The organism is Desulfuromonas sp. (assembly GCF_002868845.1).
Lineage (GTDB): Bacteria > Desulfobacterota > Desulfuromonadia > Desulfuromonadales > BM501 > BM501.
In genome coordinates this window covers 1-57,671 of sequence record NZ_PKUB01000016.1, presented here as the reverse complement: position 1 = coordinate 57,671, position 57,671 = coordinate 1, and the positions used below count along the sequence as shown (strand labels likewise).

The window sequence follows — 57,671 nt, the reverse complement described above, 5'->3', positions numbered from 1 at the left end:
CCAGCGTGTACAAAAAGGGAGTGCGGTCCTGCACGCGGAAATGGCTTGCCTGGAGGATGCTGGACGCCTTAAGGCCGCTGACTATGGCCGGGCCACCTTGTACTCGACCTTGTCTCCCTGCGACATGTGCAGCGGAGCGGTCCTTCTCTACGGGATACCGAAGGTTGTGGTCGGGGAGAATCGGACTTTTCGCGGGCCGGAAGATTATTTGAGATCGCGGGGCGTAGACGTGGTCCTTGCCGACAACGACGAGTGCCGGCGAATGATGGCGGCGTTTATCGAGAACCAACCCGATCTGTGGTATGAAGATATTTGTGAGTAGGGGCACCCCGGGGGGATGTTGTTGATTCGTCGATTGGCCCGGCACCATCAGGCCCCCAGCTTTTGGGCAGCAAGAAGCCCCGCAACGTGAAGGGGGGCAGGCTTTCACAGTTTGACATCTGAAAACAATTGTTCTGCCCCGAATTTCTTCCCAGACCCTTTTTCGACCCGGACAAACAAAAAGCCCCGGATGCCAAAAGCATCCGGGGCTTCATTTTTTCATCTTCTCCTTCTCACTTCTTCCGGCATTTCTGCTCGATGTGGGCCACGGCCGCTTCGAGCTCGCCGCCGTCCGCTCCCTTCCCCCCGGCGCCGCCGCCGTTGAGGCGCCTGATCAGCTCGTTGATCTCCAGCCCGAGATGCTTGTAGTGGTACGCTCTCTCGCCGATGCGGAAAAGGCGTTCCGCGAGCGTCTGGGAGATTGTTTCCGCCTCCAGGGCCTGCTCCGTTGCCAAGCGAAGTCTTTCGAACATTACCGCTCCTCTTTCGATAGGTTGGACGTTTATGCCCCGAAGGGCCTCGGATGGGGAATCCCCCTCATGTCAGGTCGGCGTGGTACTCCTGCAGGCTGCGCACCGCGCCCTTGCCCTGCTGGCAGGCTGCGATCCCCTTCGCCGCGGCGATGGCGGCGGCGGTGGTGGTGATGTAGGGGACCTTGTGCTTGATGGCCGCCTTGCGGATGTAGGAGTCGTCGTGGGCGCTTTTGCGGCCGATGGGGGTGTTGACCACCAGCTGGATCTGGCCGTTCTTGATGGCGTCGGCGATGTTGGGGCGACCCTCGTGCATCTTGAGGATCGCCTCGGCGGCGACGCCGTGCTCGAGGAGGTAGGCGCAGGTCCCCTTGGTCGCCCGGATGGTGAAGCCGAGATCGGCAAAGCGGCGGGCCGCCTCCAGGGCCCCGGCGCGGTCGTGCTCGGCGACGGTGATCAGCACCGTCCCCTCCCGGGGGAGGATGGCGCCGGCCCCTTCCTGGGCCTTGAAAAAGGCCATGCCGTAGTTGTCGGCCAGGCCCAGGACCTCGCCGGTGGAGCGCATCTCGGGGCCGAGGACCGGGTCGACCTCGGGGAACATGTTGAAGGGGAAGACCGCCTCCTTGACCCCGAAGTGGGGGACGGGGCGGCGCTGCAGGTCCAGGTCGGCGAGCTTCTTGCCGAGCATGAGCCCGACGGCGATGCGCGGCATGGGGATGTTGCAGACCTTGGAGACCAGCGGGACAGTGCGGCTGGCGCGGGGGTTGGCCTCGAGGATGTAGACGCGGTCGCCGGCGATGGCGTACTGGATGTTCATCAGCCCGACCACCCCCATCTCCACGGCGATCTCGCGGGTGTATTCCTCGATGGTGTCGATGTGCCTCTGCGGGATGGAGACCGGGGGGATGACGCAGGCCGAGTCGCCCGAGTGGACCCCCGCCAGTTCGATGTGCTCCATGACCGCCGGGACGAAGGCATCGACACCGTCGGAGATGGCGTCGGCCTCGGCCTCGATGGCGTTCTGCAGGAAGCAGTCGATGAGGATGGGCCGCTCGGGGGTGACGTCGACGGCCTTGGCGAGGTACTCGCGCAGCATCGCCTCGTCGTGGACGACCTCCATGGCCCGGCCCCCGAGGACGTAGCTGGGGCGCACCATCAGCGGGTAGCCGATGCGCCCGGCGATCTCCACCGCCTGCTCCAGGGTGCTGGCCATTCCCGACTCGGGCTGGGGGATGCCCAGTTTCTGCATCATGGCGTTGAACTGCTCGCGGTCCTCGGCCAGGTCGATGGTCGCGGGAGAGGTGCCGATGATTCTGACCCCGGCGGCCTGAAGCTCGGCGGCGATGTTCAGCGGCGTCTGGCCGCCGAACTGCACAACCACCCCTTCGGGCTTCTCCTTGGCGTAGATGGAGAGGACGTCCTCGACGGTGAGGGGCTCGAAGTAGAGCTTGTCCGAGGTGTCGTAGTCGGTGGAGACGGTCTCGGGGTTGCAGTTGACCATGATCGTCTCGTAGCCCGCTTCGCGCAGGGCGAAGGCGGTGTGGACGCAGCAGTAGTCGAATTCGATCCCCTGGCCGATGCGGTTGGGGCCGCCGCCGAGGACCATGATCTTTCTCTTGTCGCTGACGGCGACCTGGTCCGGGGCGTTGTAGGTGGAGAAGTAGTAGGCGGCGTCCTCCACGCCGCTCACCGGGACCGGTTCCCAGGCTTCGGCGACGCCGAGGGCGAGGCGCCGCTCGCGGACGGCGGCCTCGTCGATGGCGAGGATCTGCGCCAGGTACTTGTCGGCGAAGCCGTCCCGCTTGGCCTGGGCCAGCAGTTCGTCCGGCGGCAGCTGCCCCTTGTGCTCCAGGATCCGTTCCTCGAGTTGCACCAGCTCCCGCATCTGCTCCAGGAACCAGGCCTTGATGTGGGTTTTAAGGTGCAGCGCCTCGACGGTCGCCCCCTTGCGAAGCGCCTCGTAGAGGACGAAGTGACGCTCGCTCGAGGGCTCGGCGAGGAGGTCCATCAGCTCATCGAGGCTCCTGCGGTTGAAGTCGGCCGCGAAGCCGAGTCCGTGGCGGCCGTTCTCCAGGGAGCGGATCGCCTTCTGCATCGCCTCCTTGTAGTTCTTGCCGATGCTCATGACCTCGCCGACGGCGCGCATCTGGGTGCCGAGCTTGTCCTCGACACCCTTGAACTTTTCAAACGCCCAGCGGGCGAACTTGACCACCACGTAGTCGCCGCTCGGGGTGTACTTCTCCAGGGTGCCGTCGCGCCAGTAGGGGATCTCGTCGAGGGTCAGGCCGGCGGCGAGCTTGGCGGAGACCAGGGCGATGGGAAAGCCGGTCGCCTTGCTGGCCAGGGCCGAGGAGCGGCTGGTGCGGGGGTTGATCTCGATGACCACGACCCGGCCGGTCTTCGGGTCGTGGGCGAACTGGACGTTGGTGCCGCCGATGACCTCGATGGCGTCGACGATGTCGTAGGCGTACTTCTGCAGGCGCGCCTGCAGTTCGTCGCTGATGGTGAGCATCGGCGCGGTGCAGTAGGAGTCGCCGGTGTGCACCCCCATGGCGTCGACGTTCTCGATATAGCAGACGGTGATCTTCTGGTTCTTGGCGTCGCGGACCACCTCCAGCTCCAGCTCCTCCCAGCCGAGGACCGACTCCTCGACCAGGATCTGGCTCACCGGGCTGGCGGCCAGGCCGCGGGTGGCGATGGTCTCGAACTCCTCCAGGTTGTAGGCGAAGCCGCCGCCGGTCCCCCCCATGGTGTAGGCGGGGCGGATGACGACCGGCAGGCCGATGCGCTCGAGGATCTCCCCGGCCTCCTCCATGCTCGTGGCGATCTCGCTGCGGGCGGTCTCGATTCCCAGCCGGGTCATTGTCTCCTTGAAGGTCTCCCGGTCCTCGCCCCGCTTGATGGCGTCGAGGTTGACCCCGATCACCCGCACGCCGTAACGGTCGAGAATCCCCGCCTCCGCCAGGGCGGTGGAGAGGTTCAGGCCGGTCTGGCCGCCGAGGTTAGGCAGCAGGGCGTCGGGGCGTTCCTGGGCGATGATCTCGGTGAGTCGCTCGACGTTGAGGGGCTCGATGTAGGTGACGTCGGCCATGCCGGGATCGGTCATGATCGTGGCCGGATTGGAGTTGACCAGCACGATCTGGTAGCCGAGTTCGCGCAGGGCCTTGCAGGCCTGGGTTCCGGAGTAGTCGAATTCGCAGGCCTGGCCGATGACGATCGGGCCGGAGCCGATGATAAGAACCTTTTTTACGTCGTCCCGTCTGGGCATACACGTCTCCCTTGCAATAAATTTAACCACTGGCCAAGTGGCCGCATCCACTATCGCAAATATCGGGGCGTCCCGCAAGGGTTATGGGTATAATTTAGGCAAGCCAGGCGTAGAAAAAGGGCAGAGTGTGGAGGGGGCCGCTTGGGAGATAGGGGGCTGGGAGCTGAGGGGAAATGGTGCCCAATAAGTAGTCATGAGGGGGGGCTGCCCTAATGCCTGTTGGAATAAAACGGGGGCTGCGATACAGTATGGCTACTATGAAAGACAAGGTCAGCGCGGCCGCTCTCTCCGCAATTGCCCTCTTCAACGCCCTGTGCGTCTATCTCGTGTTCAAGAGCGGCATGAGGGAGGTCTACATGGAGAACGGCCTCGTCGAAAATGCGCAGGCCGTTCTCCTGGTGATCAGCGGTGTCGCCTTCCTGGTCGCCCTGGCCAGGGCCAGGGGCGGACACCGCTTCGTGCTCCTGGGCTTTATCCTTCTCTGCGTGAGCTTTCTGCTCCGTGAGCTGGACGTGGAGAAGTTCGACCTTCCGAGGGTGTTGATCCATGTCGGAAGCGGCGTCGGCCGCAACGTCATCGTGTCTCTGGCCTGGGCCGCCCTGGCCCTTTACATGGTGCGCCATTTCCGGCTCTGCATGGAGATGCTCCGGTACTGGCTGTTGTCAAAGACCGGGGCGTTCCTCCTGGCCGGCGGGGTCCTGCTGCTTTTGGGCGCCATGTTCGACCGGGGACTGGCCAGTTCGGGCTACGGCAGGTTCTATGAGGAGATGCTGGAGCTGAATGGTTACGGTGCCATTCTGCTGGGGGCGCTCTTCTCCCGGGCGCGTTTGCGGAAGAGTGGGGAATGGTAGACCCCATGGGGACGTCGTTGATTGGTCGATGAGCCTGACAGGGGCCGCAGCAAACCCTGCATCATCTTCAGAAACGCCACCCCTGAGCGCGTATTCAAGAGCCAGGGCTTTCCATGGCGCCTCTGCGGCGCAGCAAGCCCTGGCCTCTTTTTTTTCCCTCATCGGCAATGACTGCAGGTTAGGCAAAATGCATGGTGCGGATTTTCGAAGCGGCCGAGGTCCCGGTTTTCTGATTTGTACCCTCAGCGCAATTGACAGTCGTGCCGCAATCGACTACTGTTCCGAACAAGTCCCTGTTTGACCGTCTTTTTTCGCAACAGGTCATTTCTCCCTCCAAGCCGATCCGGCGCAACCGCATCGCTTTACATAAAGGATTTTGACCCATGTCTTTTGAATCCCTTGGCCTGCGCGCCGAACTGCTGAGCGCGATCGCCACGCAGGGCTATGTCACTCCGACTCCCATCCAGACCGAGGCGATCCCGGTCGTATTCGCAGGCGGCGATCTGCTGGCGGGCGCCCAGACCGGCACAGGCAAGACGGCGGCTTTCGCCCTGCCAATCGTGCAGATGCTTTGTGAAAACACCCCGCAGAAAAAACGCCGCCGCCCGCGCGCGCTGGTTCTGGTGCCGACCCGCGAACTGGCGGCCCAGGTCAGCGAGCAGATGCAAAATTACGGTCGGCGCCTGTCGCTGCGCTCAACCATGATCTACGGCGGGGTGAACATCCAGGCTCAGATCGAACGGCTGAAGCGGGGCATCGATATCGTGGTGGCGACCCCGGGGCGGCTGCTCGACCACGCCGCACGGGGAACGATCAAGCTTTCCGAGATCGAGTTCCTGGTGCTGGACGAAGCCGACCGGATGCTCGATCTGTGGTTTATCGACGACATCCTCGAGGTGGCGGAATACCTTCCGGAAGAGCGCCAGACCCTGCTCTTTTCGGCCACCTATTCGCAAAGCATCAAGCAGTTGGCCGACGAACTCCTCGATCAGCCGAAGCGGGTCGAGGTGGAACGGCGCAATATCGCCGCCGATGACGTGAGCCAGGCGGTCTATCCGGTCGAACGCAGCCGCAAGCGGGAAATGATTTCGCACCTGATCCGCAAGGGGGAATGGAGCCAGGTCCTGGTCTTCGCCCGCACCCGCTACAGCGCCGACAAGCTGACCGCCGAACTGCTCTTCGACGGAATCAACACCGCCGCCATCCACAGCAACAAGAGCCAGTCGCTGCGGACGCGGACCCTCAAGGAGTTCAAGCAGGGGGAGCTTCGGGTGCTGGTCGCCACCGATGTCGCGGCGCGCGGACTCGACATCGCGCACCTGCCGCACGTGGTGAACTATGAGCTGCCTGATGTGCCTGAAGACTATGTCCACCGGATCGGCCGCACCGGCCGGGCCGGAGAAGCCGGGAGGGCCCTCTCGCTGGTCTGTCCCGCCGAGAAGCCGAAGCTGGAGGCGATCGAAAGGCTGCTCGAGGTTGCCATCCCCCGGGAAACGATTGCGGAATTTCCATCGGTTGCGATCAAGCGGGGGATGGTGGTGAAGCCGCGCAAAGCGTCCAGCGGCCCGGCCCGGCCCAAGAAGGCCGAGGCCAAGCCAAAGAATGCCGCGGCCAAACCGAAAAAGCAAAAGTCGACCAAGACCAGAACCGGCGGGCGGAAAAAAACAGCGACCCCGCGCCCCGCCGCCCCGAAAACCGGTCGCCGGGGGAGTCGGTCGTAATTGCTCCGCAAAGCCTGAGAGCTTTTGACCTCAACGCCTGCCCCCCCTGTCGGACTTCAGAAGTCGCCCTATGACAAAATCCCGCATGTTGCTCCTGCTGGCGCTCTTGTCCGCCTTTCCGCCGCTGGCCACCGATATGTACCTGCCGGCCATCCCGTTGCTCCAGCAGCGCTGGGGCGAGCCCCTGACGGTGATCAACCTGACCCTGGTCGGGTTTTTCGTCAGCTACTGTGTCTTTCTGCTGATCTACGGGCCGGTGTCGGACCGCTTCGGGCGGCGGCGCCCGCTCTTGGCCGGGATCGGTCTTTTTATCTTCGCCTCACTGCTGTGCGCCCTCTCCGGCAGCGTCGGCGCGCTGATTGTCTCAAGGGTTCTGCAGGCGGCAGGGGCCGCAGCCGCGGCGGCCCTGGCGATGGCGATCAGCAAGGACGTCTTCCGGCACGATGAGCGGGCGCGCATCCTGGCCTGGATCGGGGTGATCATGGCGCTCGCCCCCGCTGTGGCCCCCATCGTCGGCGGCTGGATCATGATCTGGTTCTCCTGGCGGTGGATCTTCGTCGCCCAGGCGGCGATCGCCGCGGTCGCCTGGGTCGGGGTGCTGCGGATGCCCGAGACGCTTCAGGCCCCCTCGTCAACGGGCGTGCTGGAGACGGCCGGGATCTACCTGCAGCTCTTCCGCAACCGGCGGTACCTCGGTTTCGCCCTGATGGTGTCGATGGTGGTGTTCCCCCATTTCGCCTTTATCGCCGGCTCGGCCGATATCTACATCACCCGCCTCGGCCTCTCCGAGCAGACCTTCGGCTACCTTTTCGCCATCAACGCCATCGCCTTCATGGGCGGCTCCCTCCTCTGCACGCGCCTGCTGCACCGGATCGGCCCGAGGAAGGTGATGACCGTGGGGTTCGCCGGGCTGCTGGCCGGCGGCGTGATCATGCTGCTGCGGATCTTCCCCGGTCCCTGGGGGCTCGCCCTCCCCATGTCGGTCGTCACCTTCTCCCTCGGTTTGAGCCGCCCCCCGAGCAACAACCTCGTCCTTGAGCAGGTCGACCGCCATGCAGGCGCCGCCTCCTCGCTGCTGGTCTTTATCTTCTTCATGCTCGGCGCCTTCTCCATGTGGCTCATCTCCCTCGACTGGGGGGACAAGATCGGGGTGATCGGGATCCTCGCCACGGCGGTCGGCGCCGTGATGCTGTCGATCTGGCTGTTGCTGCCGTCCGAATGGAAGTGCGAAAGGGGCCGTCGCCAGGCTGTTGGGTGAACATCTCGAGCTGAAGGGATAGTTTTTAGCCGGAGAGTCCCCGTCATGGCCGCCGGTCAGCGTTCGGCAGCGTCCACGGACCTCCAGTTTTCTCAAAAAAAGCCCCGCCGGTCAGCGGGGCTTTTTCAACTCTGGGCAGGACGGGAAAGGGGGAAGGTGTTTTCCATAGGTCGCCCGGAGATCACCCGGATCGACGCCTGCTGTTTCCGCTCGTTCGCCGCGTCGAGCGAAGGGCCGCGGCCGCATCGGGGTGTTATCCGGAAAGGTCCGGCCATGCAGGAGGCAGGCGCCCGGGCGTCGTTCAGGCGATCACGTTGAGGGTTTGTCCCGGCGGTGCATGGCGGGGGGGCTCGGGAGGTTTTCCGTCCGGCTCCCCGCCCATGGAGTCCCCGGGTTTTTCGCCCTACTCCGGGGCCGATGCCGCCTGGTCTTCGGCGGTCCCTTCGGCCTCTCCAACGCCCTTGGCCAGCTCGGCCTGGGCCTCCATGGCCATTTGCGTGGCCTTGGCCGCAATCGCCCGGTCGGCCCCCGAAGGCTGGGCCGGCGCCAGGGCCGCCGCGCGCAATTGCTGGGATTTCTGCAGGGTTGCCTGGGGGTCGCCGGCGATTTTCGAGGTGTTCATCTGGACCTCGCCGCCGACGGCGTAATTGCGACCGTCCGCCCCCTTTTCATAGGTGTACGAGGGAGACCCCGCGTACTGCCCGCCGACAGCCGCATGGGCCGCCTCGTGGGCCCGCACCTCGCGGTCCCGGTCGGCCAGCTTCTGGAGCTCCTGCGCCTCCAGGCTGAGGCTGACCTTGTCCCGGGCAAAGTTGCCGCCTTTGCTGGCCTCTTCCGGGGCTGCTTTGTCGGCCTGCGAGCGGTCCTGGCCCTCAAGGTGACCTTCTGCGGCACCTGGGCCGATGTGAGCTGCGGCCAGGGAAGGGTGTCCCGGAGTGCTTTCCGATGTGGGGATTGCTCGAATTTCCATTGCTCAGCCGCCTGCGGGAAAGGGTTGACGGTTCCTGCCCCTTTGTCGAAATGCACAGATTATGCCGCGGGAGCCAGAGAGCGATCGGTCCCGGGGGACCGGCACCGCAGGTGCCTGTCCCCTTTGGATGGCCCTTGTGGGCAAGGAGGTGGCGGTCAATGAACGGTTTTTCGGTTTGAGTGGGACCGGTCCCGTTTGGAAGGCCCTACTCCCAGAACCTCCACCACTTGCGGCTCTTCTGCCGGCTCTTCTGGCCCTGCTCGGAACCCTTGCCGAGTTCCTTCTGCTCCTGCTCCATCTTTTTTTGGTACTGCTTCTCCCGGCCCGGCGGGGTGTGCTCGCCCTGGTGCTCGTGTTCCATTTCGCGCTTTCGCTCGTGGGTCATCTCTTCGTCCCCCTCGCGAATGCGCTCCTCCTCCCGCTCGCGCCAGCGCTCCAGCGCTTTCTCCTCGGCCTTCTCCGGCTTCGACTCCCAGCCTTTCATCTTCTGTTCGCTCTGCTTGCCGTAGCCCTGGCCCTGACCCTGACCGGACTTGGCCGGTGCCGGGGCGGCGAGGGCGAAGGTCGTCGCGGCGGCGACGCTGGCGATGATTCCGAAAGCCCTGGATACTGTTTTCATGGTCTGCCTCCTCGTTGGGATTGTCGGTCTGGTCAAAGCCTACCACCACGGGCGACCGGCGCAAGGGTCCGGAAATGTTGCCACGGCGGTTCGAATCGGCTAGACTTCGGGGGGCTTTCTATGGAGGCATTCCATGGGCTTTACCCGAGTTCTCCAGGTCCTGCCGGCCCTCTTCTTCGTGCTCCGCCTGCGGCACGGCAGGGTTGCGGCGGCCTGTCTTGTGACCTGCGTAAATTGCTGTCATAATTGCTCTGCCGAGCAGTTTCCCGGCAATCCGAAAAACCTTTCACCTGAAGACGGGAAAATGCCATGCCGAACGACAACAGTAACCTGAGGCGCGGCCGGGTGCCGGTCAGGGAGGCGGTGGCCGCCGCGGAGCCATCCGCCGGCATCTGCGTCAAGGGTTGGGTGCGCACCCTGAGGCGCGGCAAGGGAGTGGCCTTCGCGGCCCTCAACGACGGCTCCTGCTTCGCCTCCCTGCAGGTGGTCCTCGACGCCGGGCTGCCCGGGTTCGAGGAGCTGTGCCGGGCCGGCACCGGGGCCTGCCTGTCGGTGACCGGAGACCTCGTGGAGTCCCCCGCCTCGGGGCAGAGCTGGGAGCTTCAGGCCAAAGAGGTGAAGGTCCTCGGGGAGGGCGGCGGGGACTATCCCCTGCAGAAGAAACGCCACGGCTTCGAGTACCTGCGCTCCATCGCCCACCTGCGGCCGCGCTCCAACACCTTCGGCGCGGTCTTCCGGGTGCGCAGCGCCCTGGCCTACGCCGTCCACCGCTTCTTCCGGGAACGGGGCTTTCTCCACGTGCACACCCCCATCGTCACAGCCAATGACTGCGAGGGGGCCGGGGAGATGTTCCGCGTCACCACCCTCGATCCTGTTCGTCCGCCGATGGTGGAGGGGGGGTGGACTGGACCCGGGACTTCTTCGGAGAGAGGACCGGCCTCACGGTCAGCGGCCAGCTGCAGGGGGAACTCTTCGCGACGGCTTTTTCTGACATCTACACCTTCGGCCCCACCTTCCGCGCCGAGAACAGCAACACCAGCCGCCACGTCGCCGAGTTCTGGATGATCGAGCCGGAGATCGCCTTCGCCGACCTCGCCGACGACTGCCGGCTGGCCGAGGAGTTCCTGCGCTACCTCGTTTCCTACGCTTTGGAGGAGTGCGGGGATGACCTGGCGTTTTTCAACGACCGTATCGAGAAAGGGCTTCTCGACAAGCTGGAGCGTCTGGCGGGGGCGACCTTCGAGACGATGACCTACACCGAGGCGGTCACCGCCCTGCAGAAATCGGGGCAGAGCTTCGAGTACCCCGTCGAATGGGGGGCCGACCTGCAGTCCGAGCACGAGCGCTACTTGACGGAAAAGGTCATAGGCGGGCCGGTTTTTGTCACCGACTACCCGGCGGCGATCAAGGCCTTTTACATGCGCCTCAACGACGACGGCAAGACGGTGGCGGCCACCGACCTGCTCGTTCCGAGGGTGGGGGAGATCATCGGCGGCAGCCAGCGCGAGGAGCGCCTCGACGTCCTTCAGGCGCGGATGAAGGGCTGCGGCATCGCCCCGGAGAGCCTCGACTGGTACCTCGACATCCGGCGCTGGGGGAGCTGCCCCCACGCCGGTTTCGGACTCGGCTTCGAGCGCTTCCTCATGTACGTGACGGGGATGGAGAACATCCGCGACGTCATTCCCTTTCCGCGCACCCCGGGGCACGCCCGCTTCTAGTCGGGATCGGCGGAGAAGGTGAGGCGGGACAAAAGGGAGATCGGAAAATTAATGGAAAGCATGAAAAAAGGCGGGACCGAATCGGTCCCGCCTTTTTTCATGCAGAGATTTCAAGCCCTTTCGCCTCAGCGTACGTCAATCCGCTTGTTGTTCCGGTAGATGTAGACGCCGTCGAGCCAGACTCCCGGGTCGATGTCAAGGTCATCCGACTGGGCCACGACCAGCTGCACGTCGGGGACCTTGGAGAGGGTCATGCGCAGCCAGAACTCCTCGTTGGTGCCCATGTCGTCGGGGGAGTCGAAGGCGTCGGCCTTGTTGCCCACCAGGCGCTCGAAGATGGTGCCGTTGTAGTCCAGGGGCGAAAAGGTGTTGAGGTCAAAGGCCGGCGCCGAGACCTTCATGGGATACCAGCCTTCGTCGAGGTAGAAGGAGATGAAGGCGTTGTAGATCGACCTTCCCTCGATGATGGCCCCGGCGATGAAGGCCTTCTCCCGGTAGGTCCTGAAGGTCGGGATGGCGATCGAGGCGAGGATGCCGATGATGGCCACCACGATGAGCAGTTCGAGGAGGGTGAAGCCTCTTTGTCGGTTTCGGGTCGGTCTCATGGGGGATGGCATTTGCAAAATTTAAGCCAAGATGATGTATTGTGCGGAGGGCCTGCGCCGTGGCGCGCAGGCGGAACCGGGGAAGGGCTAGAAACTCGGCAGGGGCGAGAATGTCGGGGGGACGGGCGCGGCAGCGACGGCGGGCTGGGGCCGGATGTTCCACTCGGGGGAGCAGTGGCCGGCATTCAGGGCCCGGACCAGGTCTCCGCGGCTGCGGACCGGCCTGTTGAAGCGGGTCACCACCCGGCCGAGCTCCTCGATGGTGTGGGCATCGCTGCCGCCGCACTCCCGGACCGCGAAACTCTTCTTCCAGGCCTGCACCCGGCGGTTCTCGTCGTCGCTGTTGCGGCCGTTGATGCCCTCGACGAGGCGGCACAGGCTTTCCCGGACCAGGTGCTCCCCGGTGGGGCGGCCCTTCCTGAAGGGATGGGCGGCCACCGCGGCGCCGCCCTGTTCGCGGACCAGATCTAGCAGGTGGGGTGCGGGCAGGCCGGTTTCGAGGTTCTCGAAGGGGCCGAACAGAAGGAAATCCCCCTCGGGGGTCTCGTACTCCATGCCGAAGATGACGCAGAGCCCGTCGTCCTGGATGCCCTCCTCGATCTGCTCCCGGACCGCCATGGTGTCGTGGTCGGTGATGCACACCCCGTCCAGACGCCGGGAGCGGGCGTGCGCGAGGATGTCGGCGATATCGAGATCGCTGCAGGGCGAGAGGGATGTGTGGACGTGGAGGTCGAAGCGCATGAAGGGCTCTTCCGATGGGGTTCTGTCAGGCCGGCTATTAATGTAGCGGAAGGGGGAGTGAATTACCAATACAAAATATAGATAAAACAGGCTGTTGACATAGGTTTTCTCGATGTTTGGCTGAAAGCAAAGTGATTCCGTTGTTTTAACTGCCGGGCCTTGTCCCTGTCCTTTGGGCGAGGCCGGAGGGCTTGCGCTGCCGCCCTCCGGCCCATGCCCGGGGGAGAGCTACAGAGCCACTTCGAAACCGGCGTTTTTCCAGTCGGAGAAGAGGGCCTGGCGATACTTCTTGTAGCCGAGATTCATGACCTTGCGGTAGGCCTTGTTGCTCCGGCCGCCGCCGTTGCAGTAGACGACGATGGTCTTCTTTTTGTCGAGGGTGCCGGACTGGGCGGCGAAGGTGGCCACGGGGATGTTGACGGCCCCGGGGATGTGGCCCAGTGCGAACTCCTCGGTGTCCCTGACGTCCACGAGGGTGAAGTCGTCCCTGTCCGAGGCGATCCACGCATTCAACTCCTCGGGGGCGATGATGTCGGCCTCGATCGGTTTTTCGTAGTCGGGGCCTTTGATCAGAGGAAATTCGACCTCCTCCCAGACCGGCATCCCCTCGGCGTAGACGTGGACGTTGGTGTAGCCCAGGGCGAGGGCTTTGGCGGCCGCCTTCTTGCTCTTGCCGCATTTGACGCCGTTGCAGTAGAAGATCAGCTGCGTGGCCCGGCTCTCCGGTAGGAGGTGGGCATGCTCGTCGAATTTCTTTTCAGGGACGTTGATGGCTCCCGGGATATGAACCTCCGCGTATTCTCCGGGGTTCCGGGCGTCGATGATCAGGAAGCCGTTCCCCCCGCTGTCGAAGAGGGCCTTGAGTTGGCTGGTGTAGATGATTTGGTAGCCCGGGTCTTTCTGGTCGCCGGCCTGGGCCTGCAGGGCCAGGGCGAAAAAGAGGGTCAACAGGACGAGGACGAGGGTGGTCTGTTTTTTGTGCGGCATGAACGCCTCCATCAGAAAAGGGGGTGGAAAGGGCNCGGTTTGTCCAACAAGTAATATAGATAGGTTTTGTTGGTTGTATAGTTTTGTCCGATGCTTAAAAAGGCAGGGCCGCCAGCCCGGGGCTGCCTCGTTGCCTCAGCGTTCGAAAGGAGGTCCTGGCGGACGGAAAAAGCGGTCGAGAAGGAGGCCGCTGAGGAGGCGGGGGGACGGAGAAGGCCTCAGCTTTCCCGGGAAGGCGTCTCTATGGCCGCATGGCTGGGAGGGCGATCCGGGGCCTTTTCTTTCCTGCGGGCTTTGTAGATTTTTAAAAGGACCGGGATCAGGGAGACCAGGACCATCAGCGCCAGGCCCACAAGGAAGGTGACCGAGATTTCGCCTCGGAGGACGTCGAGGAGAGAGCTGGAAAAGACGATAAAGGCGATGCACCCGGGCAGCATGAAGACGAAAGTGGCGAGGGCATAATGGCTGAATTTGACCCGGCTCAGGCCGAAGGCGTAGTTGAGCAGGTTGAAGGGAAAGAGGGGGATCAGCCGGGTGAAGGCGACCATCTTCCAGCCGTGCTTCTCCACCTGGGCGTCGAGGTGCCGCCAGCGGGGGCTCTTCAGCTTGGCCTCGATCCAGTCCCGGGCCAGGTAGCGGGAGACGAGAAACGCGCCGCAGGCCCCCACGGTGGCCGAGGCGATGGTGTAGATGACTCCCCAGAAGGGGCCGAAGAGGATCCCGCCGACAATCGATATCGGCAGTCCGGGCAGAAAGAGGGCGGGCGCCACGGCGTAGATAGCCATGTAGATGACCGGCGCCAGAAGCCCGTATCCCTCGATGAGGGCTCTCAGCTTCTCCTGCTCCAGGTATTGTGTGGCGCCGGTGGCCCGGACGGCAAGGACGGCGCCGATGATGAATGCCAGCACAGCCAGCTTTTTAAAAAGGGCTCCCCCTTCCTCTTCGCCGGCGGTAAAGGCGCGCTCCCGGGTGACGGCGGCGGCGACCTTCTGGCGCAGGTGCTTTTTCAGCTTGAGCCGGTTGAGGTAGGTGAAGGGGGCCTTCGAGACCTTTTCCCGCCCCTCCATGGCGGCCTTCGGCTCGAAGACGATGTCGAGGATGTGGCTGGTCGGGCCGTGCGTCCCGAGGGTGTGGGCGCAGCCGGCGCAGTAGGTGACGGTGCGTTTCCCCTCGCTCTCGCGGACCTGTTGCTTCGTCCATCCCCCCGCCAGGTCGGGGGAGACGCATCCCACCGCCCCCCCCTCGCCGCAGCAGAGGGTGGTGGCGCGGGAATGTCGGGTTTCCTTCGTACTGAGGCCCTTCCTGCCGAGAACCTTCCGAACCGCCCCCTGGACCGGTTCGGCGAAGCGGGAGACGCAGGGATCGTGGACGGTAACCGACCCGGAGACCTCGCCGGTGGCCGGCAGCTCGCCTTCGGCCAGGACCTCGTAGACCGTCCGGGTCGCGAACTCCGGTCCGTATTCGGTGAAGACCTTGTAGCAGTTGGGGCAGGCGACGAGGACGTTGCGGACCCCGTGCTCGAGGAGGAAGGCCTTCATCTCGCCGAACATGGCGTGGAAGTAGTCCTCCATGCCGAGGTCGTGGGAGGGCTTGGTGCAGCAGTCCAGCACCATGCCGGCGCTGGGGATCTCCCGCCGGAGATGCTAGAAGACCTTCAGGGTCGTTTCGGGCCGGGTGCCGGGCAGGGCGCAGCCGGGAAAGAAGACCGTGTCGCACCCCTCGGGCAGGGCGTACCAGGTGAAGCGCTTCGAGGTTCCCTTGCGTTCGTAGGCGCGAAGCCCCTTGTGCTCCGGGTAGTCCCCTTCGCCGCGGTCATGGGTCTCTCGCCGCATCTCGAGCAACATCGGAACCGGGTCGAGCTTTTCCGGGCAGACCGCGGCGCACAGGCCGCAGAGGCTGCATTCGAAGGGCAGGCCGAGAAAAAGATTGTCGTCGGGGGCGTAGGACTCGGCGATCTGCTTCGGATCGCCGTGGCTCTTGAGGAACCGGCACTCGGCCACGCAGCGCATGCACTGGGAACAGTCCCTGCAGACCCTGTCGATCTGTTTCTGGAGGGCCGGGCGCAGTTCGCGGACCGGTGATGTTTTCAGGGGCTGAGGGGGCATCGCTTCTTACCTTCGATAAATTCGGAGTAAGGTTAGATAAATAAGGACAATATGTCCAATTGAAAATACCGATACATGAGGCGGATTCGATAGAGATTGAAAATGGAAAGGCCGCCACCTGTCCGGTGGCGGCCTGAATTTTTGATTGTGCGCGGAGGCTCAGGCGGGGGGGGATTGCTGCGCCTTCTTCATCATGCCGACGATCTTGACCAGACCGAGCAGGGCGATGACCAGGAAGAACCCGCCGCGATAGCGGGGCGGCTCCTTTCCTTCGCTGATGAAGATGGCGTCATCGGCGACATCCATGCCGACCTCGCGGGCCAGCTTCAGAAGCTTGTCCCGGTTGCCGGAGGCGACAAGGCCGCCGACGACCATCCCGGTCAGTTCCCGGCGCGGAAAGAAGGCGTCCCGGTGTTCGGCCAGGTAGGTCTCCTTCGCCAGGGGGGAGTCGAGCTTGAAGTAGTAGGTCTTCCAGGTGTCGAGGATCTGCGGGTCGCGGGTCTCGAAAAGCACCCTGTAGGACCGGCCCTCCGGGGAGAGGGTCAGGGGGACGAGCAGGGCGTCGATCTCGATGGTTCCGGTCATGTTGATGGCGTCGAGGACGTTCTGGTGGCCCCCGCTGACCGTCAGCCATTCCCGCGGCGCTCCGGAGCGCTCGAGTTCTTCGACCGTCGCCGGGAGCGGTTCGCGGTTGCGCAGAGACAGGGAGACGTCGGTTGCCCCCAGGTAGAGCAGGACCAGGCAGACGGCGAGCAGGGTGAAGCGAAAACGTTTCATTGTACAGGCCTTGTCAGGGTGAAAAAAGAGGTGCCGTCGGATGACGGCCCCACCATATTACAGATCATGCGGAAAATGGCAAGCCGCTTTAGGCTTCCGCTCCCTCGACAGCGATCGCGTCCTTCTGGGTCATCAGGGAGACGACGATCAGGGCGATGAAGGAGAGGGGGATGGAGATCAGGCCCGGGCTGTTGATGGCGATCGGAGCGTCCTGGGGCAGCAGGCCGTAGCGCACCCACATGTCGGGCGAGATGAGGATCAGGCCGAGGGCCGAGACCAGGCCGACCGTGATCGAGGCGGCCACGCCCTTGGCGGTGGTCTTCTTCCAGAAGAGGAGCATCAGGATCGCCGGCAGGTTGGCCGAGGCCGCCACGGCGAAGGCCCAGCCGACGAGGAAGGAGACGTTCATCCCCTCGAAGACGATGCCGAGGTAGATGGCGATGCAGCCGACGACGATCGCGGCGATCTTGCCGGCGCGCACCTTGCCCGCGTCGGTCATCTTCAGGCCGAGGAAGTTGTCCATCAGGTCGTGGGCCACCGCGCCCGACGCGGCGACGATCAGGCCCGAGACCGTCCCCAGGACGGTGGCGAAGGCCAGGGACGATATGACCGCGAACAAGACAACCCCGAAGGAGAGGGCGAGTAGCGGGGCGCTCATGTTGTTGTCGGTGATGTTGATGACGCCGTTGGTCATGGCGCCCATGCCGAGGAAGAGGGTGAGCACGTAGAAGAAGCCGATGGAGGCGATGGCTACGATGGTCGACTTACGGGCCGCGGCCTGGCTCGGCACGGTGTAGTAGCGGATCAGGATGTGGGGCAGGGCCGCGGTGCCGCAGAACAGGGCCAGCATCAGGGAGATGAAGTTGAACTTCTGGGTGCCGGTGGCGTTGTCGACCTTGAACTTAAGGCCGGGGCGCAGCACGCGGGCGCCGGGAGTCGGCTTCTGGTAGTAGACGGTGTACTTGGCCTCGCCGACCTTGACGTACTTCTTGCCCCAGAGGACGATGGTGCTGTCCTTGAGGGCGGAGAGGTAGGCCAGGGGCCCGACGGCGCCGGTGGCGGCCACTTCCTCGCCGTCCATGCGCAGTTCCTTGATGTGGCCGACGGGGAAGAACTTGCCTTCGCTCTTCTCGGCGCCGTTGTAGAGCTTGGTGCCGTTGGCGAGTTCGGCGGTGAAGAGGGTTTCCTCGAGGGCGTAGCCGCCGCCGGCCGCTTCGTTGAGGTGCCAGATCGACTCGGCGCCGTCTTTCTCGAGCTGGACGAAGCCGGCCTTGCCGAACTCGCTCGTTTTCCAGTCGGCGGCGGCGGCGTAGCCGGCCACCTGGAGGCTTCCGTCGGCGGCGACGCTGGCCTGCAGGGTCTTGAAGTCGTGGTAGGGCTGGCCGTTGTTGACCGGTTCGGTGGAGAGGCCGCGCACCAGTACGGCGATGACCACGACCGTGGACATGATCAGGAGCAGGGCGCCCTTGAAGAACTGCACGTAGGTGGTGGAGGCCATGCCGGCGGTGGCGACGATGATGGTGACGACGATGCCGACGATGCAGACCCCGACCCAGTGGGGAAGGCCGAGCAGGGGCTGGACCAGCACGCCGGCGCCGACCATCTGCGGGATCAGGTAGAAGACCGAGACGAGCAGGGTCGAGATGGCGGCCGTCAGCTGGATCGCCTTGCTGTTGAACTTGCTGTCGAGGGCGTCGGTGAAGGTGAATTTGCCGAGGCGCTTCATCGGTTCGGCGACCAGGAACAGGGCGACGATCCAGCCGGCGAGGTAGCCGATGGAGTACATCCAGCCGTCGTAGCCGGCGGTGGCGATCATGCCGCAGATGCCGAGGAAGGAGGCCGCCGAGAGGTAGTCGCCGGCGAAGGCGATGCCGTTGGTGAACCAGTGGATGTTGCCGCCGGCGGCGTAGTAGCCTTCAGCGGAGGTGGTGCGCCGGGCCAGGTAGAAGGAGAGGCCCAGGACGAAAAGAACGAAGGTGATGAAAAGGCCGATGGCCAGAGGTGATTGCGTGTAAACAATAGGTCGACCCTCCTTATCCGTTCATGCGGGTCTCTGCAGCGGTGCAGAGACTGTTGTAGACGAGCGCCATGATGAAAGCGACGAAGATCAGAGCGAAGCCGTAGACGACGGCGACGGTCTGCCCCATGACGACCTGCTGCATGAACGCGGGCTTGATGGCGTTGATGGCCACGAAGCTGGCGTAAAAGAGGGTGTAGGCGATGAACATCCAGATGCCGAGCCTGGTCTTGTAGGCGGACGCGTTGTCCTTACCAAGCTTTACTGCGGGTCCGTGTCCCATTGTTGTTACTCCTTTTCGCTTGAAATTTTGCCGCAACTGCGCGATATAAAACGGAAAAATAGACGGCACCGATATCGGCGCATCGTATCCGGACTTCATTGGCCGGAAATGCTTTTTGCCTTCACCTCCTCTCCGAGAGGTCCGCTTTTCCTGAGGGAAGGAAAGAGGCGGAGCCCGCGAACATCGCTAACCGTTTTTTGAAAAACAGGGTATGGTCAAATTGGGAATGGTAATAATTGTCCTATTGTGGGGGTTTATTTTCGCCACATAATACGATGTTTTAAAAACAAGTCAACCTTAAACTGTGGCTAAACTGGGCGTTTCGTGGGGCGAAACGCTTCAAGTGTACGGGAACTTGTGGTTTTTCCCCACGATAAAAAATCCCTTATATTGTTTTCCAAAAACGATTTTATTTATTGAGTAAATCTTGCACGATATGGAAACGGGACAGAAAGACAATGTGGGCGCCCGTTTTGACCTTGGGGCGGGGACGCTCCTGTGCTAACTTGCCGGCATGGAACTGCGGGAGGTACTGGAGGAGGTGACGATCAGGCGCGGGGCGGGGTTTCTCGCCAACGATCCCCTCGAATACCCTCGCCGCTACAGTCACCCCCGGGACCGCGAGGTGGCGGCCTTCATCTCCGCCGCCCTGGCCTACGGCCGGGTGGCGTCCATCCGCAACAGCCTTGAAACCCTCTTTGCCCTCATGGGGAGCAGTCCGGCCCGGTTCGTGGCCGATTTCGACCCCCGGCGCGACGGGGCCCGGCTGGCCGGTTTCAAGCACCGCTTCAACACCGGCCGGGACATCGCCTGCCTCTGCTGGCTGCTGCGGGGCATGCTGGAGGAGGCGGGGAGCCTTGAGGGGTTCTTCCGGGCCGGGGACGATCCCGGGTCTCCCGATATCGGGCCGGGCCTGGCCGCTTTCTGCCGCCGCGCCCTGGCCCTCGACGTCTCCCCGCTCTACGGCCGTCCCGACCTGCCGGTCGAGGCCGGGGTGCGCTACTTTTTCCCCAGTCCGCAGGGGGGCAGCGCCTGCAAACGCCTGTGCATGTTCCTGCGCTGGGTCTGTCGTCCGGACGACGGCCTCGATTTGGGGTTGTGGACGGGGGTCGCGCCTTCGCGCCTCGTCGTTCCCCTCGACACCCACACCGCGCGGATCTCCCGCCTGCTCGGCCTGAGCCGGCGCAAAGGCCCAGGCTGGAAAATGGCCCTGGAGGTGACCGAGAGCCTGCGCCGCCTCGATCCGACCGACCCCGTCCGCTACGACTTCGCCCTGGCCCATCTGGGGATCAGCGAGGGGTGTACGGGGAGACGGGGAGAGTGGTGCGTGGCGTGCCCGGTGGCGGGGATGTGTTCGGTGGACTATCGGGAATAGGGGAGTGAATCGGCCGATTGCGGGGCCGGCAAGAGGGGGAGGGCGACAGATGGTACGCTACAAAGTCGTGGAAACGAGCCTGGTAACCGATGAGACCCTGGAGGACATTCTCAACGAGTGGGCCGGGCAGGGCTGGACCTTCGAAGGGGTTCAGTTAGCCATGCGCGAGGCGAGCAAGCGGCCTGCCATGGCTTTTGTTCTTTTCACCCGGTCCTCCGACGAGTGAGCCGGGTCAGTCCTCCCAGTCCTCGATGTCACGGTAGATGACGGTCTTGCGCGGGTCGGAGGAGGGGGTGGCGCCGCAGCGTCGGCAGGAGGGCTGGGTGTCCCCCTCCTCGTCGATTTTCTCCTGGTAGTCGAGCTCGACAGGACTGCCGACACAGGTGCAGTACCACTTGCGATAAACGCTCATAGACCCTCCCGGGACGTAGGTGAATGACCTGCTGCCTAGTGAAATTATGACAGGGATGGCGGGGGGTGCAAGCTGGAGAGCCAAAGGAAAACGGGGAGCCCGCCGGGCTCCCCGTTTTCCTTTGGTTTGGCGAATAGGTGTTTAGTAGGTCAACCCCGTTTTCTTCCTCACTTTGCGCAGGGTCTTGGCCGCCGCCCAGCGGGCCTTCTCGGCGCCGGCCGCCAGGGTCTTGCGCAACCCGTCCTTGTCGGCGATCAGTTCGTTCCGCCGCTCGGTATAGGGGGCGAAGAAGTCGCGCACGGTCTCGAACAGCTCCTGCTTCACCTCTCCGTAGCCCAGGCCACCCGCCTCGTAGTGACTGCGCAGGGCGGCCTCCTGCTCCTTGTCCACGAACAGGCGGTAGATCTGGAAGACGTTGCAGGTGTCCGGGTCCTTGGGGTCCTCCACCGGGGTCGGGTCGGTGACGATGCGCATGATCTGCTTGCGCAGGGCCTTCTCCTCGAGGAAGAGGTCGATGGTGTTGCCGTAGCTCTTGCTCATTTTTCTGCCGTCGAGGCCGGGGACGGTGGCCACGTCCTGGTCGATCTCCGGCTCGGGGAGGGTGAAGATTTCGCCGTATTCGTTGTTGAACTTGATGGCGACGTCCCGGGCCACCTCCACGTGCTGCTTCTGGTCCTTGCCGACGGGGACCTTGTCGCTATGGAACATCAGGATGTCGGCGGTCATCAGCACCGGATAGGCGAAGAGGCCGTGGTTCGGCTTTATCTTGTTGGCGACCTTGTCCTTGTAGCTGTGGCAGCGCTCGAGCAGCCCCATGGGGGTGAAGTTGGAGAGGACCCAGGCCAGCTCCTGCACCTCCGGCACGTCCGACTGCACCCAGAAAGTGCTCTTCTCGGGGTCCATGCCGAGGGCGAGGAAGTTGGCCGCCGCCTCCAGGGTCCCCACGGCCAGCTTTTTGCCGTCGGAGAGACTCGTCTGGGCGTGGTAGTTGGCGATGAAGCAGAAGAGCTCCTCCTTCTCCTGGTATTCGATCATCTTCTTCATCATGCCGAAGTAGTTGCCCAGGTGCAGGGAGCCGGAAGGTTGAATTCCCGAGAGTACGCGCATGTCGGATTCCTTTTGTCAGTAATTGGATACGAAAAAGCCGCGGTCAAGGGCCGCGGCTTTTGTCATTTTATCAGGACCGCGGACCGGGCGGTCCGTGGCGGCTCAATCAATGCGAGGGCCCGGACCAGATTATGTATCGGTCCAGCGCCACCAGCGGGGTTCAATGTTGCGGTAAGAAATGTTCATAACCTCGGTACGCTAGCAATTTTGAACGGTTCCGTCAACGGGAAACGGGCTGGGAGGCCACTCCTTGTCTCGTTGCAGTGTCGGGACAAGGAGCGGTCCGTCCACAGGGTGAAGGCTCAGGGGACGGCGGGAAAGGCGATCCGGAACCCGGTGGAGTAGTGGCGGGTGTCGAAATCAGTCCTGCCGCGGACGGTCGAGCGCAGGAACCGGGGGTTGATGCTCCAGCTTCCGCCGCGCTTGACGCTGTAGGTACCTTCAACTGGGCCCTGGGGGTTGTTGCGGGGACTGGTTGCATAGTAGTCTTCCCCGTACAGGTCGGAGCTGAATTCCCACACATTGCCGCTCATGTCGAACAACCCCAGCCCGTTCGGGCGTTTCTGCCCGACCGGTTGGGTGCTTCCCCCTCCGGTGCGGTCGAACCAGGCCACCTCCGACGGCTGGTCGCTGCCGCAGAAAGGCTCCCTTTTTCCCCCGCTGCGGCAGGCGTATTCCCACTCGGCCTCGGTCGGCAGGCGGTAGCCCCTGCCGCTTTTGCGATTCAGTCTCTCGATGAACTCCCGGGCGTCGTCGATGGAGACCTGCTCCACGGGATGGTCGTCGCCCTTCTGGAAATAGGCCGGGTTCTCGCCCATCACCGCTTTCCACTGCCCCTGGGTGACCTCGTACTTGCCCATGTAGAAGGCGTCGAGGCACACCTCGTGCACCGGCCCTTCACTTTTGCTTCCGCTCTCCCACAGGTCCCCCATGGGAAAGCACCCCGCTGGGGCCAGCACGAACTCCATTCCGGTGGTGAGGTCCCTGGCGTAGTTCGCGGGCGCCATCTGTTGCTTGTTGCCGGCGCAGCCGGCGGCCAGAAGTGCCGCCACGATCCCGATCCATATCCACAGAGGTTTTGCTGCCATTGTTCCTTCCTTTCCCGGTGATGCAGGCTGAGGGGCCAGTGGGGCGAGCTCCGGGTTGTCGAATCAGCCCTGGTTTCCCCCGGCCGGGGCGCCGCTCATCATGCTGGCCAGTTGCAGCAGTTGCTGCAGGTCCATGCCGCTGTCCTTGAGGATGCCGAGAAAGACGGGCAAAAGCTGGGTCAGAAAGCCTGGGTCCTGCATGGCGTCTTTGGCCAGTTCGGGCAGGGTTTCCAAGATAAAGGCTTTTTTCTCATCCGCGCCGAGGGCCAGAACCGCCCCCTTCAATTCGTCGATAGTCATGTCGCTGTCCTGCTCCTGTGTTTAAGGCTTGGGTTTGCGGGCGCCTGTGCGGCGGGGTGCACCGAATGCAACCCGTTGGACATCCCTGTATTCACGGGCATAGTGGATCTCGATCCCCTCGCGAAGGTAATCGGGAAGCTCGTCGAAGTCCTTGCGGTTGGCCTCGGGAAAGATCAGGGTCGAAAGGCCGGCGCGGCGGGCGGCGATGGTCTTTTCCTTGACCCCGCCGATGGGCAGCACCCGCCCGGTGAGGCTCAGCTCGCCGGTCATGCCGAGTTTTTTGCGCACCGGCTTGCCGGTGATCATGGAGACCAGCGCGGTGGTCATGGTGACCCCGGCGGAGGGGCCGTCCGTGGGGGTGGCCCCGGCAGGGACGTGAAGGTGTACGAAGTGGGTGTCGAAGAAGTCGGCTTCGGCCCCGTACCCCTGGAGATGGGCCATGACGTAGGAGTAGGCGATCTCCGAGCTCTCCACCATGACGTCGCCGAGCTGTCCGGTCTGCTTGAACCCCTTGGCCTTACTCGGCACCGCGGTCGCCTCGATCTGGAGGGTCGCCCCCCCGAGGCTCGTCCAGGCCAGGCCGGTAACGATCCCGGGGGCCTCTTCGAAGAGGTCTTCTCCGGCGAAGAGCGGCTGTCCGAGGTATTCCACAAGGTCCCGCCGGGCGATGACGATCTTCTCTTCGCGTCCCTTGGCGAACGCCATGGCCGCCTTGCGCATGATTTTCTTGATGTGGTTCTCCAGGCCGCGCACGCCTGCCTCGCGGGCCCAGCCGTCGATGATCGCACGGAGGGCGTCCTTGCGGATCGTGACCCGTCCCTTCTCGAGGCCGTGGTTTTTTGTCGCCTTGGGGATCAGGTAGCGGCGGGCGATCTCCACCTTCTCCTCGAGGATGTAGCCGGAGAGCCGGATGATCTCCATGCGGTCGAGCAGGGGAGCGGGAATGGTGTCGAGCTGGTTGGCGGTGGCCACGAACATGACGTTGGAGAGGTCGAAGGGGACGTCGAGGTAGTGGTCGCGGAAGGCCGCGTTCTGCTCCGGGTCGAGGACCTCGAGCAGGGCCGAGGCGGGGTCGCCCTGGAAGGAGGCGCCGATCTTGTCGATCTCGTCGAGCATGAGGACCGGGTTGGCGGTACCGGCGCTCTTCATCGACTGGATGAATTTGCCGGGCATGGCGCCGATATAGGTGCGGCGGTGGCCCTTGATCTCGGCCTCGTCGCGCATCCCTCCGAGGGAGAAGCGGAAAAAGGTGCGGCCGAGGGCGTCTGCGATGGAGCGTCCGACGCTCGTCTTGCCGACCCCGGGCGGTCCCACAAGGCAGAGGATGGAGCCGGAGATGTCCCCCTTCATCTTGCCCACGGCAATGAACTCGAGGATGCGCTCCTTGACGTCCTCCAGGCCGTAATGGTCCCGGTCGAGGACCCGGCGGGCCCGGTCGATGTTGTAGGAATCCTTGCTGAATTTGCCCCAGGGCAGGATGGTGAGCCAGTCGAGGTAGTTGCGGCTGACGTTGTATTCGGGCGAGGAGGGTTCGATGAGCTGCAGCTTCTCGAGTTCCTCTTCGACGGTCTTCTGGGCCTCGGCGTCGAGGGTCAGCCCCTTGAGGCGCTCCCGGAACTTTTCGATCTCGGTGGTTTTGCCCTCTTTCTCCAGGCCGAGCTCTTTTTTGATCGCCTTGAGCTGCTCCTTGAGAAAGAACTCCCTCTGGTGGGCGGAGACCTTCTCCTCGATCTGTCTGCTGATCTTGGTCTGCAGGCGCGAGACTTCGAGTTCCTTCTTGAGCAGGACCAGGACCCGGTCGATGCGCTTGCGCACGTCGAAGGTCTCGAGGATGCCCTGCAGTTCCTGGCCGTCAGCGCTGGTCAGGTTGGCCGCGAAGTCGGCCAGGCGCCCGGGGTCGTCCATGCTGGAGCGGTTGAGAAAGAGCTTGATCTCCTCCGAGTAGAGGGGGTTGATCTGTACCAACTCCTTCAGGGTGCTGAGAATGGCCATGGAGTAGGCCTTGAGCTCCGGGTTGACCGAAAGCTCGGCCTCGGGGTGGTGGTGGGCCAGGGCGAAGAGTCCCTGGTCGGTCTCGGTCACCTCTTCGAGAGAGAAGCGCTGGAGGCAGTTGACGAGGATGTGGATGCTCTCCTCGTCGGCGTGGATCACCTTGAGGATCTTGCCGGCCACCCCGACCGTGTGCAGGTTTTCGGGGCCGTCCTCGGCCTCCAGGTCCATGACCAGGACCAGGCCGATGGCCTGGGAGGGGGTGTCGAGGGCCCGCTTGACCGGCGCCATCTGCTCCTTGCCGGCGAGAGCCATGGGGATGAGGATGCCGGGAAAGGCGGGCCGGGGCCGCAGGGGGACGATGGGCAGGCCGGAGGGGAGCATCTCGGCGGCGACCACCAGGCTGCCTTCGGACTCGTCCTCTCCGGGCTCGACCCCGTTCAGTTCGGCGTCGATCATCGGGTCTTGCTCTTCACTCATGGGGCGGGGCTCCTTGGGGCAGTGCGCTGTTGTCCCAAAAACTAGTAATCCGTGAGCCGGTTGTCAACCGTCTCTAGAAATTGTGGCGCAGGGCGAAGTGGAAAACCGCGTCCGGGGCGGTGTTGACAGCGATGTCCTCAACGACGGCGATGTCCAGTGCCGTCTCCGGCGCCAGTCCCAGGGTGCCGCCCATGACGACCTGCATGGAGGGGAAGTCGACCTCCTCGAAGTCGCTGCCGCCGTAGAAGGAGGTGTGGCCGTCCAGCTGGAGCTTGAAGGCCAGCCAGGGCAGGGGGGCCCAGCCCGCGCCCAGAGCGCCGAACCCGGCGGCCTGGTTCTGCTGCTGCGGCAGCAGGTCGCCTTCGGTCATCAGGAGCAGGCCGCCCCCGCCCCAGGCCCGGATCGGTCCCCAGGACGACAGGGTGGCGAGGCTGCCGCTCAGACCGAAGGCCAGGTCGGTGCTGCCGCTGCCGAGCAGGCGGTCGCTGTCCCCGGTGGGCAGCTTGAGGCTTCCGAAGACGGTGGCCGAGCGCAGTCCGCCCTCCTCCTCGTAAAGTTGCCAGGCGCCCGACAGGCGCACGTCCCCGAGGCCTTCGGCGTTCTCCTCCAGGGCGATCTCCTGCCGGCCGTCTCGGACGTAGCTGTACAGGAGCCGGTTGCGGGGGGCCTTGTCCCGGCCTCCCTGGGGCAGGCCGAACAGGTCGTGGAAGTCTTCGATGAAGCCGTCGAGAAAGCCTCCGCGGTGGCTGATGTAGGGGATGTCGGCCCGCACTTCCAGGGTCGGGGAAAGGCCGCAGCGCAGGGCGAGGTCGAAGCGGTAGGTCTCCCCGTCGAGCACGATCTGCTCCCGGTCCCTGGTGCTTTCGGTGTAGTTGCTGGCGAGGTCGACGGTCAGCAGGGCGGAAGTGCGGCCTGCGGGCAGTCGCTTCGCATCGGGCAGGGGAGGCAGCCCGTAGCCCAGAACGAGGGGGCTGCGGTTGGCGGTTTGGAAGGGCGTGAGCTCCAGGGGCCAGGCGCGCGCCGGTCCGAGGAGCAGGGTCAGGCCGGCCAGGAGCAAGAGGGCGGATCGAATCCCTGTCATGAAAACCTTTATATGCGGGGTTTGGCCAATGTGCCGCCGACCCGCAGCCGGTAGGATCCGTCCCGGTTTTTCTTGGCGAAGAGTCCCAGCAGGTCTGCAAGCCCCTTGTCGAGGGCCTGGCCCGGGCGCAGGGCGAGGTTCAGGGAAAGGCGGCTGCGGCCCAGCGGTTCGGTGAGGATGACGGTCCCCGTGCCCGAGGCGTCGAGGTCCCCGCCGCTCGATTCGAGCTTCTCGATCTTGAAGGTCTTGCCTTTGCCCGTCCCGAGGAGTTGGACGCTGCCGAGGGAGAGGCTGTCCTGGGGGGAGCCGACGGACCCGAGCCCCGAGATCTCTGCCCGCTCCAGATTGAGTTCGAGCCTGGAGTTCTTGGCCTGGTGCAGGGGGAGGCGGCCGCGGAAAGAGCCTTTGCTCAGGGTCGCGGCGACGGCCAGGGAGGACCCCGCCATCAGGGGCGCGGAATAGCTGACCTGCTCCAACTGTGCCTCGACCTCGCCGTTGCGGAGCGCGGTCCCGCCCACGGTCCCTCCCAGGAGCCGGGCGTCGAAGGCGATCCCGGGGTCGTCCCCCATGAGGGTGCTCCAAAGGGGCTTGACCCGAAGGGCGCTGAGCTCAGGCGCGGAGACGGGGAGGGCCTCGTCCTGCAGAACCGCCTTGCGGGCCGAGAGCCCGGGGGGAAAGAGCAGGCGAAGGCCGCTCAGGTCGAGCTCGACGCCGGTTCCCCGAGCGACCTCGTATTCGATGCGCTCTTCAAGGGCTGATTCGGGGAAGAGCATGTAAAAGCTCGCCACCAGGGCCATCAGCAGGACGCAGGCTGCGAGGAGGTGGCGCCGGACGGAGGAGCCGGCGGCGGAGGGTGAATCCGCAGTTTGGTTGGCGCCGCGCAGGCGGGGAAAAATTCTCATGCGTTTCTCCGGAAGGACGAAATGGTCAGCACCGCGTCGAGCTCGGTGCGGTCGTCGAAGCGGGGCTTAAGGCGCAGGTTCTTCACCTTGAGGTAGGCTTTGGCGGTGTCGATGCGGTAGAGCAGGTTGACCACCTGGTCGAGGCGGATCTTCTCCAGCTTGATCTCCACCGACTCCTCTTTGAAGTCGTCCTGGACGCCGGCGGGCTGGGGGCGCATGTAGACCAGATTCCCCTTGGCCGCCACCTCGGCGGTCAGGCCCTCGACGAAGGAGAAGAGGGAAAATGCCTGGCCGCTGTCGAGGCGTTTTTCCGCCTCGGCCACCCGCTGCTGGAGTTGGAGGTAGTCCTGGCGCATGGCCTGAACCTCCTGCAGCTGCCGCTGGCGGGTGGCGATCTGGGCGTCGAGGCGGGCTGTTCCTTCGCGGTAGGGCTCGAACACCGCCAGGTAGAGGACGGTGGCCAGGACCACCAGGCCGCCCGCCGCCAAGGCGATACGGTCGCGCTGACTGAGTTGGGATATCATTGTTCGGCCTTCTCCTTGATCAGGGCCAGGGTGATGCGAAAATCGACCCGGCGGCCGTCGAGGCTCATTTTGGCGTCGGAGATCTGAGCCTCGTGGAAGAGGGGGGACTGTTCGAGGCTCTTGGATATCTGGTTGATGGCGTCAAAGGAGGTGGTGTGACCCTCCATGCGGACCGTCTCCGGGCTGTAGTTCCAGTCCCGGATGTCGATGGTGATCTCCTCGGGAAGTTTTCTGGAGATCTCCTGGAGAATCGCCAGGGGGGAGGACTGGGCGGCGGCGCCGATGGTGCGGCTGCGCTTGCGCAGTTCGCTGATGCCGCTCTGCATCTGCAGGGGAACGTCGACGATGGTCTTGGCCTTGGGAAAGACCTTTTTGTAGACCCGGACCATCTCCTGCTTCAGGCCCTCGGTGCGGTCGGCCTTGTGGGAATAGTTGAGATAGGCGGCGCCGGCCAGGCTCGCCGCGGAGAGGGTCAGGAGGACGGCCGCCGCGATGAGTCCGTTCTTGAGGGCAGACCACTCGCTGCTCAGGGCGAAGGCCCCCTTGCGGAAGTTGAATTCCCGCTCCTTCTCCGGGATCGCGGCGCGCAGGGCGAGGGCCGCAACGGGGAGCATCTCCGGCTCGAGGGGCCGCCCTTCGAGGGAGAGGTCGGGGATTGCGGCCTCGACGCCCTCGGCTCGCAGGGCCTCGACCAGGGCTGGGGCGGCGCCGGAGCCGATCAGGTGAAAGGGCAACCCGTCCCGCCCCGCGGCCCTTTGAAGGGCCGAGGCCTCCCGCAGCAGCGAGGGGACCAGGCCCTGTTCGGTCCCGCCGCTCGCGGCCGGAAGGAGCCGGTAGCTGCTCGGGCGCCCTTCGAGGACCAGGGCGAGGGTGGTCTCGGCCTCGGTGAGGCTGACCAGAAGGCCGTCGGCAAGAGCGCCGCGCAGACCCGCGGCATAGGCGAAGGGGGCGAGGTCGAGCACCTGCAGCGGCAGGCCGGCCTCTTCGAAGGTTTCCACGAGGGGGCGGATGGCCTCGTTTCGGCCCGCGGCTGCGGCGACGGTGAAGGCCCCCCCGGCGGCCAGCGGTTTCTGGAAGTCGGCGGTGCAATCCTCTTCGGGGACGGGCAACTGGGCGGAGAGTTCGAAGCTGAGGGCGGCCTCGATCTTCTTCAGGTCGGCGAAGGGAAAGGACAGCCAGCGTGCGAAGCCCTCCCCGGCGGGCAGGGCGGCGGCGAGGCGGTCTCCGTAGCGCGGCGGTCCGCCGACTGCCTTGCGCAGTTTCTGCAGCAGTTCTTCCCGGTCTGCGTAGGGCTGGCTCGTAGCCGAGACCAGGGTGGCCTGCCCCTTGTCGCTGGCGGCAATGGCGACCCGCAGGTGCCGGCTGTCGATGTCGATTCCGATAAAGCGTTTGGCCATGACTGGTCAGTTCACTTTCACAAAGAGGAGTTTGTCGCCGTCCTTGGTGACGATCGCGTCCACCTCCCGGCTGCCGTCGTTTACCCAGGCCTCCGTCGTGATCCGGTAGGTGTCGCTCTTCACCGTGAAGGGGTCCCGAAGCAGGTTTTCAAGCCCCGGCAGGCTGTTCAGCCCCTTCAGGTCCTGGCTGCTCCGGAAAGGTTTCGATTCGCGGAGTTCGATAATGGCCTCGGCCGCCGCCTCGTCGATGAGCGGGTCTTCCGACAGGGACATCAGCACCTGGGCGCTGGCGGTGTTGACGTTGATCTTCTCCCCGCCGTAGACCGTGATGTGCGGCGTGACCAGGCCGATGACCTCCGGGGTGAAGCCCCGCACCCTGGCGAGTTCGCCGAGGGTGCTCAGACTGCCGTTCTTGGTCGGGTATGGCGGGTCGAGGCGCAAATAGTGTTCGTCCTCGGCGCCGTAGCCGCGCAGGTCGTAGATCTCTTCGTCCTCGTCGATCCAGTCGATGAGGGCCGCGGTCAGATCCTCTCCCTCCTCGATTTCCAGGATCTCGAAAAGGCGCAGCAGGCGGTCGATGGCGGCGGGGTTGGGGTTGATCCCGTCGCTCAGCACGAGGCGGTTGAGGTCCAGCCGGCCCCCGAGGTCCTCGATGGTGACCGAGACCGAGCCGCCGCCCACCGGGAAGGTGCCCATTCCCTGGCTCCACAGCTCCTCCGGGTCGTTGCGGGCGTCGTAGCCGTTGCGGTCGTTCTGGAGGATGATGCGCCCGGCCCGCACCCCCCCCTTGGCGAGGTAGTAGGCCTTGGTGCTGTCCCGAAAGGTTTCGGTGAGCCGCAGGTCCACCAGGGTGGAGAAGGCGAACTCGGTCAGCAGGGATGTCAGCAGGGCCACCACCACGAGGACCAGCAGCAAAACCGTGCCTTCTTCATTGCGCAGAGCTTTCATCACTGCACCCCGATCGCCGGCACTTCGAAGGTCGAGCGAAAGGGGACGCTCTGCTCTCCGGCAGCCAGTTCGAGCAGGACCTCCATCATCTGCGGGAGCCTCTCCTCCTCGGCGTCCCACTCCTCGTACCATACGTCGTTGCGGTAGAAGCGCACCCTCATCCCGGTGATGCCCGTCGCCAGGCGGTAGGTCGGCCGGTCCTCGCCGTCGGTATCGAACAGGGGGTATTCGCTGCGCAGCAGGACCTTTTTGCCCTCGTCCCGCCCGGGATCCCCTTCAAGGCGATAGCGCACGACAACGATGCCGGCACCCGGCCCGCTCTGCGGGCTGACCGCGGTGGTGGAGAGGATCAGAAAGGGGTCGCCGTCCGCGTCCACCCCGCCCTCGAAGCGGGTCCGGGGGTCGCGATTGTTGTAGAATGTGCCCCGGATTTCCCGGCCGATGCGGTCGAACAGGACCCTGGCCTGGTGGTAGCCCTCGCCCTCGGACTCCATGCGGTCCTTGGCCCGGCTCACCGAGGTGAAGACCCCGTAGATGGTCAGCAGCACGACGGTGGTGATGGTCACCGCGAGCATGACCTCCAGCAGGGTAAAACCCTTTTCGCTTCGTGCCGTGGCCGAAGCGGGTGCGAAATTGCGGTCCGGCATCGAGTCCTCAGGAGCCCGGCGGGCCGGAAAGGAGGAATGAATTGAGGTCCACCGCCTCGTTTTTCTTCTCCTCCCCCCACAGGACGGTCACGGTGACCATCTTGACGTCCGTCAGGGGGGTGCCCTCGTATCGGGTCCGCCAGCGGTATCCGTCGAAGGGGGCCTCGAAGCCGTCCTCCTTTTCCAGAAAGTCGAGACGGCCCAGCTCGGCTTCGAACTCGATCTCGGTCATCTTCTCCTGGGCCAGGAGGGTGGCCTGGGTGATCTTCTGCAGGCGGGCGTTGACGCCGATAGAGCGGTTGCCCAGCCCCAGGAGAGTGACCAGGGCGATGCTGATGATAGCCAGGGCGATCATGGCTTCGAGCAGAGTGAAGCCGCCGGCCTTAGAACTCGAGGTAGCCTTCATGGACCTCCGTCGACCCGGTGAACGGGTTGATCCTCAGGGTCAGGGCCTTGCCCCGGTCGTTTTCCAGGTGGACCACCGTCTCGTCCAGCCAGCCCACCGGGTGGATGGAGGTGGTAACTTCCCCGGTGCTGAATTTCCCTCTCCCCGTCACCTGGACGTCCTTGAATCGAACGCCCCCCTTGAGCCGCTGCTGGCGGCCGGTGCCGGTGACCGCGACCAACTCCCCGTTGCTCTCGAGCTTCTTGGCGCCGAAGGTGTCACGGTCGAGGTCGTAGGTCAGCCGGTACTCCAGGCGGTCCAGGGCCGACTCGTTGAACAGGTACTTGACCGTTCCTGCAATGCGGCGGGCAGAGCCGGAGAGCTCGTTCTGGCCGAGGCCGGTAAGGGTCGGCAGGGTCAGCATGGAAAAAAGGCTGACCAGCAGGACGACCAGCGCCAGTTCGACCAGGGTGAAGCCGGCCCTATTCCAGGTTCCAGCTTTCAATGTCGGCATTCTTTCCCTCGCCTCCCTGCTCGCCGTCGGCGCCGTAGGAGATGATGTCGAAATCCCCGTGGATGCCCGGCGAAAGGAAGACGTACTCGCTGCTCCAGGGGTCGAGGGGGACCTTCTTCAGGTAGCCCCCGTCCCGGTACTTGGCCGGGATGCGGCCGACGGTCGGCTTGCTGGCCAGCGCCTGAAGGCCCTGTTCCGTGGAAGGGTAGGAGCCGTTGTCGAGCTTGTAGAGCCCCAGGGCCTCCTCGAGGCTCTTGATCTGCACCGCGGCCTTTGTGCGGCGGGCCTCCTCCGGGCGGTCCAGCAACCGGGGGACGACGATCCCGGCGAGAATGCCGAGGATGACCACCACAACCATGATCTCGATCAGGGTGAAGCCGCGGGAATTGCTCAGTACCGATTTTTTCATTCTTCTTCGCTCCTTGCTATCTCGATGTGTCTTAGAATTGAAACCAGCTGTCAGCTGCAGTTACCCCATCCCCTGGCTGGCCTGGAAGATCGGCAGAAGGATCGCCATCACGATGAAGCCGACGACGCTGCCCATGAGCAGGATCATCAGGGGTTCGAGCAGCGAGAGCATGGCGGTGATCGAGAGATCGACCTGGTGCTCGTACGACTCGGCGACCCGGAACAGCATCTGCTCCATCTCCCCGCTCTTCTCTCCTACCGCGGCCATCTGGGCCACCATCGGAGGGAAGACCCCCGAGCGCTTGAGCGGAGCGGCCAGCCCCTCGCCCTCGCGGACGCAGACCGCCGTCTCCTCGATGGCGTTGAACAGCACCCGGTTCTGGAGCAGGTTCTTGGCGATGTCCAAGGCCCCGAGCAGGGGCACCCCGCTCTGGAGCAGGGTCCCGAGTGTGCGGGCGAAGCGCGAGGTGGCGATCAGCAGGTTGAGCTTGCCGAACAGGGGAAGGCGCAGGGCCAGCCGGTCGAGCTTCTCCCGGCCCCGCTCGGTGCGCACGTAGCGGAGCGTGGCGATCGCCGCGGCCGCCAGGAGCAGGACCAGCACCCACCAGGTGGACATGAGCAGATCGCTGGCGCCGATCAGCAGCCGGGTTGGCAGGGGCAGGGCCTGGCCGAGGTCTTCCAGCATGCGCGTCACTTTGGGGACGACGAAGGCGAACATGAAGAAGAGGACTCCGACCCCGACCACCGCCATTAGGATCGGGTAGGCGGTGGCGGCCCGGATGCGGCTCTTCATCCGCGCCTGCTCCTCCTGGAAGTCGGCCAGTCGCTGCAGGACCTGGTCGAGAGTCCCGCTGTTCTCGCCGACCTGGACCATGTTCACATACAGGGGGGCGAAGATGCGGGGGAACTTGGCGAGTGCGGCGTTGAACGACTCGCCCTGGACCACGTCCTCGCGGACCTGGCCGATGGCGTGGGCGAGGGCGGCGTTCTCGAGTTGCCCGCCGACCGTGGCCAGCGCCTCGTCAAGGGGAAGGCCCGCCCCGAGCAGGGTGGAGAGCTGGCGGGTGGCGGCGGCGAGTTCGGCGGTCGGCACCTTCCTGGTGAGGCTCAGGCCCGACAGGGAGGGCTTGCCGGCCGCCGCGGCGTTCTGCTCCCGCAGTTCGGTCGGGTAGATCCCCTGGCCGCGCAGCTTTTGAAGGACCGCGCGTTTGCCCGTCGCCTCGACGACTCCCGAGACCTTTTTGCCGCCGGCGTTGAGGCCGGAATATTCGAAGAGGGCCACCCTAGATCTCCTCCTGGGTCACGCGAAGAACCTCCTCGATGGTCGTCTCGCCGGCAAGCGCCTTGGCCAGGCCGGCGTCGCGCAGGGTCTTCATCCACTTCTTGGTCGCCGCGGCCTTGATGCTGGCCGAATCCTTGTTCTGCAGCAGCAGGTCGCGGACCTGCTCGTCCACGGGAAGCAGTTCGTAGATCCCGGCCCGGCCGCGGTAGCCGATGTCCATGCACTGGGCGCAGCCTTTGCCGCGGTAGAATGTGGCTTCGCCGGGAACAGCCTTCTCCAGGCCCATCTCCCGCATCATCTCGGCGGTGGGGCGATAGGCTTCCTTGCAGGCGGGGCAGATCTTGCGCACCAGGCGCTGGGCCATGATGCCGACGATGGAGGAGGCGGCCAGGAACGGTTCGATACCCATCTCCACCAGGCGGGTCAGGGCGCTGGCGGCGTCGTTGGTGTGCAACGTGGAGAAGACCATGTGGCCGGTGAGGGCGGACTGCACTGCGATCTCCGCCGTCTCGCCGTCGCGGATCTCGCCGACCATGATGATGTCCGGGTCCTGGCGAAGGATCGAGCGCAGGCCGGCGGCGAAGGTCAGGTCGATCTTGGGGTTGACCTGGATCTGGCCGACTCCGGCCAGCTGGTACTCGATGGGGTCCTCGACGGTGATGATGTTCTTCTCCCGGCTGTTGAGCCGGGAGAGGGCCGCGTACAGGGTGGTGGTTTTTCCCGATCCGGTCGGGCCCGTCACCAGGAAGATGCCGTGGCTCTTGCCGATCATTCCCAGGGTCTGCTGGAGCAGGTCGGGGTCCATCCCGATCTCCTCCAGGGAGATGACGTTGGAGGATTTGTCGAGCAGGCGCATGACCACCCGCTCGCCGAAGGCGGTCGGCAGGGTCGAGACGCGTACGTCCACGTCCTTGCCGGCGATGCGTACGCTGAACCGGCCATCCTGGGGCAGGCGCTTTTCGGCGATGTTGAGGTTGGCCATGATCTTGATGCGCGAGGTGATGCTCGCCTGGGCCTTGTGGGGCGGGCGCAGCACCTCGTAAAGAATGCCGTCGATGCGGTAGCGGGCGATGAACTCGGACTCGAAGGGCTCGATGTGTATGTCGCTGGCGCGCTGCTTGTAGGCCTGGGGGATGAGGCTGTTGACGAAGCGGATGATCGGGGCTTCGTCGGAGACGTCGAGCAGGTCCTCGGGTTCGAACCCCCCGGCCAGCTCCCCGGCGCTCTCTCCGGAGATGTCCTCCACGAATTCCTGGGCTCCGCCGGCGCGGGTCTCGAAGGCGCGGTTGATGGCGCTCAGGATCTCCTCGGGCGGCGCCACCGCGACCTCCAACGGCGCCTTGGTGAGGGCGGCCAGGTCGTTGAGGGGGCGGCCGTCGAGAGGGTCGGCCATCGCCACCCGTATCGCGCCGTCCCGGCGCTCCAGGGGGAGGATGCGGTATTCCTTGGCGAAGCCGATCGGCACGAGGTCCAGCAGTTCGCTGTTGACTGCATCGGCGGGGATGGTCTCGAGGAAGGGCAGGTCCTGCTGTACGGCGAGGGCCCGGGCGAGGTCTGCGGCCGAAAGGGCCTTCATCCCCATCAGGATCTCGCCCAGCCGTTGGCTCTTCTCCCGTTGAGCCTCGAGGGCGTTTTCGATGGTATCCCGGCCGATCCCGCACTGCTCTTGCAGAATCTCGCCCAGAAGCCTCCAGCGCGTCATGGGGTTATTGCCCCCCATCGACCGATCGGTATCCCGACCATGTGCCGGCGGGCAGGGCCGCCGCGGGAAGGGACGAGCGCACCTTGTCGACCTGCATCTGGCTCATCACGTTCTTGCTGCGCAGGGTGATCTCGGTCAGATCCTCGGGGTTTCGAATGATGGTCGGGGTGATGAAGATCAGCAGGTTGGTCTTTGTCTCCTGCTTGAGCTTGCGCTTGAAGAGCCAGCCCAGGAAGGGGATGTCCCCGAGCAGAGGCGTCTTGGTGATCGTCTCCTGGATGTTGGTGTCGATGAGCCCGCCGAGAACAACCGTCTTGCCGTTCTCGGCAAGGACCGTGTTGCGCAGCAGGCGTTTGGTGAAGGTCGGTCCGACCTCGTCCACGTCCCCGACGCTGGACTGGGCGAGGTTGGTGATCTCCTGGTAGATGTTGAGCCGCACCAGGTCCCCCTCGGTGACCTGGGGGGTGAAGCGCAGGGTCAGGGCGACGTCCTTGCGCTCCACCGAGACGCTCTGGGCGCCGACGTTGGTCGTGTCGGTCAGGCGCTCGGTGATGATCGGTACGTTCTGCCCGACGACGATCTCCGCCTCCTCGTTGTCCGAGGTCAGCAGGCGCGGGGCGGAGAGGATGTTGACGTCGGTGTCGGTCTTGGAAATGTCGATAAGGGCCGACAGGGCCGGAATGGTGATTTCCTCGCCGTTCAGGGTGGTGGTGATGGGGCTGAACAGGCCGCCCAGAAGGATGCCGTCGATGGTCTGGGTCAGCAGGGAGGGGAATCCGGCGTCTCCGGTCGGCGCGAGGCTGCCCAGGCCCGTCGCCCCGCTGTTGAGGTTGCTGCTGCCGAAGACCACGCTGTCCGAGGATGTGGCCACCGCCCCCTGCAGGGAGGCGCCGAGTCTCTTGGTGGCGTCCATGGACAGTTCCAGGATCAGGGCCTCGACGAAGACCTGTTTGCGCTTGATGTCGAGCTGCCTGACGATGCCCTTGATGACCTCGTAGTCCTCCGTGTTGGAGTTGATGATCAGGGAGTTGGTCGGCTTGTCGGCGGTGATGCTGAGCGCCTCGGTGGTCAGAGCGGCGGCCTGGTTGGGCTGGGCCGTGCGGGTCGATTTGGCCTGGGTGCGGATGCCGGTCAGGATCTCGTTGAGGGTCTTGGCGAGGGATTCGGCGTCGGCGTTCTCCAGGTAGTAGACGTTGATGTTGGAGCGCTCCCGGGTCGGCTGCTGGTCGAGTTCCGCGACCAGGTCCTTGACCGCGGCGATGTCGTCGGAGTTGCCGATGACTATCAGGACGTTGGTCCGGGAGAAGGGGATGACCTTGCTGACCTCCTTCTCGCCGGCGGTCTTGACGTTCTTGGCCCGGGTACTCCGCGAGCTCTTGGCGGTGGTGGCTCCCTGGCTGATAACCTGGCTGGCGATCTTGGCCACCTCTTCGGCGGAGGCGTGTTGAAGGGGGATGACCTCCAGGAGGTCGAGGGAGCTCGGCTCGTCGAGTTCGCGGACGATCCTGACCAGGCGCTCGATGTTGGTTCCGCTGTCGGTGATGATCAGCGTATTGGTCGGCGGGTAGGCGACGATGTTGCTCGTCTTGGGGATCAGGGGGGCCAGCACCGTGCTCGCCATGACGTCGGCCTCGATGTTCTTGAGGCGGACCAGCCGGGTCACGAACTGCTCCGAAGCCCTCTTCCCGCTGCCGTCGATCACGGTGGGCAGGTTGTTTTCCTTGGCCTCGCGTGTCGGGATGATCTTGTTCACTTTGCCCGAGGGGATAAGCGTGTAGCCCTTGACGTTGAGCACGGTCAGGAAGAGCTGGTAGGCCTCGTCCATGGTCATCTCGTCGGGGGAGATGACGGTGACCTTGCCCTTGACCGACTCGTCGTAGAGGAAGTTCTTCCCGGTCAGTTCCGAAACCGTCTGGATCAGGTCGGGCAGGGTGATATCCTTGAAGTCGAGAGTCACCTTGTCGCTGCCGGGGACTTTCCTGGCGGAGCCCTTTGTCTCGGCGAGGACTCCCGTCGCCACGACCATGATCAGCAGGGCGGCGAGGGCTATGATGTTCAGTTTCCTAATGCTCATCACCTGGGAAAACCTCCTATTGGACATCGTATTCGAAATTCAGGTTCTGGCCGCTGCGCTGCAGGCCGATGCTGAGGTGTTTGGCCTCACGCAACTGCTGGAAGATCTGCAGGGCCTTTTCGGGGCTGTTCAGCTCCACCCCGTTGATCTGCTTGAGGATGTCCCCCCTCTTGATGCCGAGCCCCGCAAGCAGGTAGCGCGGCCGGAGCATGCGCACAGTGAATCCCTCGGTCTGGCCGTTGATGATGTTCGGCTCCATGCGGGCCTGCTTGAGAAGTTCCCCGATGTTGGTGCGGGCCTTCTCGGCCTCTTCCTTGGGGATGATCCAGCGGTTCTCGCCGGCCGGTATGATCTTGTAGCCCCCGGTCGTGGTCGTGGCCGCCTTGGAGGAGGAGCCCGGTCGGCCGGGTCGGGCGGTCGCCGCAGGGGCCTCCGGCGACTCTTCCTCGTAGAGGTGAAGGGTCTCCTCGGTGCCGTCGCTGTTCTTTATCCTGACCAGGCTGCGGGTGATTTCTTCGAGCTTCCCTCCCCCGGGGAGCTTGTCCCTCAGGCGGTAGGAGGCCGTCTCCCGGTTACCCATGAGCAGGGCCAGGGAATTTTCCCCCGCAGCCACGGTGCCGACCAGTTTCAGGTCGACGCGGGCCTGTGCCGGTTTGGCCGCCTTTTGTTTCGGCTTTTGCTCGGTGGCCAGGGTGCGGTTTGGGCGGGCGGTGGAGTCGAAAATGTTGCGCTGCAGGACCACTTCGTATTCCGCCAGGGCGGGCTTGCGCTCCGGCGCCGTGCGGACCTGGGCCGTTTCCTCGCCCGAGAGCAGGGGAGGGGTGAGATAGGTGCCGAGGACGGTCGCGGCCAGGTGCCCCAGGCAGATGCCGAGAAGGCCGGCCAGCAGGAGGTAGAACCAGGTCGAATATCTCTGTAAAAATGGCAACATCGAGGTCTCGGGTCGGGTCAGAGGGATGTCCGGAAAATTAAAAGCATAGCCTACAGGGTATTTTTTCAAAAATCAAGGATCTTGGGGGGCGCAGCGGGAGTCTGAAATCATTGAAAAAATCCCCCTTTGTCCTTTTGCTTTGACCTGTCCTGTGGAATAATTGCCAACGCTCAATCCACCCATTCCAAGCCGAGGTGACCAGATGTCCGACCAGCCCCAGAGGCTCTATCTCATCGACGGGTCCAGCTATATCTACCGGGCCTATTATGCTATCCGCCACCTCTCCAACAGCAAGGGCTTCGCCACCAACGCCGTCTACGGCTTTACCAACATGCTCCTCAAGGTTGTGCGCGAGCACGCCCCCGACCACCTGGCGGTGATCTTCGACGCCAAGGGGCCGACCTTCCGCAAGGAGATCTACCCCGAGTACAAGGCCAACCGTTCGGCGATGCCCGAGGACCTGGTGCCGCAGATCCCGATCATCAAGAAGACCGTCGAGGCCTTCAACATGCCGGCGCTGGAGTTGGACGGGTACGAGGCCGACGACATCATCGCCACCCTGGCGCGGCGCTTCGAGAAGGAGGGGATGGACGTTACCGTCGTCACCGGCGACAAGGACCTGATGCAGATCGTCTCCGATAAGGTGCGCCTGCTCGACACCATGAAGGACGTCGTCTCCGGACCCGCCGAGGTCGCCGAGCGTTTCGGCGGTTCCCCGGACAAGGTCGTCGAGGTGCAGGCGCTGGCCGGCGACTCCTCCGACAACGTCCCCGGGGTGCCGGGGATCGGGGAGAAGACCGCCGTGGTCCTGATCAAGGAGTACGGCGATCTCGAGACCCTCCTCGCCCGGGTCGACGAGATCAAGCAGCCGAAGCGCCGGGAGAACCTGATCGAGTTCGCCGAGCAGGCGCGCCTCTCTCACCGGCTCGTGACCCTCCTCGACGACGTCCCGATAGAGGCGGACTACGACGCCTTCGCCCTTTCGGAGCCGAACCGCGGGGCCCTTACCGCGATCTTCAAGGAGATGGAGTTCCACCGACTGATCCAGGAGTTCTCCGTCGAGGAGCGTTCGAGCGGCGAAGGCTACCGGGGCGTGCTGACCGAAGAGGACTTCGCGGCGCTGATCGAGAAGCTCGAGACGGCGGGGCGCATCGCCTTCGACACCGAGACGACGAGCCTCGACGCTACCCGCGCCGACCTGGTCGGCATCTCCTTCGCCGTCAAGGCCGGCGAGGCCTGGTACATTCCCCTCGCCCACCGCTACCTCGGGGCCCCCGCGCAGCTCGACCGCACCGCGGTCCTCGAGCGGCTGCGGCCGATTCTCGAGGACCCGAAGCGCCCGAAGGTCGCCCAGAACGCCAAGTACGACCTGCTGGTGCTGCGCCGCGCAGGGATCGAGGTGGCGGGGCTTGCGGCCGACACCATGGTCGCCTCCTACCTCGCCAACCCGGCGGCGACCTCTCACGGCATGGACGCCCTCGCCAGCGATCTTCTCGGCTACAAGACGATCAGCTACAGCGAGGTCGCAGGCAGCGGCAAGAACCAGGTCTGTTTCGACGAGGTCGAAATCGAGCGGGCGGTCCCCTACGCCGCCGAGGACGCCGACATCACCCTGCGCCTCGCAGGGGTGCTGCTGCCGAAGCTCGCCGAGACCGATCAGGAGAAGCTCTTCGCCGAGGTCGAGATGCCCCTCGTCAAAGTGCTCACCGACATGGAGACGGCCGGGGTGCGCATCGATGCCGACTTCCTTCATGGGTTGACCCGCGAGATGGAGATCAAGCTCGATGCCCTCGAGACGGAGATCCATCGGCTCGCCGGCGGCCCCTTTAACGTTGCCTCGCCGAAGCAGCTCGGCGAGGTTCTCTTCGAGCGCCTTGAGCTGCCGAAGGGAAAAAAGACCAAGACCGGCTGGTCCACCAACGTCGAGGTCCTTTCCAAGCTCGCCGAGGAGCAGCCGATTGCCGCCAAGATCCTCGACTTCCGTTCCCTGGCCAAGCTCAAGGGGACCTACACCGAGGCGTTGCCGAAGCTCGTCCACCCCGAGACCGGGCGCATCCACACCAGTTTCAACCAGGCGGTGACCGCCACCGGCCGCCTCTCTTCGAGCAACCCGAACCTGCAGAACATCCCCATCCGCACAGAGGAGGGCGGGCGCATCCGCGAGGCGTTCATTCCCGCAGAGGGGAACGTCCTGCTCGCCGCCGACTACTCCCAGGTCGAGCTGCGCATTCTCGCTCACATGGCCGCCGAGCCCGCTCTCAAAGAGGCTTTCCTGGCGGGCGAGGACATTCACGCGCGCACCGCCAGCGAGATCTTCGGCGTTTTCCCCGAGACCGTGACGTCGGAGATGCGCCGCCAGGCCAAGACGATCAACTTCGGCGTCCTCTACGGCATGGGAGCCTTCAGTCTCGCCAAGGACCTCGGTATCAGCAACAAGGAGGCGAAAATATTTATCGATAGTTACTTTGCCCGCTATCCCGGCATCCTCGACTTCATGGAGAGCAAGCGCCAGGAGGCCCGCGAGAAGCTTTACGTCACGACCATGCTCGGGCGGCGCTGCGCCGTTCCCGAGATCCATTCCAGGAACGGCGCGATTCGCGGCTACGCCGAGCGCAACGCCATCAACTATCCCATTCAGGGCTCGGCGGCCGACATCATCAAGGTCGCCATGGTGCACATCCACGAGCGGCTGGAGCGGGAGGGCCTGGGGGCGAAGATGGTGATCCAGGTGCACGACGAACTCGTCTTCGACGTGCCGAAGAAAGAGCTGGAGAGGGTTGAAAAGCTGGTCCGGAAGGAGATGGAGGGGGCGGTGCCCCTCGATGTGCCCCTGGTGGTGGATATGGGGGTGGGGGCGAACTGGCGCGAAGCGCATTAGGGACGCGTGGAGACCTGGGCTTTGGCTTGGGGGCCTTGTTTGCATGGGGAAAAACAGAGACTCAAAGGGCGGCGATTTGCCGCCCTTTTTTTTGGTCAAAGGGGGGCGGCTGGTTTTAGATTGGCCCCATGCGGCATGGTAGAAGCGCGATCGCCCTCGCCTCTGCCTGGTTGTTTGGGGCTTTTGCCCCAGACGGCCTCCTGCCCGAGGGGATATCCCCCTGTCCGGGCGAATGAACTCACGCGGAAATTGACCTGCGGGTGGCTAAGTGGCCGTCAATACGATGAAAAACAAGGGGCTTGAAAAAGAGGAGGGGGCTGGACTGTTTTTTGCATTAGCTTAAATTAACTATAAAGCCTTAAGTGTGTGGGTTTCGATTAGACATCCAGGTGGCCAGCGATAGCATGTCCAGCCCTTGCCGGTCATTGGGAGAGGCGGCATGTCTCGTCGCTGAATCTTTTCCCCGGAGGCCAATGATGCTCAGAGTAGCCTGCCTGATCCTCTTCCTTTTCCTGATCTCCAGTTCGGCTTTTTCCGCGTTGCAAGTTGCGACCGTGCCCCCAGGAGGCAAGCTGTCCAAGGACCAGAAAACGCATGCTAAGGCCAAGGGGGGGGAACCATCCGCTGAAGAATTCAAAGAGGGTGAGATCCTGCTCAAGTTTAAGAAGGGAGTGGCCTCGGGCAGGAAGGATAAGTTTCACAAAAAGCACGGCTCCAAAATAATTAAGGAGTTCAGGTCGGACAAGGTCGAATGGGTCAAACTAAAAAAGGGGCTCAGTGTCGAGGAGGCCGTCAGCCTCTATGGGGCCGACCCGGACGTGGAGTACGTTGCGCCAAACTACCGTCGTCGAGCCCGCCTGCTTTCTTCCGACCCTCGATTCAATGAACTCTGGGGGATGCATAACACCGGCCAGACCGGTGGCACTGCCGACGCCGACATCGACGCCCCGGCGGCCTGGGACATCGCCACCGGCGACGATGGCGTGGTGTTGGCGATCATTGACACGGGAATCGACTACAACCACCAGGACCTGGCCGGCAACGTCTGGACCAACCCGGGGGAGATCGCCGGTAACGGCGTCGACGACGACGGCAACGGCTACGTGGACGACGTCCACGGCATCGACACTTGCAACGGCGACAGCGACCCGATGGACGATGCCGGGCACGGCTAGCACGTGGCGGGGACCATCGGCGCCGTCGGCGGCAACGGCGTCGGCGTGGCGGGGGTGAACTGGAACGTGAGCATGGTCGCCTGCAAGTTCCTCGATGCCGACGGCTACGGGGACGACGCCGGCGCCATCGGGTGCCTCGACTACGTCAAGGCTCTCCGGGACCGGGGGGAGAACATCGTCGTCACCAGCAACAGCTGGGGCGGCGGGGGGAACAACCCGGCCCTGGCCGCGGCCATCGACGCCCAGCGGGAGATCCTGTTCGTGGCCGCCGCGGGCAACGACGGTCGGAACAACGACGTCACCCCCTCCTACCCCGACGGCTACGACCTGCCCAGCATCCTCGCCGTCGCCGCCACCGACCACGAAGACGGGTTGGCCTGGTTCAGCAACTACGGCCGGCAGACGGTGCACCTGGGGGCGCCGGGGGTGGACATCCTCAGCTCGACCCCCGGGAACAACTACGAGCTCTACTCGGGGACCTCCATGGCTACCCCCCACGTCTCCGGCCTGGCCGCCCTGCTCGCGGCCCAGGACGCCGGGCGGGACTGGCGGGCGCTACGCAATCTGATGCTCGCCGGCGCCGATGGGACCGCCGCCATGGAGGGGGTGACGATCACCGGCCGGCGCCTCAACGCCGCCGGCGCCCTTGGCTGCACCGACAGCCCTCTGCTCGCGGTCGTCCAGTACCCGGGGGAGCTGGTCGTCGGGGTGCCGGAGACCCTCGAGGCGATCAGCATCAACTGCGGTGCGGCCGTCGGCCCGGTCTCGGTCGACGACGCCCACGGCGGGATGGTCCAGCTGGCCGATGACGGCGTCGCCCCCGACCAGGCCGCCGGCGACGGGGTCTTTGTCGGGACCTGGACTCCCACCAGCGGCAGCGACCGGCTGACCTTCTCATCGCCGGCGGGCAGCGAGACCTTCGACCTGCCCCCCCTGGAGATGGTCCCCGTCGCCCTCTACCACGGCTCGGTAGAGAAGCCCTTCAGCGTCTTCCTGCAGGCCGAGGGCGGACAGCCCCCCTACGCCTGGTCGCTGACCTGGGGGTCCCTGCCCCCCGGCCTGGTCCTCGACGGCGCCAGCGGCGAGATCGCCGGTACCCCGGAGGCGAGCGGCGTCTACGCTTTCTCGGTCCAGGCCGGCGACACCCTCGGCGCGACCGCCGGCGCCGACCTGAGCCTGGTCGTCAACAGCGAATTCGAGCTCTGGAGCCGGCACCACGCCGAGGGGTACGAGAACTTCGGCGCCGGGGTCGCCGTCCTGCCCGATGGCAGCATCGTGGTGGCGGGGAAGGCCAGCGGCAACATCCTGTTGCTCAAGTACGACGGGGACGGCAACCTCCTCTGGTCGCGGACCTTCGACCGCAGCCTCGGCGGTGGGGCCAACGACCTGGCGGTCGACGCCGCCGGGGCGATCTACGTCGCGGCAAGGGTCTACGGCACCCAGGACAATGATTTTTCCACCGTCAAGTTCGACCCGCAGGGGGAGTTGCTCTGGCAGCGCACCTACGACGGTGGCGCGGCAGAGGAGGGGGTGGGGATCGCCCTCGACGGGGAGGGTGGGGTCTACGTCACCGGCCCCAGCGGTGACTGGGGGCAGTACGACTTTCTGACGGTTAAGTACGATGAAGACGGCAATCAGCTCTGGGCCCGCAGCTACGACAGCGGTGCGGAGGACGAGGCGGTGGCGGTGGCGGCGGATGCCAGCGGAGTCTATGTCGCCGGCACCGTCTTCATCTCCACCCAGGACCTCGGCAACGGCACCGTGGTCCGCAAGTACGACCTGGAGGGCAACCTGCTCTGGTCCGGCAGCTACGGCCTTGCCGGTTACGGCAGCTTCGGCTCCGACCTGGAGCTCGACGGGGGCGGCAACCTCTATCTCGCCGGCGAGTGTCGCCTGGGGCCGGGATCGAGCGACTTTCTGGTCGTCAAGATCGGCGCCGGTGGCAACCAGCTCTGGGCCAGGGGCTACGACCACCTTTCCGACGAGTACGCCGAGGGCGTGGGGGTCGACCCCCGCGGCAGGGTGCACGTGACCGGGGTGGTCTGGAACGGCGCCGACCACGACGTGCTGACCATCAGCTACGACGCCGCCGGCAACCGGCTGGGGGTCAACGGCTACGGCGGCGAGGGTTATGATTATGGGTACGCCGTCGCCGCCGACGGCCTGGGCGGCATCGTCGTGACCGGCCGTGCCGCCGACGACAGCGTGCTCACCGTCAAGTACCTCGACGCCTTCGGAATCGGCACCCTGCAGGTCGCCAACGGCCAGCAGGGCGTCCCCTATGCGCAGGAGCTGGTCGCCGCCCAGGGCGTACCCCCCTACACCTGGAGCCTGGCCGCCGGCAGCCTCCCCCCCGGCCTGTCCCTGGACGGCGCCGGCGCGACCATCACCGGGGTGCCGACCGAGCAGGGCGACTTCACCTTCACCCTGCAGGCCACCGATGCCGCCGCGGCCACCGCCAGCCGCGCCTACACCATCAGCGTCTACCAGGGGCTGCAGATCGTCACCGCCTCCCTCCCATCCGCCTTCTACCAGGCCTCCTACCAGCAGACCCTGGCCGGCAGCGGCGGCCTGCCCCCCTACGCCTGGACGATCGCGGCCGGCGTCCTCCCCGAGGGGCTGCTCCTCGACGCCGCCAGCGGCGAGCTCGGTGGCGTCCCCCTCGAGACGGGGAGCTTCGACTTTACCGTGCGGCTGACCGACGTCAACGGCTTTACGGCCGCGCGGGCCTTTTCCCTGCCCGTCGGCTACGCCCCCCTGTCGGTGACGACCTCTGCCCCGCCGCCCGCCCCGCAGGGGGCGAGCTACAGCGAACCCCTCGCCGCCAGCGGCGGCCTGCCCCCATACGCCTGGACGCTGACCGGCGGTGCCCTGCCGGCGGGCCTGGCCCTCGACGGCGTCAGCGGGGTGATCGCCGGGACCGCCAGCGAGCTCGGCACCTATGCCTTCACCGTCGAGGTCGCCGACGCCCGGGCCGTCACTGCTACATGCGCCCTGAGCATCACCGTTTCCAGCGAGCCGGTGATCCAAACCGCCTCACTGCCCTGGGGCATCGCCGTCGCGCCCTATGCCCAGACCCTCGAGGCGGCCGGGGGGACGCCCCCATACGCCTGGACGCTTATCGGCGGGAGCCTGCCCACCGGCCTCGCCCTCGACGCCACCAGTGGCGAGCTCGCCGGCACCCCCGCTGAGCGGGGGCCGTTCGCCTTCACCGCGGCGGTCGCCGACGGCCAGTTCTCCTCCAGCCGGGAATTGAGCCTCGAGGTGCGCGGCCCCCCCCATCTGGACTGGGTCCAGGCCTATTCGGGGTGGGGGGAACGTCTCGCCCTCGGCCCCGCTGGCAACATTTACGTCCTCGGCGAGTACACCCTGCTTAAGTACACCGCCGCCGGCGTCCTGCTCTGGAGCGCGTCCTGGGAGGCCTGTGAGGGCGCACGGCTGACCGTGGCCGCCGATGGCAGCGTCTACGTGGCCGGGAACAACATCCAGACTCCCCAAGACCTGATCCTCGCCAAGTACGACTCCGCCGGCGGCCAGCTCTGGCTCCGCCACCATGGCAACAACGTCGAGGCGCGGGGGGTCGCTCTCGGCCCGCAGGGGCAGGTCTACGTCCTCGGCGTCGGCCGCTACGCGAGTTCCCCTTCTTTCGTTGTCACCTTCGCCGCCGCCGGCACCCCTCTCGGCGAGGAGGTCTTAACGGAATTCTACTACTACGGCATTGCCACCGACACCGGCGGGGACATCTACCTCACTGGCAAGCTGGTCGGCGGGGGCCCTCTGATCGCACGCTACGGCCCCTCCTGGGAGATGCGGTGGTGGCGGAACCTGCCCTCCACCAGCGGCGAGCACCTGACCGTCGACGCCGACGGCAACGTCTTCGTCATCGGCTATTCCAGGCTCTACAAGTACAGTGGCGGCGGGAGCCTGCGCTGGTCCCGGAGCCTGCCGGGATCAGGCCAGGGCTACGGCCTCGCCCTGGGGAGCGAGGGGCATATCTACGTCGCGCAGGACCGGGACGACCACTGCGGCATCGCCCTGTACGATCCCGACGGCAACGAGCTGTGGACCGAGCTCTCCCCTGACCGGCGCTTCTGCAAGGCGATTGCCGTCGATGGGCAGGACAACTTCTACACCGCCGGCAGCGAGTATAACGGCCACGGCTGGGATATCAGGACCCGCAAGTACCTCGCTTACGCCCCCCCCCTGGAGGCGACCGGCCCGGCCTTGGCCGCGGCCCGGGCCGGAACCCCCTACACGGCGGAGCTGGTCGCCGGGGGCTGGCCGCCCATCGCCTGGGAATTGGTCGCCGTGGCGCTGCCGGCCGGGCTGTCCGCCGACACCGCCGGCAGCCTCGCCGGCACCCCGGAGCAGGCGGGCAGCTATGCCTTCACCTTGCAGGCCACCGACGCCGACGACCAGCAGGCGACGGGGAGCTATACCCTCGAGGTCGCCCCGGACGCCGACTTCACGGCGGCGCCCCTGGCCGGGGAGGCCTCCCTGCCGGTCAGCTTCACCGACGCCAGCCTCGGCGGCCCGACCGCCTGGATCTGGGACTTCGGGGACGGCGGCAGCAGCAGCGAACAGAACCCCGTCCACGTCTACGCCGCTCCCGGGGTCTACAGCGTCTCCCTCACCGCTACCGCCGGGGGGGCCGCCGACACTGTCACCCTGACCGACCTGATCAGCGTCCAGGCCTGCGGCAGCGGCCCGGTCCGCCTCTCGGCGGGGGGCGACTATGCCGACATCCCCTCGGCCCTCTCCGCCGCCCTCGACGGAGACACGGTAATGCTCCTGGATCAGGTCTTTGACGGGGACGTTGTTTTCGACTCCTCGGGGGACTTTGTTACCCTGCGCGGAGGGTACGGCTGTGGTTTCGATGAGCCTCCCGGCAGCGAGTCGACCCTCAATGGCAGTTTGAAAGTCAGAGGAGGTTCTCTTAAGTTGGACCGTCTACGAATCCGTTAGGCTGATAGCCAAGGATCATTTTCGCTTCTGCTAAGGACGGATATTTATTCGCAACCGCCCTTTTTGGACATTGTGCTTCCCCGCAGTTGCTGGTCGAATAGTGATGGGTTTTTCTGCCCTGTTCCTGTCCTTTTTGGTGGGGGGGGGAGATTCTACTCGTAAGTGCACCACCTGAGATGTCCTTCCCGATTCGGCAGGGGGGTCTGTTTGCCCCTTCCGGGGGCTGACGCAAGAAGGCGGCGATGTGCCGCCTTTTTTCATTGGACACGACGGGATTCTCCGGTTATTTGTGTTGATTTGAAGAATGAAAGGAATTAAAGTAAAAAAATACAATTTGTTTTCCCTAAAGCGGAGGCTGCACATGATCAAGAAGATCGGTTTTGTCGGGCTCGGAACGGTCGGCAGGTATCTGGCGACCAACCTGATGAAGGGGCATTACGACCTCACGGTTTTCGATTCCAATCCCGAGGAGATGCGGGCCCTGGAAAACCGGGGCGCCAAGGGGGCTTCCGACCCCGCGGAGGCGGCCCGGGACAGGGACATGGTGATCGTTATTCTGTCCGAAAAAGAGCAAATGCAGGCCGCGATCTATGGCGAAAAGGGAATCCTGAAAGGGATTGCCGCCGACACTATCCTCGTCGATATGGGCACTCATTCCCTGGAGGCCACCCTGAAACTCGCCGAGGAGGCCGCCCGGCGCCGGGTGATGTTCCTCGAAGCCCCGGTTTGGGGTACCCGGGAGCATGCCGCCGACGGCCTGGTCACCCTTCTGGTCGGTGGCGATCCCGCTCTTTTGGGCCGTTGCCGGGAAGCATTCTCCCATTTCGCTCTCAACATTATCAACGTCGGCAACTTGGGCGACGGGACCCGCATGAAGTACGTGGTCAACCTCGTTCAGGCGGAGCTGATGGAGGCCCTCGCCGAGGGTCTCGTGCTCGGCAACAAGCTCGGGTTCAGTGCCGAGAAGGTTCTGGAAGTGCTCGAGTCGGGCGGGGTCGCCTCGCCCCTGTTCACCGCGAAGGGGCGCTCCATCTCCCGGGGCGACTTCTCGCGCAATCTGGCTCTGAAGTACGTCTTCGAGGGATTGCAGCAGGCCAAGGGCGTGGCCCGGGAGGCGGACCTTGATCTGCCGGGGGCCGACGCGGCGAGCCTGGTTTATGCACGGGCGGTTGAGAGTGGCCGGGGGGAAGAGGACTTCTCGGCGGTGGTGAAGGTGCTGCGGGAATAACTGCCGCCTCTTCTGCGGAAATCGATTGTATAAAGGGCGCTCCCGTTTGGGGCGCCCTTTTCTGTTATCTTTTTGGAGAGTCGGCCGGGCGGATCCCCGGCTCGTCACGCGTGTTTCATCGAGGGTGGAAGGGCAGGCTTTGAGAAGAGCGCGCCTGAAATACCTGCTGTTGGGTGTGCTGCTGCTGGCGGCCTTTGTGCTGGCTTCGGGGTATCTCTGCAGGGAGAGGCTCATCGACCGCGCCCTGCGGCCCCTACTGGAGAGGGCGGCCGCCGCCGGGATTTCGGCCGAGGTCGGCATCGGAGGGGTCGGGCTCGACGACGGCGTCATTGTCCTGAGAGGCTTTCGGGCCGCACGCAAGGACACCTACACGGTCGTCATCCCCCGGGCCACCGTCGGGCTGACTTTGGCGGGGCTTCTGCAGGGGCGCCTCGGTTCCGTGCACCTGGACTCCCCCCGGGTGACAATCGAGCACAAAGGGGGGGGCGCGCCGGGAGGCTTTCCCCTTCGCCTGTCTCTGCCGTTGGAGAGGCTGACGGTGTAGGGGGGCGAGCTGGAGGTCCTCGCCTTGGGGCGCCAATTCCTGCTGCGGGAGATAGCGGCCGAGCTCGCCGGGGGGGAGCGGTACGGGGTGCGGCTTGCCGCCGCCCTGGGCGAGGGCGGCATTCCCCTCCGCCTGCGGGGGGAGGGGCGCTGGGAGGACGGTCTTTCACTGGTTATAAACGAGCTGCGCCTGGATGGGAAGGACTTGATCCTCTCTCCGGCGAACCTCGACATCACCCCGAAGGGCGAAGCGGTCCTGGCCGGCTCCCTCGGCGCCGAGCGCCTCGACGGGGAGGAGATGGGGCGGCTGGCCGCCGCCATGGGAGTGAATTTCCCCCTCCCCGACGGCTGGCACCTTCGTGTGACATCTCCTCGGGCCGGTTTTCGCGTCGATTCCGGCCGCCTCCATCTGCAGCTGGAGGCGGCCGGGGCGGAGGTCGGCACGGCCGGGTGGAGCATTCCCCTGGAACGGCCGGTCCTGGAGCTGGACGGGCCGGCGGGTTTGCTGTCGGGGCGGGGACGGTTCGCGATGCCCGGGGGGGCTTCCGGGACGCTTCGGGGGCGCATCGTGGATGGGGCCGTAAAGGGTGCGGCCTCCCTGAAGATTTCCGACCCGGCGGAATGGGCGAGGCGGGTCGGGGTCGAAACGGGGGTGGCCCCGGCGGGCGGGGTCGGCGTGGAGGCGGATTTCGAGATCCGGGAGGGGGGGCTGGCCCTGGACGCCGACTGGCAGGGCGCTGACGCAGGCCGAAAGCCGCCCGGCACCGGCCTGGATCTGGCCAGGTTCGGAGGTCAGCTGAGTCTGCGCAGCCAGGCCGGCGGGCTTTCTCTGTCGGGCGATGTGTGGCTGGACAAGCGGCGGATCCTGACTTTCTCCGGGGATGGCGCGCGGCTCGACTTTCAACTCCAGCCTCTTTCCCTGCCAGAAATTCGTTCGCTGGCCCCAGGAGATCTCCTTCCGGAGGTCCTCCTGGGGGCGGAAGCGGTCTCCGCCTCGGGTCAAATATCTCCCGGGTCCCGGGGCCGGATCGAAGCGTCGATAACGGGCGCGGCGAAGCGCCTCGATTTTTCCCGGGGCGCGATCGTCGATCTTCTCTTCAGCGGCCGACTGCTGCGCCTTTCGGGGGGCGTGGAACTGCGGGACGGGCGCGCGGCCGGCCGGCTCGACGGCGGCGGGGTGTTCTCCGGAGCGCTGCGGGCCGCCGGGTCGGGGCGGATAAAGGGCAGCGGGGTGGCCCTCGAAGTCGAGTCTCTGGTCGTCGAGGGGGTGGAATACCTCTCCGCCGACGGGCTCGCGGGGATCGCCGGCGGAGAGGTGCGGGCCTCGGGCAGGGCCGCCGGGCGGCCGGGGAAGGTGCTGACGGTGGACGCCGCCGCCTACCTGGACGCCGCGGAGGCTCTGTGGGGCCCCTACTACGCCGACCTGTCGGGCCTGAAGGGGGAGCTGGCCTTCCACGGCGAATATCGTCCGGTTTCGCGCCGCCTGCAGGTGGACAGTTTAACGCTCACGGCGGCGGACCTCGGCACCTTGAGCCTGCGGGGGGTCCTTCTCCCGGGGGAGCTTCGCGCCGAGGCAGCCTTGGAGGTCCCGCGCCTGGATGGCGCTTTTTCCCGCTATTTCAAGGGCCTCCTTTCAGAGCCTTATCCGGCGGTGGAGGGGGTGCGGCTCGGAGGGGGGGTCCGGATCGACGCCGATCTTGCCCGGGGCCGCCGGGGTTGGAGCCTGGGCGGGGAGCTTCGACCCGCCGACCTGGATCTCTATCACGAGCAGTCCGGGGTCAGCATCCGGGGGCTTGCGGGGCGGATTCCCTTCGATCTGCGCCGGGAGGGGTTTGAAGACCATGATGTGGTCAGGCGCACTGGGGCCATCTCCTTTGCCGGCCTGAGTGTCGGCCCGGCCAGCCTGGAGCCGGCCGCGGTGCGGCTGGTTTCCGGACCGAATCGCATGGAGGTCGGCACCCCTCTCCTGTTCGAACTGGCCGGAGGGTCCTTCGAGGTGGATCGGGTCGCGGCCGCCTGGACGGAGGAGGGTCCGGACCTGGAGGCCGGGGTCCGCATCGCCGGCGTCGATCTCGGGCGCCTGACCCGCCAGTTCGGAACGGTCAGGCTGAGCGGGCGGCTGGCCGCAGATCTCGGACGGATCCGCTACGCCGGCGGGGTCCTGACCTTTCCGGGGGTGGCACACATCGACGCCTTCGGAGGCAGGGTCCTGATCAGGAACATCCGCTGGGAGGAGCCCCTCTCGCCATACGCCACGGCTTTCGCCGACCTCGATTTCTCCGGCCTGGACCTTCACCAGGTCACCCGCTCCTTTGCCTTCGGGGAGATGAACGGCATCGTCGACGGTCACGTTCACGGCCTGCGCCTGTTTCGCCTCGTCCCCTCGCGCTTCAGCGCACTTCTGAAGAGCCGCCCCCGGGGCAAGCGAAACATCAGCGTCAAGGCCCTCAATAACCTGTCCCTGCTCAGCCAGGGCTCTCTTTCGGCGGCCCTGTCCCGTGGCCTGTACCGGTTCATCGACTTTTATCGCTACCGCGAGATCGGCCTGCGCTGCACCCTCGAGAAGTACTGGTTCCGTCTCGAGGGGAGCGCTCTGCCCGGCTCCGACCGGCACCTGGTCTACGGCGGCCTCCTGCCCCCGAGGATCAACATCATCGCTCCTGCCCATCCCATCTCCTTCAAGGAGATGCTGAAGCGGCTGGGGCGGATCGACCGCACCGGGTCGGGCGCCAAGCTCGGCGGCGATTGATTTCGGGCAAGGCGCCGGTAGTATAGTGATAGTGCGGCCCGGCCGGGTGCGCCGGGGCGGCACCCGGAAAGAGGCGACCGGATCGGTCCGTTTGACAGCTCACGATGGGAGGACCTAGTATGAAAAGGCTTGTCCGCATCATTGGCGTTTTTTCCGTGCTGGCGGTAATCTCCTGTGTTACGATCAACATCTACTTCCCCGCCGAAGATGTGCGCGATGCCGCGGATCAGATCGTTGACGAGGTCTGGGGCGATCGCCCGGGCCCGGCCGGAGAGGAACTTCCCCCCGCGGCCGAGGGGGTCGGCCCCGGCAGTTCCCTGCGCCTGCTTCTACAGCCCGGTGCGGCCCATGCCGCCCAGGACATCGAAGTCAGCACTCCTGAGATCAGGGCCATCAAGTCGTCGATCAAGGAACGCTCGAATGCGCTCTTCGCCTTTCTCGGTTCCGGTCACGTGGGGATCGGCTCCGACGGCCTGCTCAAGATCCGCAGTACCGAGGGGCTGGGGCTCAAGGGCCGGGGGGAGGCCAGTCGCCTGGTCTCCGCGGAGAACGCCGACCGGCTGCGGCTCTACGATGAGATCGCCCGGGCCAACGGTTTCCCGGAACAGGTGGCCGAGGTTCAGGCCGTCTTTGCTGAATCGTGGCGGGAGAAGGCGGCTTCCGGATGGTACCTGGAGGGGCCGGACGGCGCCTGGAGCCGCAGACAATAAGGGACGGACCGCCGGTCTTGATGCAGGGAAAACCCCAATGAACCCTTTGCCGATTCTCACCAGCCAGCGCGGCGTAACCCTTCTGACGGTCCTGGTCATGGTCGTGGTCATGGGCCTTGCGGCGGGTATGGCCGGTTCGACCTGGCGCACCGTCGTGCAGCAGGCCAAGGAGGAGGAGCTCCTCTTTCGCGGCGGCCAGTACCGCAGCGCCATCGAGAGCTACTACAACGGAAAGGCTGGTGGGAAGGCGCAGCAGTATCCCACGTCCCTCGAAGACCTGGTCGAGGATCCCCGCTTCGGTGAGACCACGCGGCACCTGCGCAAGCTCTTCCCCGACCCCATGACAGGGGGGGAATGGATCCCGATTCGCCAGGGCGGCACCATCACCGGGGTGCCCGGGCCGACGATCGGTATCGGAGGGATCATCGGGGTGCGCAGCTCCAGCGACCTGAAGCCTTTCAAGAAGGACGGCTTTTCGGAGGAGTTCGAAGGCTTCGCCCAGTCGTCGAGTTACAGCGAGTGGGAGTTCGTCTTCCGGCCAAAGAAGAAGACGCCGGCGCAGCCTCTCCTCCCCAAGGCGAAGGGGACCTAGGGAGGAGGAAGCGCATTGCGGCAGTTCCGGCAGACACCCTGTCAGCCGGGCACCGTGGCCCCCGCCGCCGGCGGGGGTTTGCTTTTGGCCTTTCCCTCAGCCGGCATTGACAGTCCCGTTGTGGCGGTGGTACGCTTCCGCGTTTTTTGAACTTCGGCAAGGCGACCCTGCGAGGAGTGCACCATGGAACAAAAACTACAGATTCTCCTCGATACGGTCAAAAAGCTCCTCCGCCGGGGCGCCTACCCCAACCTCACCAAGGTCCTCTCCAAGTCCCATCCCGCCGATATCGCCCATCTCTTCCGCTACCTCGACCTGAAGCAGCAGCGCATCCTCTTCAACCTGATCGGGGATCGGGAGATGGCGGCCTCCGTTCTGGCCGAGCTCGAGCACGCCACCGGCGCCCAGCTTCTGGAGCAGCTCGAGAAGGAGAGGATCATCGAGGTCCTCCAGGAGATGCCCTACGACGACGCGGTCGACATCATCCGCAACATGCCCGAGGAGCTCGCCGAGGAGGTCCTCCTGACCATGGAGGACGAGCACTCGGAGGAGATCGAGGAGCTCCTCAAGTACGGGGAGGATACCGCCGGCGGCATCATGGCGACCGAATTCTTCTCCCTTCGTGAGGAGCTGACCGTCCAGGAGGCCATCGCCGCTCTGCAGGAGGCCCAGGACGTGGAGATGGTCTTTTATCTCTACGTCACCGACGACCATGGCCACCTGGTCGGGGTCCTCTCGCTGCGCCAGCTCCTTACCGTGCCTCCGGCGACCCGGCTTCAGGACATCATGGCCACCGACGTGATCAGCGTCCGCACCGACATGGACCAGGAGGAGGTGGCCCACCAGGTGGCCAAGTACAACATCCTGGCAATTCCCGTTGTCGATGAGGGCAACAAGCTGATGGGGATCATCACTGTCGATGACGTCATCGACGTTCTGCGCGAGGAAGCCACCGAGGATATCTTCAAGATGGCCGGGGCGAGCGAGGAAGAGCTCCTCTACGGCTACAAATCCTTCAAAATCGCCCGGCTGCGCCTGCCCTGGCTGATTACCAACCTGTTCGGGGGGGTGATCACCGGCTACCTCATGTGGCTGTTCAAGGTGACCCTCAAGGAGGTCATCGCCCTGATCTCCTTCATCCCCGTCATCACCGGCATGGGGGGCAACGTCGGAGGGCAGTCGGCGACCATCGTGGTCCGGGGCTTTGCCACCGGGCGCATCGATATCTCAACCATGCGTCAGGTCTTTCTCAAGGAGCTGCGGGTCGGGCTCATCATGGGGACCGTGTGCGGCCTGACCATCGGGGTGATCGCCTACGGCTGGCATCATAATCCCTATCTCGGGCTGGTGGTCGGCCTGGCGATGGTCACCGCCATGACCGTCGCGGCGACCATGGGGGTTCTGGCCCCGACCTTCTTCAAGCGCCTCGGCATCGACCCGGCCATCGCCTCCACCCCCTTCGTCCAGACCGCCAACGACATCACCGGCATCCTGATCTATTTCGGCACTGCGACCCTCTTCCTCAGCAACCTGCGCTGAGTCGCCGCCTCGCACTCCGGCTGAACAAACCCATCTATGCAGGAACAAAGATCGGAAGCGATCGTGCTCGGCCACCTCGATTACGGCGAGGCGGATCGTATCGTGACCTTCTACACTCCCGACCAGGGTCTCCTTAAAGGGTTCGCCCGCGGAGCCCGCAAGAGCCGCAGGCGCTTCGGCGCCGCCCTGGAGCCTTTCGCCCGCATCCGCCTGCACTGGGCGCAGTCCCGCGGCGGCCTAGCCGCCCTGCGGGAGGCCGAACTGATCGATCTGCACGCGGGCTTGCGCAGCGACCTTGTCGCCCTGGCCCTGGCCGGCTACGGCTGCGAGCTGGTCGAAACATTCTGCGGGGAGGGGCAGGGACACGGCGAGGCGTTCGGGCTGCTGGGAGCTTTTCTCGACCACCTCGATCGCAGCGGCGGGTCGCGCCAGGCCCGCCTGCTCATCGAATTGAGGGTCCTGGCCTTGGCCGGGTACGTTCCTCATTTCCTGCATTGCTCCGAATGCGGAGCGTCCCTCGAGGGCGGACCGGTCGACTTCGAGGCCGCCCGGGGCGGAAGCCTGTGCGCCGCCTGCCGGACCGGAGGGGGGGGGGTGAGGGTCGACCTGCGGACCCTGGGCACCCTGGCCCGTTCTCTGAAAGTCCCGGTGGACCGCTTCGAGGGTTTCCGCCTCAGCGCCCGGACCCAGGAGGAGGGGGGGAAGATCCTGGCCAACGCCCTGCAGCCCCACCTGCCCCGTCCGCTGAAAACCCTTCCTTTTCTGGAACGGATCCTGGCCGGGGAAGCGCCCCGGTGACAGCCCTGGGGCCGCTCTGTTTCCGGCGATTTGACCTTGACACCCCGGCGGCGAGACGGTAGACTTTGATCCCCTCAATTTGTATACAGTATACGCTGTGTCCGGCCATCCAGGCGGGTGCGGCGTTCTCTTTTTTCGCGGAGGCAACGTGACATTTCAAGAACTGATCCTTGCACTGCAGAACTACTGGGCGCAGCAGGGTTGCATCATCCAGCAGCCCTACGACATCGAGAAGGGCGCCGGCACCTTCAACCCCGCCACTTTTCTGCGCTCCCTGGGGCCCGAGCCGTGGAACGTCGCCTATGTCGAGCCCTCCCGGCGCCCCACCGACGGCCGTTACGGCGAGAACCCCAACCGCCTGCAGCACTACTACCAGTTCCAGGTCATCCTCAAGCCGTCGCCGGAGAATATTCAGGACCTCTACCTCGACTCCCTGAAGAGCTTCGGCATCGACCCGTCCAGGCACGATATCCGCTTCGTCGAGGATGACTGGGAATCGCCGACCCTCGGCGCCTGGGGGCTCGGCTGGGAGGTGTGGCTCGACGGCATGGAGATCACCCAGTTCACCTACTTTCAGCAGTGCGGTGGCATCGACCTCAATCCGATTCCCGGGGAGATCACCTACGGCTGCGAACGCATCGCCATGTACATTCAAGGGGTCGACAACGTGTACGACCTGGAGTGGGTAAAGGGGATCAAGTACGGAGACGTCCACCACCAGACCGAGGTCGAGTTCTCGACCTACAACTTCGAAGAGGCCGACACCGGCATGCTCTTTCAGCTCTTCGACATGTACGAGAAGGAGTGCGCCCGTCTTGCGGAGAAAGAACTGGTCTTCCCGGCCTACGATTTCGTCCTCAAGTGCTCCCACGCCTTCAACCTGCTCGACGCTCGGGGCGCGATCTCGGTCACCGAGCGAGCCCACTACATCGGCCGGGTGCGCAACCTGTCACGCCTCTGCGCCCAGGGCTACGTCGCCCAGCGCGAAAAACTCGGGTTCCCGCTGCTCAAAAACAAGTAGTCAGGAGCCGGAAGTCAGGAGCCGTGGAGGCTTGTCTCTTCCGGGTTCTGAATTCTGGGTTCTGAATTCTGGAGATTGTTATGTCCGCTGAACTGTTTTTGGAAATAGGCACCGAAGAGATCCCTGCCGGTTTTCTCCCCCGGGCCACCGCCGACCTGAAGCGGCTGCTCGGCAAGGAGCTGAATGGTGCCCGCCTTCCCCATGGCGAGATGCGCACCTTCGCCACCCCCCGGCGCATCGCCATCGCCATCGCCGACGTGGCCGACCACCAGGAACGGCAGGAAGTCACCCTCTCCGGCCCCCCGGTCAGCGCCGCCTTCGACGGCGACGGCAACCCGACCAAGGCTGCGATCGGCTTCGCCAAGAAGAACGGCGTTGAGGTCGACCAGCTGCAGCGCATCACCACGGACAAGGGGGAGTATCTCTTCATCTCCCAGGTCCTCGAAGGGCGTCCCACCGCCGAGCTGCTGCCCGAGATGCTCCCCAGGGTGATCGGCGCCATCCCCTTCCAGAAGTCGATGCGCTGGAAAGACCTCGACGTACGCTTCGCCCGCCCCATGCACTGGATCGTCGCCCTCTACGGCGGCCAGACCGTCCCCTTCGGCTTCGGCAGCCTGGCCAGCGGCAATACCTCCTACGGGCACCGCTTCCTGGCCCCCGGTCCCTTCACCGTCGGCGGCCTTGACGACTACCTGGCTCAAACAGAGAAGGCCTATGTCATCGCCGATGCCGGGCGGCGCAAGGCGATGATCGCCGAGCAGGTCGCCCGCATTGCTGCCGAGGAGAAGGGCGAACTCCTTGAGGATGAGGAACTCCTCGAGGAGGTCACCAACCTTGTCGAGTATCCGGTGGCCTTGGCCGGCTCCTTCGAAGAGAAGTACCTGGAACTGCCGCGCGAGCTGCTGATCACCACCATGCGCGAGCACCAGCGCTACTTCAGCCTGGTTGACGCAAAAGGCAAGCTGCTGCCGCGCTTCATCACCGTCTCCAACAACCGGGTCGACGACCCGGCGGTTGTGGTCCAGGGCAACGAGCGGGTCATCCGGCCCCGGCTTTCGGACGCCATGTTCTTCTACGAGAAGGACCAGAAGGTTCCCCTGGAGAGCCGCCTCGAGGCACTCAAGAACGTGGTCTACCAGGCCAAGCTCGGCACCAGTTTTGAGAAGGTCGAGCGTTTCCGCACCCTGGCCCTCGGCTTGGCCCGCCAGTTCGAGCC

General features: G+C 65.0%; 46 protein-coding genes and 3 pseudogenes (1 of these 49 running past the window's edge). 19 read left to right on the top strand and 30 right to left on the bottom strand.

The genetic code is table 11. The annotated features are described in order from the left end of the window. A protein-coding gene (locus C0617_RS04670) for a nucleoside deaminase (RefSeq protein ID WP_291315852.1) crosses the window boundary here: on the top strand, positions 1-322 show its 3' portion. 116 nt of this gene lie to the left of the window's left edge; the window shows 322 of its 438 coding nt (coding positions 117-438); its start codon lies off the left edge, out of view; the stop codon is at positions 320-322. Positions 323-554: 232 nt separating this feature from the next. Here C0617_RS04670 and C0617_RS04665 read toward each other — a convergent pair whose 3' ends face one another. Next, entirely contained in the window at positions 555-794 is a 240-nt protein-coding gene (locus tag C0617_RS04665) for a hypothetical protein (protein WP_291315851.1), read from the bottom strand. Between the two features lie 64 nt (positions 795-858). After that, positions 859-4,059, bottom strand: a complete 3,201-nt coding sequence (carB, locus tag C0617_RS04660; RefSeq protein ID WP_291315850.1) for a carbamoyl-phosphate synthase large subunit — start codon at positions 4,057-4,059, stop codon at positions 859-861. Between the two features lie 248 nt (positions 4,060-4,307). On the opposite strand from carB, the gene C0617_RS04655 reads away from it, so the two are divergent. The 3 genes from C0617_RS04655 (at position 4,308) to C0617_RS04645 (ending at position 7,889) form a co-directional block, all read left to right on the top strand. After that, on the top strand, positions 4,308-4,910 hold the full coding sequence (locus C0617_RS04655; RefSeq protein ID WP_291315849.1) for a hypothetical protein: 603 nt from the start codon (positions 4,308-4,310) through the stop codon (positions 4,908-4,910). A 383-nt stretch (positions 4,911-5,293) separates the two neighbouring features. Next, on the top strand, positions 5,294-6,631 hold the full coding sequence (locus C0617_RS04650) for a DEAD/DEAH box helicase (RefSeq protein WP_291315848.1): 1,338 nt from the start codon (positions 5,294-5,296) through the stop codon (positions 6,629-6,631). Between the two features lie 70 nt (positions 6,632-6,701). Continuing rightward, a complete protein-coding gene (locus tag C0617_RS04645) occupies positions 6,702-7,889 on the top strand; it encodes a multidrug effflux MFS transporter (protein ID WP_291315847.1) in 1,188 nt (395 codons plus the stop codon). A gap of 460 nt (positions 7,890-8,349) precedes the next feature. Here the strand turns inward: C0617_RS04645 and C0617_RS16995 are convergent. Together C0617_RS16995 and C0617_RS04635 are read right to left on the bottom strand one after the other, a co-directional pair. Next, positions 8,350-8,694 (bottom strand): annotated as a pseudogene (locus tag C0617_RS16995) (putative metalloprotease CJM1_0395 family protein); the annotation flags it as partial. Positions 8,695-9,064: 370 nt separating this feature from the next. Next, positions 9,065-9,478 carry a hypothetical protein gene (locus tag C0617_RS04635; protein ID WP_291315845.1) on the bottom strand — a complete coding sequence of 138 codons (414 nt, stop codon included), beginning with the start codon at positions 9,476-9,478 and terminating at the stop codon, positions 9,065-9,067. 309 nt (positions 9,479-9,787) lie between these two features. On the opposite strand from C0617_RS04635, the pseudogene asnS reads away from it, so the two are divergent. Then, a pseudogene (gene asnS / locus C0617_RS16990) lies at positions 9,788-11,196 on the top strand (asparagine--tRNA ligase). Positions 11,197-11,321: 125 nt separating this feature from the next. Here the strand turns inward: asnS and C0617_RS04620 are convergent. From C0617_RS04620 to C0617_RS04585, 8 genes are all read right to left on the bottom strand, one after another. Beyond that, positions 11,322-11,801: a prepilin-type N-terminal cleavage/methylation domain-containing protein gene (locus tag C0617_RS04620; RefSeq protein WP_291315843.1), complete on the bottom strand. Its 480-nt coding sequence runs from the start codon at positions 11,799-11,801 to the stop codon at positions 11,322-11,324. Positions 11,802-11,888: 87 nt separating this feature from the next. Further along, complete coding sequence (locus C0617_RS04615) at positions 11,889-12,542, bottom strand: PHP domain-containing protein (RefSeq protein ID WP_291315842.1); 654 nt, start codon at positions 12,540-12,542, stop codon at positions 11,889-11,891. A gap of 228 nt (positions 12,543-12,770) precedes the next feature. Then, on the bottom strand, positions 12,771-13,529 hold the full coding sequence (locus C0617_RS04610; protein ID WP_291315841.1) for a rhodanese-like domain-containing protein: 759 nt from the start codon (positions 13,527-13,529) through the stop codon (positions 12,771-12,773). Positions 13,530-13,747: 218 nt separating this feature from the next. Then, entirely contained in the window at positions 13,748-15,142 is a 1,395-nt protein-coding gene (locus C0617_RS04605) for a VTT domain-containing protein (protein WP_291315840.1), read from the bottom strand. A gap of 30 nt (positions 15,143-15,172) precedes the next feature. Continuing rightward, a complete protein-coding gene (locus C0617_RS04600) occupies positions 15,173-15,634 on the bottom strand; it encodes a 4Fe-4S dicluster domain-containing protein (RefSeq protein ID WP_291315839.1) in 462 nt (153 codons plus the stop codon). 159 nt (positions 15,635-15,793) lie between these two features. Beyond that, complete coding sequence (locus C0617_RS04595) at positions 15,794-16,411, bottom strand: hypothetical protein (RefSeq protein ID WP_291315838.1); 618 nt, start codon at positions 16,409-16,411, stop codon at positions 15,794-15,796. 88 nt (positions 16,412-16,499) lie between these two features. Then, positions 16,500-18,431, bottom strand: coding sequence for a cation acetate symporter (locus tag C0617_RS04590; RefSeq protein WP_298039686.1), 1,932 nt, complete (start codon positions 18,429-18,431; stop codon positions 16,500-16,502). Between the two features lie 13 nt (positions 18,432-18,444). Beyond that, on the bottom strand, positions 18,445-18,711 hold the full coding sequence (locus tag C0617_RS04585; protein ID WP_291315837.1) for a DUF485 domain-containing protein: 267 nt from the start codon (positions 18,709-18,711) through the stop codon (positions 18,445-18,447). Positions 18,712-19,252: 541 nt separating this feature from the next. Here C0617_RS04585 and C0617_RS04580 point away from each other — a divergent pair. Together C0617_RS04580 and C0617_RS04575 are read left to right on the top strand one after the other, a co-directional pair. Then, positions 19,253-20,086 carry a TIGR02757 family protein gene (locus tag C0617_RS04580; protein ID WP_291315836.1) on the top strand — a complete coding sequence of 278 codons (834 nt, stop codon included), beginning with the start codon at positions 19,253-19,255 and terminating at the stop codon, positions 20,084-20,086. 49 nt (positions 20,087-20,135) lie between these two features. Beyond that, the gene (locus C0617_RS04575) at positions 20,136-20,312 is read left to right on the top strand and encodes a DUF4177 domain-containing protein (RefSeq protein ID WP_291315835.1); all 177 of its coding nucleotides are present in this window, start codon (positions 20,136-20,138) and stop codon (positions 20,310-20,312) included. Positions 20,313-20,318: 6 nt separating this feature from the next. Here C0617_RS04575 and C0617_RS04570 read toward each other — a convergent pair whose 3' ends face one another. From C0617_RS04570 to gspC, 18 genes are all read right to left on the bottom strand, one after another. Beyond that, positions 20,319-20,498, bottom strand: coding sequence for a hypothetical protein (locus C0617_RS04570; RefSeq protein ID WP_291315834.1), 180 nt, complete (start codon positions 20,496-20,498; stop codon positions 20,319-20,321). Between the two features lie 141 nt (positions 20,499-20,639). Next, positions 20,640-21,605, bottom strand: a complete 966-nt coding sequence (gene trpS / locus C0617_RS04565; RefSeq protein WP_291315833.1) for a tryptophan--tRNA ligase — start codon at positions 21,603-21,605, stop codon at positions 20,640-20,642. Between the two features lie 302 nt (positions 21,606-21,907). Continuing rightward, positions 21,908-22,693, bottom strand: coding sequence for a formylglycine-generating enzyme family protein (locus C0617_RS04560; protein ID WP_291315832.1), 786 nt, complete (start codon positions 22,691-22,693; stop codon positions 21,908-21,910). Between the two features lie 63 nt (positions 22,694-22,756). Beyond that, positions 22,757-22,993: a hypothetical protein gene (locus tag C0617_RS04555; protein ID WP_291315831.1), complete on the bottom strand. Its 237-nt coding sequence runs from the start codon at positions 22,991-22,993 to the stop codon at positions 22,757-22,759. A 21-nt stretch (positions 22,994-23,014) separates the two neighbouring features. Next, positions 23,015-25,462, bottom strand: a complete 2,448-nt coding sequence (gene lon, locus C0617_RS04550; RefSeq protein ID WP_291315830.1) for an endopeptidase La — start codon at positions 25,460-25,462, stop codon at positions 23,015-23,017. Positions 25,463-25,535: 73 nt separating this feature from the next. Beyond that, positions 25,536-26,543 (bottom strand): DUF3187 family protein, encoded by a 1,008-nt coding sequence (locus tag C0617_RS04545; protein WP_291315829.1) that lies wholly within the window; start codon positions 26,541-26,543, stop codon positions 25,536-25,538. Between the two features lie 8 nt (positions 26,544-26,551). After that, positions 26,552-27,445, bottom strand: coding sequence for a type II secretion system protein GspN (gspN, locus tag C0617_RS04540; RefSeq protein WP_291315828.1), 894 nt, complete (start codon positions 27,443-27,445; stop codon positions 26,552-26,554). Next, positions 27,442-27,969: a type II secretion system protein GspM gene (gene gspM / locus C0617_RS04535; protein ID WP_291315827.1), complete on the bottom strand. Its 528-nt coding sequence runs from the start codon at positions 27,967-27,969 to the stop codon at positions 27,442-27,444. The genes gspN and gspM overlap by 4 nt, the downstream gene beginning before the upstream one ends. Next, the gene (locus C0617_RS04530) at positions 27,966-29,366 is read right to left on the bottom strand and encodes a GspL/Epsl periplasmic domain-containing protein (protein ID WP_291315826.1); all 1,401 of its coding nucleotides are present in this window, start codon (positions 29,364-29,366) and stop codon (positions 27,966-27,968) included. Before C0617_RS04530 ends, gspM begins: the two co-directional genes overlap by 4 nt. A gap of 6 nt (positions 29,367-29,372) precedes the next feature. After that, complete coding sequence (gene gspK, locus C0617_RS04525) at positions 29,373-30,314, bottom strand: type II secretion system minor pseudopilin GspK (protein WP_291315825.1); 942 nt, start codon at positions 30,312-30,314, stop codon at positions 29,373-29,375. Beyond that, entirely contained in the window at positions 30,314-30,961 is a 648-nt protein-coding gene (locus C0617_RS04520) for a type II secretion system protein GspJ (RefSeq protein ID WP_291315824.1), read from the bottom strand. Before C0617_RS04520 ends, gspK begins: the two co-directional genes overlap by 1 nt. A 7-nt stretch (positions 30,962-30,968) precedes the next feature. Then, positions 30,969-31,367 (bottom strand): prepilin-type N-terminal cleavage/methylation domain-containing protein, encoded by a 399-nt coding sequence (locus C0617_RS04515; RefSeq protein WP_291315823.1) that lies wholly within the window; start codon positions 31,365-31,367, stop codon positions 30,969-30,971. Next, positions 31,345-31,860: a prepilin-type N-terminal cleavage/methylation domain-containing protein gene (locus tag C0617_RS04510; RefSeq protein ID WP_291315822.1), complete on the bottom strand. Its 516-nt coding sequence runs from the start codon at positions 31,858-31,860 to the stop codon at positions 31,345-31,347. The genes C0617_RS04515 and C0617_RS04510 overlap by 23 nt, the downstream gene beginning before the upstream one ends. Further along, positions 31,829-32,269 (bottom strand): type II secretion system major pseudopilin GspG, encoded by a 441-nt coding sequence (gene gspG, locus C0617_RS04505; RefSeq protein ID WP_291315821.1) that lies wholly within the window; start codon positions 32,267-32,269, stop codon positions 31,829-31,831. The genes C0617_RS04510 and gspG overlap by 32 nt, the downstream gene beginning before the upstream one ends. A gap of 60 nt (positions 32,270-32,329) precedes the next feature. Next, positions 32,330-33,550 carry a type II secretion system inner membrane protein GspF gene (gspF, locus tag C0617_RS04500; RefSeq protein WP_291315820.1) on the bottom strand — a complete coding sequence of 407 codons (1,221 nt, stop codon included), beginning with the start codon at positions 33,548-33,550 and terminating at the stop codon, positions 32,330-32,332. 1 nt (position 33,551) lies between these two features. Continuing rightward, a complete protein-coding gene (gspE, locus tag C0617_RS04495; protein ID WP_291315819.1) occupies positions 33,552-35,252 on the bottom strand; it encodes a type II secretion system ATPase GspE in 1,701 nt (566 codons plus the stop codon). A 4-nt stretch (positions 35,253-35,256) separates the two neighbouring features. Beyond that, on the bottom strand, positions 35,257-37,326 hold the full coding sequence (gspD, locus tag C0617_RS04490) for a type II secretion system secretin GspD (protein WP_291315818.1): 2,070 nt from the start codon (positions 37,324-37,326) through the stop codon (positions 35,257-35,259). A gap of 16 nt (positions 37,327-37,342) precedes the next feature. Further along, the gene (gene gspC / locus C0617_RS04485) at positions 37,343-38,257 is read right to left on the bottom strand and encodes a type II secretion system protein GspC (protein ID WP_291315817.1); all 915 of its coding nucleotides are present in this window, start codon (positions 38,255-38,257) and stop codon (positions 37,343-37,345) included. A 202-nt stretch (positions 38,258-38,459) separates the two neighbouring features. On the opposite strand from gspC, the gene polA reads away from it, so the two are divergent. The 12 genes and pseudogenes from polA to glyS all read left to right on the top strand — a co-directional run. Further along, positions 38,460-41,135 (top strand): DNA polymerase I, encoded by a 2,676-nt coding sequence (gene polA / locus C0617_RS04480; RefSeq protein WP_291315816.1) that lies wholly within the window; start codon positions 38,460-38,462, stop codon positions 41,133-41,135. A gap of 404 nt (positions 41,136-41,539) precedes the next feature. Continuing rightward, positions 41,540-42,880 (top strand): annotated as a pseudogene (locus tag C0617_RS16985) (S8 family peptidase); the annotation flags it as partial. Beyond that, positions 42,878-47,275, top strand: a complete 4,398-nt coding sequence (locus C0617_RS04470; RefSeq protein ID WP_365888924.1) for a putative Ig domain-containing protein — start codon at positions 42,878-42,880, stop codon at positions 47,273-47,275. The pseudogene C0617_RS16985 and the gene C0617_RS04470, both read left to right, overlap by 3 nt. Positions 47,276-47,636: 361 nt before the next feature. Next, a complete protein-coding gene (locus tag C0617_RS04465; RefSeq protein ID WP_291315815.1) occupies positions 47,637-48,503 on the top strand; it encodes an NAD(P)-dependent oxidoreductase in 867 nt (288 codons plus the stop codon). 139 nt (positions 48,504-48,642) lie between these two features. Then, positions 48,643-49,047, top strand: coding sequence for a hypothetical protein (locus C0617_RS04460; protein WP_291315814.1), 405 nt, complete (start codon positions 48,643-48,645; stop codon positions 49,045-49,047). A 24-nt stretch (positions 49,048-49,071) separates the two neighbouring features. Beyond that, positions 49,072-51,795: a hypothetical protein gene (locus C0617_RS04455; RefSeq protein WP_291315813.1), complete on the top strand. Its 2,724-nt coding sequence runs from the start codon at positions 49,072-49,074 to the stop codon at positions 51,793-51,795. Positions 51,796-51,914: 119 nt separating this feature from the next. Next, positions 51,915-52,505: a DUF1318 domain-containing protein gene (locus C0617_RS04450; protein ID WP_291315812.1), complete on the top strand. Its 591-nt coding sequence runs from the start codon at positions 51,915-51,917 to the stop codon at positions 52,503-52,505. Between the two features lie 37 nt (positions 52,506-52,542). Beyond that, a complete protein-coding gene (locus C0617_RS04445; RefSeq protein WP_291315811.1) occupies positions 52,543-53,097 on the top strand; it encodes a type II secretion system protein in 555 nt (184 codons plus the stop codon). A gap of 183 nt (positions 53,098-53,280) precedes the next feature. Next, positions 53,281-54,636, top strand: coding sequence for a magnesium transporter (gene mgtE / locus C0617_RS04440; RefSeq protein WP_291315810.1), 1,356 nt, complete (start codon positions 53,281-53,283; stop codon positions 54,634-54,636). A gap of 36 nt (positions 54,637-54,672) precedes the next feature. Then, positions 54,673-55,434 carry a DNA repair protein RecO gene (gene recO / locus C0617_RS04435; protein ID WP_291315809.1) on the top strand — a complete coding sequence of 254 codons (762 nt, stop codon included), beginning with the start codon at positions 54,673-54,675 and terminating at the stop codon, positions 55,432-55,434. A gap of 148 nt (positions 55,435-55,582) precedes the next feature. Further along, positions 55,583-56,455: a glycine--tRNA ligase subunit alpha gene (gene glyQ, locus C0617_RS04430; protein WP_291315808.1), complete on the top strand. Its 873-nt coding sequence runs from the start codon at positions 55,583-55,585 to the stop codon at positions 56,453-56,455. Between the two features lie 80 nt (positions 56,456-56,535). Then, on the top strand, positions 56,536-57,671 hold a 1,136-nt coding region (gene glyS / locus C0617_RS04425; protein WP_291315807.1), incomplete at its 3' end, for a glycine--tRNA ligase subunit beta.

Coding starts and splice junctions, on each gene's coding strand:
- C0617_RS04665 (WP_291315851.1), bottom strand. CDS start 794: ATGTTCGAAAGACTTCGCTTGGCAACGGAGCAGGCCCTGGAGGCGGAA.
- carB (WP_291315850.1), bottom strand. CDS start 4,059: ATGCCCAGACGGGACGACGTAAAAAAGGTTCTTATCATCGGCTCCGGC.
- C0617_RS04655 (WP_291315849.1), top strand. CDS start 4,308: ATGGCTACTATGAAAGACAAGGTCAGCGCGGCCGCTCTCTCCGCAATT.
- C0617_RS04650 (WP_291315848.1), top strand. CDS start 5,294: ATGTCTTTTGAATCCCTTGGCCTGCGCGCCGAACTGCTGAGCGCGATC.
- C0617_RS04645 (WP_291315847.1), top strand. CDS start 6,702: ATGACAAAATCCCGCATGTTGCTCCTGCTGGCGCTCTTGTCCGCCTTT.
- C0617_RS04635 (WP_291315845.1), bottom strand. CDS start 9,478: ATGAAAACAGTATCCAGGGCTTTCGGAATCATCGCCAGCGTCGCCGCC.
- C0617_RS04620 (WP_291315843.1), bottom strand. CDS start 11,801: ATGAGACCGACCCGAAACCGACAAAGAGGCTTCACCCTCCTCGAACTG.
- C0617_RS04615 (WP_291315842.1), bottom strand. CDS start 12,542: ATGCGCTTCGACCTCCACGTCCACACATCCCTCTCGCCCTGCAGCGAT.
- C0617_RS04610 (WP_291315841.1), bottom strand. CDS start 13,529: ATGCCGCACAAAAAACAGACCACCCTCGTCCTCGTCCTGTTGACCCTC.
- C0617_RS04605 (WP_291315840.1), bottom strand. CDS start 15,142: ATGGTGCTGGACTGCTGCACCAAGCCCTCCCACGACCTCGGCATGGAG.
- C0617_RS04600 (WP_291315839.1), bottom strand. CDS start 15,634: ATGCCCCCTCAGCCCCTGAAAACATCACCGGTCCGCGAACTGCGCCCG.
- C0617_RS04595 (WP_291315838.1), bottom strand. CDS start 16,411: ATGAAACGTTTTCGCTTCACCCTGCTCGCCGTCTGCCTGGTCCTGCTC.
- C0617_RS04585 (WP_291315837.1), bottom strand. CDS start 18,711: ATGGGACACGGACCCGCAGTAAAGCTTGGTAAGGACAACGCGTCCGCC.
- C0617_RS04575 (WP_291315835.1), top strand. CDS start 20,136: ATGGTACGCTACAAAGTCGTGGAAACGAGCCTGGTAACCGATGAGACC.
- C0617_RS04570 (WP_291315834.1), bottom strand. CDS start 20,498: ATGAGCGTTTATCGCAAGTGGTACTGCACCTGTGTCGGCAGTCCTGTC.
- trpS (WP_291315833.1), bottom strand. CDS start 21,605: ATGCGCGTACTCTCGGGAATTCAACCTTCCGGCTCCCTGCACCTGGGC.
- C0617_RS04560 (WP_291315832.1), bottom strand. CDS start 22,693: ATGGCAGCAAAACCTCTGTGGATATGGATCGGGATCGTGGCGGCACTT.
- C0617_RS04555 (WP_291315831.1), bottom strand. CDS start 22,993: ATGACTATCGACGAATTGAAGGGGGCGGTTCTGGCCCTCGGCGCGGAT.
- lon (WP_291315830.1), bottom strand. CDS start 25,462: ATGAGTGAAGAGCAAGACCCGATGATCGACGCCGAACTGAACGGGGTC.
- C0617_RS04545 (WP_291315829.1), bottom strand. CDS start 26,543: ATGACAGGGATTCGATCCGCCCTCTTGCTCCTGGCCGGCCTGACCCTG.
- gspN (WP_291315828.1), bottom strand. CDS start 27,445: ATGAGAATTTTTCCCCGCCTGCGCGGCGCCAACCAAACTGCGGATTCA.
- gspM (WP_291315827.1), bottom strand. CDS start 27,969: ATGATATCCCAACTCAGTCAGCGCGACCGTATCGCCTTGGCGGCGGGC.
- C0617_RS04530 (WP_291315826.1), bottom strand. CDS start 29,366: ATGGCCAAACGCTTTATCGGAATCGACATCGACAGCCGGCACCTGCGG.
- gspK (WP_291315825.1), bottom strand. CDS start 30,314: ATGAAAGCTCTGCGCAATGAAGAAGGCACGGTTTTGCTGCTGGTCCTC.
- C0617_RS04520 (WP_291315824.1), bottom strand. CDS start 30,961: ATGCCGGACCGCAATTTCGCACCCGCTTCGGCCACGGCACGAAGCGAA.
- C0617_RS04515 (WP_291315823.1), bottom strand. CDS start 31,367: ATGAAGGCTACCTCGAGTTCTAAGGCCGGCGGCTTCACTCTGCTCGAA.
- C0617_RS04510 (WP_291315822.1), bottom strand. CDS start 31,860: ATGCCGACATTGAAAGCTGGAACCTGGAATAGGGCCGGCTTCACCCTG.
- gspG (WP_291315821.1), bottom strand. CDS start 32,269: ATGAAAAAATCGGTACTGAGCAATTCCCGCGGCTTCACCCTGATCGAG.
- gspE (WP_291315819.1), bottom strand. CDS start 35,252: ATGACGCGCTGGAGGCTTCTGGGCGAGATTCTGCAAGAGCAGTGCGGG.
- gspD (WP_291315818.1), bottom strand. CDS start 37,326: ATGAGCATTAGGAAACTGAACATCATAGCCCTCGCCGCCCTGCTGATC.
- gspC (WP_291315817.1), bottom strand. CDS start 38,257: ATGTTGCCATTTTTACAGAGATATTCGACCTGGTTCTACCTCCTGCTG.
- polA (WP_291315816.1), top strand. CDS start 38,460: ATGTCCGACCAGCCCCAGAGGCTCTATCTCATCGACGGGTCCAGCTAT.
- C0617_RS04470 (WP_365888924.1), top strand. CDS start 42,878: ATGCTCGCCGGCGCCGATGGGACCGCCGCCATGGAGGGGGTGACGATC.
- C0617_RS04465 (WP_291315815.1), top strand. CDS start 47,637: ATGATCAAGAAGATCGGTTTTGTCGGGCTCGGAACGGTCGGCAGGTAT.
- C0617_RS04450 (WP_291315812.1), top strand. CDS start 51,915: ATGAAAAGGCTTGTCCGCATCATTGGCGTTTTTTCCGTGCTGGCGGTA.
- C0617_RS04445 (WP_291315811.1), top strand. CDS start 52,543: ATGAACCCTTTGCCGATTCTCACCAGCCAGCGCGGCGTAACCCTTCTG.
- mgtE (WP_291315810.1), top strand. CDS start 53,281: ATGGAACAAAAACTACAGATTCTCCTCGATACGGTCAAAAAGCTCCTC.
- recO (WP_291315809.1), top strand. CDS start 54,673: ATGCAGGAACAAAGATCGGAAGCGATCGTGCTCGGCCACCTCGATTAC.